62 protein-coding genes (2 of these 62 cut by a window edge) are annotated in these 55,457 nt (G+C 60.5%); 30 read left to right on the forward strand and 32 right to left on the reverse strand.

Translation table 11 applies throughout. The annotated features are described in order from the left end of the window. Positions 1-100, reverse strand: the 5' portion of a protein-coding gene (locus ACR0DO_RS13420) for a TlpA disulfide reductase family protein (protein ID WP_170673555.1). 467 nt of this gene lie to the left of the window's left edge; 100 of the gene's 567 nt are visible here — the first part of the coding sequence; its start codon is at positions 98-100; the stop codon falls past the left edge of the window. Positions 101-121: 21 nt separating this feature from the next. Between ACR0DO_RS13420 and argH the strand changes: the two genes are divergently transcribed. From argH to ACR0DO_RS13450, 6 genes are all read left to right on the forward strand, one after another. Further along, positions 122-1,510 carry an argininosuccinate lyase gene (argH, locus tag ACR0DO_RS13425; RefSeq protein WP_480559424.1) on the forward strand — a complete coding sequence of 463 codons (1,389 nt, stop codon included), beginning with the start codon at positions 122-124 and terminating at the stop codon, positions 1,508-1,510. 54 nt (positions 1,511-1,564) lie between these two features. After that, the gene (locus ACR0DO_RS13430; RefSeq protein ID WP_480559426.1) at positions 1,565-2,050 is read left to right on the forward strand and encodes a sugar-transfer associated ATP-grasp domain-containing protein; all 486 of its coding nucleotides are present in this window, start codon (positions 1,565-1,567) and stop codon (positions 2,048-2,050) included. Positions 2,051-2,227: 177 nt separating this feature from the next. Next, positions 2,228-2,413 carry an argininosuccinate lyase gene (locus ACR0DO_RS13435; protein WP_480443309.1) on the forward strand — a complete coding sequence of 62 codons (186 nt, stop codon included), beginning with the start codon at positions 2,228-2,230 and terminating at the stop codon, positions 2,411-2,413. Between the two features lie 81 nt (positions 2,414-2,494). Further along, complete coding sequence (locus ACR0DO_RS13440; RefSeq protein WP_480559428.1) at positions 2,495-2,644, forward strand: hypothetical protein; 150 nt, start codon at positions 2,495-2,497, stop codon at positions 2,642-2,644. Positions 2,645-2,709: 65 nt separating this feature from the next. Then, entirely contained in the window at positions 2,710-3,975 is a 1,266-nt protein-coding gene (lysA, locus tag ACR0DO_RS13445; RefSeq protein WP_480559430.1) for a diaminopimelate decarboxylase, read from the forward strand. Positions 3,976-4,051: 76 nt separating this feature from the next. Continuing rightward, a complete protein-coding gene (locus ACR0DO_RS13450) occupies positions 4,052-6,550 on the forward strand; it encodes a TIGR02302 family protein (RefSeq protein ID WP_480559432.1) in 2,499 nt (832 codons plus the stop codon). 18 nt (positions 6,551-6,568) lie between these two features. Here ACR0DO_RS13450 and ACR0DO_RS13455 read toward each other — a convergent pair whose 3' ends face one another. After that, a complete protein-coding gene (locus ACR0DO_RS13455; RefSeq protein WP_480559434.1) occupies positions 6,569-7,351 on the reverse strand; it encodes a zinc-ribbon domain-containing protein in 783 nt (260 codons plus the stop codon). Positions 7,352-7,534: 183 nt separating this feature from the next. Here ACR0DO_RS13455 and ACR0DO_RS13460 point away from each other — a divergent pair, with 183 nt between their 5' ends. From ACR0DO_RS13460 to ACR0DO_RS13475, 4 genes are read left to right on the forward strand one after another with little or no spacing between them, the layout of a single operon-like run. Next, entirely contained in the window at positions 7,535-8,212 is a 678-nt protein-coding gene (locus tag ACR0DO_RS13460) for a cell division ATP-binding protein FtsE (RefSeq protein WP_480559436.1), read from the forward strand. Continuing rightward, positions 8,209-9,108 carry an FtsX-like permease family protein gene (locus tag ACR0DO_RS13465; protein ID WP_170446220.1) on the forward strand — a complete coding sequence of 300 codons (900 nt, stop codon included), beginning with the start codon at positions 8,209-8,211 and terminating at the stop codon, positions 9,106-9,108. Before ACR0DO_RS13460 ends, ACR0DO_RS13465 begins: the two co-directional genes overlap by 4 nt. Further along, entirely contained in the window at positions 9,108-9,848 is a 741-nt protein-coding gene (locus ACR0DO_RS13470; RefSeq protein ID WP_480559438.1) for a lysophospholipid acyltransferase family protein, read from the forward strand. Before ACR0DO_RS13465 ends, ACR0DO_RS13470 begins: the two co-directional genes overlap by 1 nt. After that, positions 9,835-10,440 (forward strand): pyridoxamine 5'-phosphate oxidase family protein, encoded by a 606-nt coding sequence (locus tag ACR0DO_RS13475; protein WP_480559440.1) that lies wholly within the window; start codon positions 9,835-9,837, stop codon positions 10,438-10,440. The genes ACR0DO_RS13470 and ACR0DO_RS13475 overlap by 14 nt, the downstream gene beginning before the upstream one ends. 1 nt (position 10,441) lies before the next feature. On the opposite strand, the gene ACR0DO_RS13480 is transcribed toward ACR0DO_RS13475, so the two are convergent. From ACR0DO_RS13480 to mdh, 12 genes are all read right to left on the reverse strand, one after another. Beyond that, positions 10,442-11,290 carry a TerB family tellurite resistance protein gene (locus ACR0DO_RS13480; RefSeq protein WP_480559442.1) on the reverse strand — a complete coding sequence of 283 codons (849 nt, stop codon included), beginning with the start codon at positions 11,288-11,290 and terminating at the stop codon, positions 10,442-10,444. Positions 11,291-11,451: 161 nt separating this feature from the next. Continuing rightward, entirely contained in the window at positions 11,452-12,840 is a 1,389-nt protein-coding gene (gene lpdA / locus ACR0DO_RS13485; protein WP_480559444.1) for a dihydrolipoyl dehydrogenase, read from the reverse strand. Between the two features lie 73 nt (positions 12,841-12,913). Beyond that, positions 12,914-13,183: a hypothetical protein gene (locus tag ACR0DO_RS13490; protein WP_480559446.1), complete on the reverse strand. Its 270-nt coding sequence runs from the start codon at positions 13,181-13,183 to the stop codon at positions 12,914-12,916. Positions 13,184-13,185: 2 nt separating this feature from the next. Beyond that, a complete protein-coding gene (odhB, locus tag ACR0DO_RS13495; RefSeq protein WP_480559448.1) occupies positions 13,186-14,685 on the reverse strand; it encodes a 2-oxoglutarate dehydrogenase complex dihydrolipoyllysine-residue succinyltransferase in 1,500 nt (499 codons plus the stop codon). Positions 14,686-14,687: 2 nt separating this feature from the next. Then, on the reverse strand, positions 14,688-17,645 hold the full coding sequence (locus ACR0DO_RS13500) for a 2-oxoglutarate dehydrogenase E1 component (RefSeq protein ID WP_480559450.1): 2,958 nt from the start codon (positions 17,643-17,645) through the stop codon (positions 14,688-14,690). 39 nt (positions 17,646-17,684) lie between these two features. Beyond that, complete coding sequence (locus ACR0DO_RS13505) at positions 17,685-18,389, reverse strand: sulfotransferase family 2 domain-containing protein (protein WP_480559452.1); 705 nt, start codon at positions 18,387-18,389, stop codon at positions 17,685-17,687. Between the two features lie 57 nt (positions 18,390-18,446). Next, positions 18,447-18,989 carry a DUF805 domain-containing protein gene (locus tag ACR0DO_RS13510; protein WP_480559454.1) on the reverse strand — a complete coding sequence of 181 codons (543 nt, stop codon included), beginning with the start codon at positions 18,987-18,989 and terminating at the stop codon, positions 18,447-18,449. Next, entirely contained in the window at positions 18,986-19,639 is a 654-nt protein-coding gene (locus ACR0DO_RS13515; protein ID WP_480559456.1) for a hypothetical protein, read from the reverse strand. Before ACR0DO_RS13515 ends, ACR0DO_RS13510 begins: the two co-directional genes overlap by 4 nt. Before the next feature lie 36 nt (positions 19,640-19,675). After that, complete coding sequence (gene sucD, locus ACR0DO_RS13520; RefSeq protein WP_480559458.1) at positions 19,676-20,557, reverse strand: succinate--CoA ligase subunit alpha; 882 nt, start codon at positions 20,555-20,557, stop codon at positions 19,676-19,678. Positions 20,558-20,637: 80 nt separating this feature from the next. Next, positions 20,638-21,129, reverse strand: a complete 492-nt coding sequence (locus ACR0DO_RS13525) for an RDD family protein (protein WP_480559460.1) — start codon at positions 21,127-21,129, stop codon at positions 20,638-20,640. Between the two features lie 8 nt (positions 21,130-21,137). After that, positions 21,138-22,331: an ADP-forming succinate--CoA ligase subunit beta gene (gene sucC / locus ACR0DO_RS13530; RefSeq protein ID WP_170446187.1), complete on the reverse strand. Its 1,194-nt coding sequence runs from the start codon at positions 22,329-22,331 to the stop codon at positions 21,138-21,140. A gap of 308 nt (positions 22,332-22,639) precedes the next feature. Next, positions 22,640-23,602: a malate dehydrogenase gene (mdh, locus tag ACR0DO_RS13535; RefSeq protein WP_170673531.1), complete on the reverse strand. Its 963-nt coding sequence runs from the start codon at positions 23,600-23,602 to the stop codon at positions 22,640-22,642. Positions 23,603-23,763: 161 nt separating this feature from the next. On the opposite strand from mdh, the gene ACR0DO_RS13540 reads away from it, so the two are divergent. Then, on the forward strand, positions 23,764-24,519 hold the full coding sequence (locus ACR0DO_RS13540; RefSeq protein ID WP_480559462.1) for a sulfite exporter TauE/SafE family protein: 756 nt from the start codon (positions 23,764-23,766) through the stop codon (positions 24,517-24,519). Here the strand turns inward: ACR0DO_RS13540 and ACR0DO_RS13545 are convergent. Next, positions 24,516-24,815: a hypothetical protein gene (locus tag ACR0DO_RS13545; RefSeq protein WP_170446179.1), complete on the reverse strand. Its 300-nt coding sequence runs from the start codon at positions 24,813-24,815 to the stop codon at positions 24,516-24,518. The genes ACR0DO_RS13540 and ACR0DO_RS13545 overlap by 4 nt on opposite strands. 169 nt (positions 24,816-24,984) lie before the next feature. Between ACR0DO_RS13545 and ACR0DO_RS13550 the strand changes: the two genes are divergently transcribed. From ACR0DO_RS13550 to ACR0DO_RS13600, 11 genes are all read left to right on the forward strand, one after another. After that, a complete protein-coding gene (locus ACR0DO_RS13550) occupies positions 24,985-25,842 on the forward strand; it encodes an HpcH/HpaI aldolase/citrate lyase family protein (RefSeq protein WP_170446176.1) in 858 nt (285 codons plus the stop codon). 6 nt (positions 25,843-25,848) lie between these two features. Then, positions 25,849-26,403, forward strand: coding sequence for an NnrU family protein (locus ACR0DO_RS13555; protein WP_480559465.1), 555 nt, complete (start codon positions 25,849-25,851; stop codon positions 26,401-26,403). Positions 26,404-26,415: 12 nt separating this feature from the next. Beyond that, a complete protein-coding gene (locus ACR0DO_RS13560) occupies positions 26,416-26,622 on the forward strand; it encodes a DUF1737 domain-containing protein (RefSeq protein WP_170327177.1) in 207 nt (68 codons plus the stop codon). Beyond that, positions 26,622-27,650: a MaoC family dehydratase gene (locus ACR0DO_RS13565; protein ID WP_480559467.1), complete on the forward strand. Its 1,029-nt coding sequence runs from the start codon at positions 26,622-26,624 to the stop codon at positions 27,648-27,650. Before ACR0DO_RS13560 ends, ACR0DO_RS13565 begins: the two co-directional genes overlap by 1 nt. A gap of 55 nt (positions 27,651-27,705) precedes the next feature. Continuing rightward, positions 27,706-28,368, forward strand: a complete 663-nt coding sequence (locus ACR0DO_RS13570; RefSeq protein WP_480559469.1) for a DUF1194 domain-containing protein — start codon at positions 27,706-27,708, stop codon at positions 28,366-28,368. Between the two features lie 213 nt (positions 28,369-28,581). Beyond that, positions 28,582-28,965, forward strand: a complete 384-nt coding sequence (gene sdhC / locus ACR0DO_RS13575) for a succinate dehydrogenase, cytochrome b556 subunit (RefSeq protein ID WP_480559471.1) — start codon at positions 28,582-28,584, stop codon at positions 28,963-28,965. Between the two features lie 11 nt (positions 28,966-28,976). Next, entirely contained in the window at positions 28,977-29,348 is a 372-nt protein-coding gene (locus ACR0DO_RS13580) for a succinate dehydrogenase, hydrophobic membrane anchor protein (protein ID WP_170446160.1), read from the forward strand. A gap of 25 nt (positions 29,349-29,373) precedes the next feature. After that, on the forward strand, positions 29,374-31,182 hold the full coding sequence (gene sdhA / locus ACR0DO_RS13585; RefSeq protein ID WP_480559473.1) for a succinate dehydrogenase flavoprotein subunit: 1,809 nt from the start codon (positions 29,374-29,376) through the stop codon (positions 31,180-31,182). A 12-nt stretch (positions 31,183-31,194) separates the two neighbouring features. Next, positions 31,195-31,974, forward strand: coding sequence for a succinate dehydrogenase iron-sulfur subunit (locus ACR0DO_RS13590; RefSeq protein ID WP_170673518.1), 780 nt, complete (start codon positions 31,195-31,197; stop codon positions 31,972-31,974). Between the two features lie 137 nt (positions 31,975-32,111). Next, the gene (locus ACR0DO_RS13595; RefSeq protein WP_170446152.1) at positions 32,112-32,258 is read left to right on the forward strand and encodes a hypothetical protein; all 147 of its coding nucleotides are present in this window, start codon (positions 32,112-32,114) and stop codon (positions 32,256-32,258) included. A gap of 37 nt (positions 32,259-32,295) precedes the next feature. Continuing rightward, entirely contained in the window at positions 32,296-32,484 is a 189-nt protein-coding gene (locus ACR0DO_RS13600; RefSeq protein WP_480559476.1) for a hypothetical protein, read from the forward strand. Positions 32,485-32,511: 27 nt separating this feature from the next. On the opposite strand, the gene deoD is transcribed toward ACR0DO_RS13600, so the two are convergent. From deoD to ACR0DO_RS13615, 3 genes are all read right to left on the reverse strand, one after another. Beyond that, positions 32,512-33,225: a purine-nucleoside phosphorylase gene (gene deoD, locus ACR0DO_RS13605; RefSeq protein WP_480559478.1), complete on the reverse strand. Its 714-nt coding sequence runs from the start codon at positions 33,223-33,225 to the stop codon at positions 32,512-32,514. 16 nt (positions 33,226-33,241) lie between these two features. Then, complete coding sequence (locus ACR0DO_RS13610; protein WP_170446144.1) at positions 33,242-33,559, reverse strand: H-NS histone family protein; 318 nt, start codon at positions 33,557-33,559, stop codon at positions 33,242-33,244. A gap of 124 nt (positions 33,560-33,683) precedes the next feature. Beyond that, complete coding sequence (locus ACR0DO_RS13615) at positions 33,684-35,651, reverse strand: methylmalonyl-CoA mutase family protein (protein ID WP_480559480.1); 1,968 nt, start codon at positions 35,649-35,651, stop codon at positions 33,684-33,686. 144 nt (positions 35,652-35,795) lie between these two features. On the opposite strand from ACR0DO_RS13615, the gene ACR0DO_RS13620 reads away from it, so the two are divergent. The 7 genes from ACR0DO_RS13620 (at position 35,796) to ACR0DO_RS13650 (ending at position 42,707) form a co-directional block, all read left to right on the forward strand. Next, positions 35,796-37,184, forward strand: a complete 1,389-nt coding sequence (locus ACR0DO_RS13620; protein ID WP_480559482.1) for a 1-acyl-sn-glycerol-3-phosphate acyltransferase — start codon at positions 35,796-35,798, stop codon at positions 37,182-37,184. Between the two features lie 112 nt (positions 37,185-37,296). Further along, entirely contained in the window at positions 37,297-38,583 is a 1,287-nt protein-coding gene (ccrA, locus tag ACR0DO_RS13625) for a crotonyl-CoA carboxylase/reductase (RefSeq protein WP_170446135.1), read from the forward strand. A 206-nt stretch (positions 38,584-38,789) separates the two neighbouring features. Next, on the forward strand, positions 38,790-39,008 hold the full coding sequence (locus tag ACR0DO_RS13630) for a hypothetical protein (RefSeq protein WP_170445830.1): 219 nt from the start codon (positions 38,790-38,792) through the stop codon (positions 39,006-39,008). Continuing rightward, positions 38,947-39,666 (forward strand): helix-turn-helix transcriptional regulator, encoded by a 720-nt coding sequence (locus ACR0DO_RS13635; RefSeq protein ID WP_480559484.1) that lies wholly within the window; start codon positions 38,947-38,949, stop codon positions 39,664-39,666. The genes ACR0DO_RS13630 and ACR0DO_RS13635 overlap by 62 nt, the downstream gene beginning before the upstream one ends. An 84-nt stretch (positions 39,667-39,750) precedes the next feature. Beyond that, complete coding sequence (locus ACR0DO_RS13640) at positions 39,751-40,389, forward strand: acyl-homoserine-lactone synthase (protein WP_170446129.1); 639 nt, start codon at positions 39,751-39,753, stop codon at positions 40,387-40,389. A gap of 60 nt (positions 40,390-40,449) precedes the next feature. Continuing rightward, on the forward strand, positions 40,450-41,982 hold the full coding sequence (locus ACR0DO_RS13645; protein WP_480559486.1) for an ATP-dependent DNA helicase: 1,533 nt from the start codon (positions 40,450-40,452) through the stop codon (positions 41,980-41,982). Then, positions 41,979-42,707, forward strand: coding sequence for an SDR family oxidoreductase (locus ACR0DO_RS13650; RefSeq protein ID WP_480559488.1), 729 nt, complete (start codon positions 41,979-41,981; stop codon positions 42,705-42,707). The genes ACR0DO_RS13645 and ACR0DO_RS13650 overlap by 4 nt, the downstream gene beginning before the upstream one ends. A 3-nt stretch (positions 42,708-42,710) precedes the next feature. Here ACR0DO_RS13650 and ACR0DO_RS13655 read toward each other — a convergent pair whose 3' ends face one another. The 13 genes from ACR0DO_RS13655 to trpS all read right to left on the reverse strand — a co-directional run bounded on the left by ACR0DO_RS13655 (position 42,711) and on the right by trpS (position 54,319). Continuing rightward, entirely contained in the window at positions 42,711-43,478 is a 768-nt protein-coding gene (locus ACR0DO_RS13655) for a TIGR02186 family protein (RefSeq protein WP_170446120.1), read from the reverse strand. Positions 43,479-43,480: 2 nt separating this feature from the next. Beyond that, complete coding sequence (locus ACR0DO_RS13660; protein ID WP_170673504.1) at positions 43,481-44,401, reverse strand: sulfite exporter TauE/SafE family protein; 921 nt, start codon at positions 44,399-44,401, stop codon at positions 43,481-43,483. 344 nt (positions 44,402-44,745) lie between these two features. Next, complete coding sequence (locus tag ACR0DO_RS13665; protein ID WP_480559490.1) at positions 44,746-45,756, reverse strand: ABC transporter permease; 1,011 nt, start codon at positions 45,754-45,756, stop codon at positions 44,746-44,748. Further along, the gene (locus ACR0DO_RS13670) at positions 45,756-46,853 is read right to left on the reverse strand and encodes an ABC transporter permease (RefSeq protein WP_170446111.1); all 1,098 of its coding nucleotides are present in this window, start codon (positions 46,851-46,853) and stop codon (positions 45,756-45,758) included. The genes ACR0DO_RS13665 and ACR0DO_RS13670 overlap by 1 nt, the downstream gene beginning before the upstream one ends. Before the next feature lies 1 nt (position 46,854). Next, entirely contained in the window at positions 46,855-48,384 is a 1,530-nt protein-coding gene (locus tag ACR0DO_RS13675) for an ABC transporter ATP-binding protein (RefSeq protein ID WP_480559492.1), read from the reverse strand. Between the two features lie 87 nt (positions 48,385-48,471). Further along, complete coding sequence (locus tag ACR0DO_RS13680; protein WP_170446105.1) at positions 48,472-49,470, reverse strand: BMP family ABC transporter substrate-binding protein; 999 nt, start codon at positions 49,468-49,470, stop codon at positions 48,472-48,474. A 159-nt stretch (positions 49,471-49,629) separates the two neighbouring features. After that, on the reverse strand, positions 49,630-50,043 hold the full coding sequence (locus ACR0DO_RS13685) for a GNAT family N-acetyltransferase (RefSeq protein WP_480559494.1): 414 nt from the start codon (positions 50,041-50,043) through the stop codon (positions 49,630-49,632). Next, positions 50,040-50,624: a tRNA (adenosine(37)-N6)-threonylcarbamoyltransferase complex dimerization subunit type 1 TsaB gene (gene tsaB / locus ACR0DO_RS13690; RefSeq protein WP_480559496.1), complete on the reverse strand. Its 585-nt coding sequence runs from the start codon at positions 50,622-50,624 to the stop codon at positions 50,040-50,042. The genes ACR0DO_RS13685 and tsaB overlap by 4 nt, the downstream gene beginning before the upstream one ends. Continuing rightward, positions 50,614-51,177 (reverse strand): NifU family protein, encoded by a 564-nt coding sequence (locus ACR0DO_RS13695; RefSeq protein ID WP_170446095.1) that lies wholly within the window; start codon positions 51,175-51,177, stop codon positions 50,614-50,616. The genes tsaB and ACR0DO_RS13695 overlap by 11 nt, the downstream gene beginning before the upstream one ends. A gap of 69 nt (positions 51,178-51,246) precedes the next feature. After that, positions 51,247-51,840: a DsbA family protein gene (locus ACR0DO_RS13700; protein ID WP_480559499.1), complete on the reverse strand. Its 594-nt coding sequence runs from the start codon at positions 51,838-51,840 to the stop codon at positions 51,247-51,249. A gap of 9 nt (positions 51,841-51,849) precedes the next feature. Next, the gene (locus ACR0DO_RS13705; RefSeq protein ID WP_209195306.1) at positions 51,850-52,305 is read right to left on the reverse strand and encodes a universal stress protein; all 456 of its coding nucleotides are present in this window, start codon (positions 52,303-52,305) and stop codon (positions 51,850-51,852) included. A 62-nt stretch (positions 52,306-52,367) separates the two neighbouring features. Continuing rightward, positions 52,368-53,231 carry a branched-chain amino acid aminotransferase gene (locus tag ACR0DO_RS13710; protein WP_480559501.1) on the reverse strand — a complete coding sequence of 288 codons (864 nt, stop codon included), beginning with the start codon at positions 53,229-53,231 and terminating at the stop codon, positions 52,368-52,370. A 59-nt stretch (positions 53,232-53,290) separates the two neighbouring features. After that, a complete protein-coding gene (trpS, locus tag ACR0DO_RS13715) occupies positions 53,291-54,319 on the reverse strand; it encodes a tryptophan--tRNA ligase (protein WP_480559503.1) in 1,029 nt (342 codons plus the stop codon). Between the two features lie 86 nt (positions 54,320-54,405). Between trpS and ACR0DO_RS13720 the strand changes: the two genes are divergently transcribed. Beyond that, the gene (locus tag ACR0DO_RS13720; RefSeq protein WP_170446083.1) at positions 54,406-55,092 is read left to right on the forward strand and encodes a rhomboid family intramembrane serine protease; all 687 of its coding nucleotides are present in this window, start codon (positions 54,406-54,408) and stop codon (positions 55,090-55,092) included. On the opposite strand, the gene murJ is transcribed toward ACR0DO_RS13720, so the two are convergent. Beyond that, positions 55,093-55,457, reverse strand: the final stretch of a protein-coding gene (gene murJ, locus ACR0DO_RS13725) for a murein biosynthesis integral membrane protein MurJ (RefSeq protein WP_480559505.1). Its footprint extends 1,177 nt past the window's final position; 365 of the gene's 1,542 nt are visible here — the last part of the coding sequence; its start codon lies beyond the right edge, outside the window; it ends in the stop codon at positions 55,093-55,095.

The raw sequence follows: 55,457 nt of genomic DNA on the forward strand, positions 1-55,457 counted from the left end.
CCTCGCGCAGCGGGCCCAGAGTTTCCGCATCCGTGGCCAAAGCCGCGTTTGCACCCAGCGCAAGGGCCATATAAAGGGGGATCAGACGAATTAGGCGCATATCAACTCCGGGTTTTCTTACATGACCGATCAATCCTCGAACCAGATGTGGGGCGGCCGCTTTGCCGCCGGTCCAGACGCGATCATGGAGGCGATCAATGCCTCGATCGGGTTCGATCAGCGGATGGCAGCCCAGGACATCGCAGGCTCGCGCGCCCATGCCGCCATGTTGGCCGCCACAGGCGTTATTACTGATAGTGACGCTGAAGCTATTCGGGAAGGGCTGCTCACCGTTTTGTCAGAAATCCAGAACGGAGAATTTCAGTTCTCGACCGCGCTGGAAGACATCCACATGAATGTCGAAGCGCGACTGAAAGAAGTGATTGGTGAGCCTGCAGGCCGTTTGCACACGGGCCGGTCGCGAAATGACCAGGTTGCGACCGATTTCAAACTGTGGGTGCGTGATCAACTGGACGCGGCCGAAACCGGCCTGCTGGCCCTGATCCGCGCGCTTTTGGCGCAGGCCGAAGCGGGCGCCGATTGGGTCATGCCGGGCTTTACCCACCTGCAAACCGCGCAGCCGGTGACATGGGGCCACCATATGATGGCCTATGTCGAGATGTTTGGCCGTGACCTGAGCCGCGTTCGTGACGCCCGTGCCCGGATGAACGAATCCCCGCTGGGGGCGGCTGCTCTGGCCGGAACGTCCTTCCCCATCGACCGCCACATGACGGCGCAGGCGCTGGGCTTTGACCGCCCTGCCGCCAACTCGCTGGACGCGGTCAGCGATCGCGACTTCGCGCTGGAGTTCCTGTCCACCGCCTCGATCTGCGCCGTCCACCTGTCGCGCTTTGCCGAAGAATTGGTGATCTGGTCCTCGGCCCAGTTCCGCTTTGTCACGCTGTCGGATCGGTTCTCGACAGGCTCTTCGATCATGCCGCAGAAGAAGAACCCCGACGCGGCCGAACTGATCCGCGCCAAGGTGGGGCGCATCTATGGGGCTAACACTGCGCTGATGATGGTGATGAAGGGCCTGCCGCTGGCCTATTCCAAGGACATGCAGGAAGACAAGGAACAGGTCTTTGATGCCGCCGACAACTGGATGCTGGCGCTGGCGGCGATGGAAGGCATGGTCAAGGACATGACCGCCAACCGCGAAAGCCTGGCCGCCGCCGCAGGCTCGGGTTTCTCGACCGCGACCGATCTGGCCGACTGGCTGGTGCGGGTGCCGGGCCTGCCGTTCCGCGACGCCCACCACGTTACCGGCTCGCTGGTCGCCATGGCCGAGAGCAAAGGCTGTGACCTGCCCGACCTGACGCTGGAAGACATGCAATCGGTTCACGCCGAGATTACCGACGATGTCTACACGGTGCTTGGCGTCGATAACTCGGTAAACTCGCGCCAGTCCTACGGTGGCACGGCACCGGACCAGGTGCGCGCGCAGATCGAACGGTGGAAGGCGCTGGTCTGAGACATTCCAGCCTGCGCCCGGATCTCCGGGCGCAGTTCCAATTGCTGCCATCTGGTGAACAGTCACGCCAAATTTTGGTCATTTTTCCTGATTCAAGTCGGCCCCAGAATGCTCACGCTATATTTCTGGCAACAGGGCAGCATTCAGGATCAGATCGACGATAATGGTGTTCTGGGCGAAGCGCGGACCGGCATCGGGCTTGATGCTCAAACCATCGAGCGTCACCCGGTGTCTGAGGAGCCATTTGCCGGTGTTCGCGTCCCAAACTGGGAAGAACTGGTCGACACTTGCGTGTCAGCCCACGAATTGTTCCCTGAATTCGGCGTTTTCGGCTGGGATGTGGCAGTCACTGAAACCGGCCCGGCAATCATCGAGTGCAACGCAAACCCGTTTCATACGCTTTACCAGCTTGTCTATGGACGTGGTCTGTATAATCCGGACTTTGCGCCAGCGATTGAAAACGCAACAAAGATTTCTGCGGATATGTTGAAGCAGGTCGAGGAACTGGAGAAATCCCGCCGCGATGCGTGCCGCTCTTAGGCGCAGACAGACGATCGCTGTCGGTCGGCATGGTCCGGTCGGGAAAACAGTGGGTGGGAGGTTCGATGACATTCCTGGTGTTCACGGTGTGAAAATGCGGTAAAATCCCGCCAGTCCTGCCGTGGCGTAGTGCCCCGGTCAGGTGCATGTCCAGATCAAGCGGCGGAAGGTGTTGGCATGATGCGAATTTTGCGTTTGGGTTTTGTCTTATTGGCCGGGTTTACCCTGGCCGCCTGCGGTGCTGATGGTGAGCCGATCCAGCCAACGATGAGCGCCAATATCGGTGTCGGCAGCAGCGGCACCCATGTCGGGGGCGGTGTCGGGGTCCGGCGCGGCGGTCTTGGCGTCTATTTGGGCGTATGACACCTTTGCAATTTGTCCGCCGCGCGCTTATCTGCATGGTATCACCGGCCTTGCGCCAACTCCTAAGCATAAGACGACACTATGAAATTTATCGGCCTGATCCTGTCCCTTGCCGTGCTTGCGGCCTGCGATCCTTCGTATAAACCCCGCCCTGAGCCCGAGGAGCCTTCGGGTGGGTCCGGTATCTCGGTTTCGGGCTATGCGCGGGTCGGTGTGTCGACAACCAACTGACGGAACGCTTCGGGTCGTGCAGAATCCATTGATCCGACAGGCAGTTTTGGTCTAAGCGCGCTGTCATGGATCACTTTCTCTACCGCGACGGCGCGCTTTACGCCGAGGATGTCCCGATCTCGGAAATCGCCGCCACCGTCGGAACCCCGTTCTATGTCTACTCGACCGCGACCCTGTTGCGGCATTTCCAGCTGTTCGATGACGCGCTTGAGGGCATAGATCACCTTGTCTGCTATGCGATGAAGGCCGCCAGCAATCAGGCGATTCTGAAAACGTTGGCGCAGGCGGGCGCGGGGATGGATGTGGTCTCGGGCGGGGAATACCTGCGGGCCAAGGCCGCCGGTGTGCCGGGCGACAAGATCGTGTTTTCGGGGGTCGGTAAAACCGCCGATGAAATCCGCACCGCGCTGACTGGCGGCATCCGCCAGTTCAACGTGGAATCCGAGCCCGAAATGGAAGTTATCAACGCCGTTGCGCTGGAGCTGGGCGTGGTCGCTCCGATCACCGTGCGGGTGAACCCGGATGTGGACGCCAAGACCCACGCCAAGATCGCCACCGGCAAGTCCGAGAACAAATTCGGCATCCCGATCGCCCGCGCGTCCGAGGTCTATGCCCATGCCGCCAGCCTGCCGGGGTTGGAGGTGATCGGCATCGACGTTCATATCGGCTCGCAACTGACCGAGCTTGAGCCGTTTGAATTGGCCTATACCAAGGTCGCCGAACTGACCGAACAACTGCGCGCCGAGGGGCATAACATCCGCCGTCTCGATTTGGGGGGCGGGCTTGGCATCCCCTATACCCGGGCCAATGACGCGCCGCCGCTGCCGGTGGAATATGGCGCATTGATCAAGAAAACACTGGGCCATCTGGGTTGCGAGATCGAAATCGAACCGGGCCGCCTGATTGCGGGCAATGCCGGTCTGATGGTCAGCAAGGTGATTTATGTGAAATCGGGCGAGGGCCGCGACTTCCTGATCCTCGACGGGGCCATGAACGACCTGATCCGCCCCGCGATGTATGAGGCGCATCACGATATCGTCGCCGTTCAGGAGCCCGAGCCGGGTGTTGAACAACAACCCTATGACATCGTCGGGCCTGTCTGTGAAACCGGCGATACCTTTGCCAAACAGCGCAACATGCCACCGCTTGCGGCCGGTGATCTGGTCGCCTTCCGCAGCGCCGGTGCCTATGGCGCGGTGATGGCCAGCGAATACAACACCCGTCCCCTGATCCCCGAGGTTCTGGTGCATGGGGATCAATTTGCCGTAATTCGTGAACGGCCAAGCTTTGACGAAATCATAAACCGCGATACCATACCTACGTGGCTTTGACGCGATAACCGCGCGGGCCCGCTGACGGAGGCCCGCCTTGACCGCAAGATCGAACCTACCGATCCCAAGACCGTCCATGTGGCTGACGCACGCAGGGATGCTGGCCGAGCAGGTTTTGCGCGCCTTCTGGCCGTTTTTCTCGGGCTCCATGGCGATTCTGGCCGCTTTGATGCTGGGGCTGCAGGATCATGTTCCGGTGGAACTGGTCTGGACCGCGGGCGCGCTGGCCCTTTTGGGGCTGCTTGCGGCGCTGATCCTGGGTGTGCGGCGATTCCATGTGCCATCACGGACCGAAGCGCTGATGCGGCTGGATGCGTCACTGCCCGGCCGCCCGATTCAGGCGCTGATGGACGATCAGGCCATTGGCGCGATGGATGCGGATTCGGTTGCCCTGTGGCACGCGCACCAGAAACGGATGGCGCAGCGGGCGGCGCAGGCCGATCCGGTCAAACCGGATTTGCGGCTGGCTGACCGCGACCCCTACGCATTGCGATACTCTGCCCTGCTGGCGCTGGTGATTGCGGGCTTGTTCGGCTCGTTCTGGCGCATCGGCTCGGTGGCCGAGATGACTCCGGGCGCGGCCATCGCAGGCCAGGGACCAAGTTGGGAGGGTTGGGTTGAGCCGCCGCGCTATACCGGCCTGCCGACGCTCTACTTGGCGGATCAGGACGACCCGACGCTGTCGATCCCGCAGGGCAGCCGGATTACACTGCGCTTCTACGGAGAGGTCGGCGCCCATAGTTTGACGGAAACAGCCACGCCTCTGGGCACTCAGGACGCGACCGAGCCGGAACAGGACTTTGTGGTCGAACGGTCCGGCCACCTCAGGATCGCTGGCCCGTCCGGGCGCGACTGGGCGCTGGATGTGGTTCAGGATACCGCGCCCATCATCGGTGTCGCGGATGTGGCCGAGGCCGAGGCGGGCGGGCAGATGAAGCTGCCCTTTGCCGCCAGTGACGACTATGGCGTGGTATCCGGCAGCGCCACGATCAAGCTGGACCTTGATGCGGTGGAACGCCGCTATGGTCTGACCGTCGCCCCCGAGGCGCGCGAGGCGATTGAGGTGGAACTGCCGATGCCGATCACCGGTGATCGGGCCGATTTCACCGAGGATCTGATCGAGGACTTCTCGCAGCATCCCTGGGCGCATCTGCCGGTGACAATCACCCTGACGGCACGGGATGCGGCGGATCAGGAAAGCCAGTCCGAACCTTATATGACCAAACTGCCCGCGCGGCGGTTCTTTGATCCGCTGGCTGCAGCGGTAATCGAGCAGCGCCGCGACCTGCTGTGGTCGCGGGACAACGCGCCGCGGGTTGCCCAATTGCTGCGTGCGGTCTCGCATTTGCCCGAGGGGTTCTTCCGTTCGGACACCGCCTATCTGCGCCTGCGCGTCACCCTGCGCCGGCTTGAGGCGTTCACCAAATACGACCTGAAGCCCAAGCAGCAGGAAGAGATCGCGCAGGCTTTGTGGGATCTGGCGGTCATCATCGAAGAAGGCACGCTGGCCGATGCGCTGGAACGGATGCGCCGGGCGCAGGAACGCCTGTCGGAGGCAATGAAGAACGGCGCCTCGGATGAGGAGATTGCCGAGCTGATGCAGGAACTGCGCGAGGCGACGGAGGACTATATGCGCCAGCTGCAGCGTCTGGCGCAGGAAAACGGTGAGTTCGAAGAGAACCAGCAAGGCCAGAACGGCGAAACCCTGCAGATGACGCAGGACGACCTGCAACGGATGATGGACCGCATTCAGGAACTGATGGAACAGGGCCGTATGGCCGAGGCGCAGCAGGCGCTGGAAGAGTTCCAGCAGATGATGGAGAACATGCGCGTCACTCAGGGTCAGGGTCAGGGCCAGCAATCCGAAGGCCAGCAAGCGATGGAAGGATTGGCCGAAACGCTGCGGGAACAGCAAGGGCTCAGTGATCAGGCCTTCCGCGATCTGCAGGAGCAGTTCAACCCCGGCGCGCAGGCTGGCGAAAGCGAAGGCAACGAGGGCCGCAGCGGCGGTCAGGGCCGAGGCCAGAGCCATGAAGGCCAGGGTGGTCGCGGTTCGGATCAACAGGGCGGCAGTGAGCAGGGTCAGGGATCGTTGGCGGACCGTCAGCAGGACCTGCGGAACGAGTTGGGCCGTCAGCAGCAAAGCCTGCCCGGCGCGGGAACGCCGGAAGGCGAAGCGGCGCGCGATGCGCTGGGCCGTGCAGGCCGTGCCATGGACGACGCTGAAGAGGCCCTGCGCAGTGACGATCTGGCCGAGGCCATCGACCGTCAGTCCGAGGCGATGGAAGCCCTGCGCGAAGGGATGCGGTCACTGGGCGAGGCATTGGCCCAGAACCAGCAGAACCAGCCCGGCCAGGGCACGCAGGACGGCGACATGCAGGCCAATAACCGCGATCCGCTGGGCCGCAATCCGGGCACCAACGGGTCGATCTCGACCGATGACAATATGCTGCAGGGCGAAGACGTCTATCGTCGTGCCCGCGAATTGCTTGACGAAATCCGCCGCCGCACCGGCGAGACGGATCGCCCTCAGATCGAGTTGGAGTACCTCAAGCGGCTGTTGGAGCGGTTCTAGCGCCGCCCCGCAACCGGATCAGTTCTGGGCTGTGCCCGAGGTCTGCACCTCGAGCCAGAGACGTGCCTGATCCACCATCGTCACATAGGTTTCCAGGATCGGATCGGCCTGCGGAACAGCCTGGCTGATTTTCTGCGCATTGCCATAGATCAGCATCAGCACAATCCCGACAATCAGGATCGCCGCAAAACCACGCAGGAACCCGCCGGATTTGTGCGGAGCGGCGTCCTCTGCCGCTGGGGCATCATCGCTGCGCAGGCTGGAATTGATCGCCTCGACATCCGGCAGCACATCCTTCTGCCCCGCATCTTCGGCGGTCTCGGTGGCCGTCAGTTCTTTGATGGCGCGCTCCGGGTCGGGCTCAGGCTCGGGCGGGGTATCCAGCGCCAGATCGGGCTGGGTTTCAAGGCCGCCGCCTTCCTGAGCGCGCAGATCAGCCTCGCGGGCGGCCTCTTCCTTGAGGATACTGGCAACCGCCGGGTCGACATTCCCGGTCGCCGCAGGTTTTTCAGGTTCCGGCGCGGCTTCGGGTTCGGGTACAGCCTCGGGCTCCGGTGTGGGCTCAGGCTGGGGGTCAACTTTCACTTCGGTGGCGGGTTCCGCCGCGGCCTCAGCGGGCTCGGCCTCAGCAGTCGTGTCCTCGACGACAGGTTCGGCCGCTGCGGGGGCGGGCTGTTCCGGGTGCTTGGCCTGAAACCACGTGTTCTCGCAATTCGAACACTGAACATCGCGGCCTTCTTCGGGAATGACCTCGTCTGGCACCTCGTACTGGGCGCTGCAATTCGGGCACGTAAGACGCATGCTGCCTCCTGGTCGGAACTTCGACCTGATAATAGTTTTTTCAGGGATGTTATTCCGTTAATACACGACCGCAAAGGGTGTTTTCGGTTTCACGGCGCAAGTGTCACCAATTCGACCCGGTGCAGGCATTGAAACCACCACCGCGCTCGGGCAAGAAGGGCGGCAACTAAGACGGGGGCCCCTGTGATCGAGCTGGAAAATGTCAGCTACACCTATGGTGGAGGCGAACTGCTGAGCGACGTGTCCCTGCAGCTGCAGCCGGGGTCGTTTCACTTTCTGACCGGCCCGTCAGGCGCCGGAAAGACCACCTTGCTCAAGCTGTGCTATGGCGCGCTGCTGCCCACATCCGGGCGGCTCAACGCGTTTGAGCAGGACGTCGCCGGGCTGGACCGGGATGATATGGCCCTGCTGCGCCGCCGGATCGGCGTCGTGCATCAGGATTGCCGGTTTCTGGATCACATGACGGTGGCCGAGAATGTGGCTCTGCCGCTGATGGTCTCCGGGCAGGCCGAGACCGCAAAGCGAGAGGACCTGAGCGAATTGCTGTCTTGGGTCGGTCTGGGTGCCCGGCTGGACGCGCATCCGCCGGAACTGTCCGGAGGGGAACGTCAGCGCGCCGCGCTGGCCCGTGCGGTGATCCTGTCGCCCGATGTGGTGCTGGCGGATGAACCCACCGGCAACGTCGACTGGGAAATGTCGCAACGCCTGCTGCGCCTGCTGGTCGAGTTGAACAGGATGGGCAAGACCGTGCTGATCGCCACCCATGACCTGAGCCTGATCCGCGCCGCCAAAAGCCAGGTGCAGGCGCGCGTGTTGCGGATCTCGCAGCGTCAGGTGCAGCTTGCGGGGGCGGATCTATGAGCAAGGGGATGATCCGGAACCTGTTGCAACGGGATGCGCGCGCCGACCGGGTCGTGCCTCCCACCGGCTATACCGCGCATCTGACCCTGTTCGTATCAGGCGCGATGGCCTTTCTGGCGGTGTTTGCGCTGGCCCTGTCGCTGGCCTCGGGGCGGTTGGCCGATCGCTGGGCGAGTGAACTGGCCGGGGCCGCCACCCTGCGCATCAACGCTCCCGCCGACCAACTGGCGGCCCAGACCGAAGCTGCCCTGACCGTGCTGAGCCAGACTCCCGGCGTCGCTTCGGCCCGGGCGCTGACGACCGAGGAACAGGCCGCGCTGCTGTCGCCGTGGTTCGGCCCTGACCTGCCGCTGGACACGCTGCCCATTCCGCAACTGATCGAGATTATCGAAGGTGAGCCCGGTCTGGACGCGACCGGCCTGCGCCTGCGGCTCGGGGCCGAGGTGCCGGGCGCGGTGCTGGATGACCATACCCGCTGGCGCGAGCCGTTGGTGGATGCAGCGATGTCGCTGCGACGGCTGGGCTGGGTCTCGATCCTGCTGATCGGTGGCGCTACGGCGGCGATGATCACCTTGGCCGCCAATGCCTCGCTGGCGGCCAATGCGCAGATTATCGAAGTGCTGCGCCTTGTGGGTGCCCGCGACCGCTTTATCGCCCGTGCCTTTGTCCGCCGCTTTACCTATCGCGCGTTTTTTGGTGCGGTTGTGGGCGTCCTGCTGGGAATGACCGGAGTATTGCTGTTGCCCGAAGCCTCGGACGAGGGCGGTTTTCTGACCGGTCTGGGCTTTCAGGGTGCAGGCTGGCTGTTGCCCGCGCTGATCCCCGTGCTGGGGGCCGCTGTCGCCTTTCTGGCCACATGGACCGCCGCCAGCCGCAAATTGAAGGAGCTTTCGTGATGGCCACTGCGTTTCAATGGGTCCGTTCGCTGATCTTCATGACCCTGATCTATGCCTGGATGCTGATCCTGGGTATTGTGTTCGCCCCTTATGCACTGTTTACCAAGCGCGGCGCGCGACAAGCCTGCAAGACCTATGCCCGCACAACCATGTGGCTGGCCCGCTGGCTGGTCGGCATCCGCACCGAGGTCCGCGGGGCCGTGCCCACGGGTGAGGTCGTGGTCGGGGCCAAGCATCAGTCCTTTCTCGACATCATCATGATTTTCGACGCGGTGCCGCACGGCAAGTTCATCATGAAAAAGGAACTGCTCTGGACGCCGATCATCGGCATGTATGCAAGGCGTCTTGGCTGTATCCCGGTCGATCGCGGCAAGAAGGGTGTGGCGGTGGCCAAGATGGTCAAGGACGTCTCGAAGGAATTCGCCGAGCCCGGCCAGTTGGTGATTTACCCGCAGGGCACCCGCGTCGCGCCGGGAATGCACAAACCCTACAAGGTGGGTACGGCGGTTCTGTACGAAGGCCTCGGGTTTCCCTGCGTGCCGGTTGCGACCAATGCCGGTGTTTTCTGGCCGCGCACGGGCGTTCTGCGCAAACCGGGGCTGGCGATTGTCGATTTTCTCGATCCGATCGAACCGGGCGTTGACCGCAAGGATTTCCTGCAACGGCTGGAAGACGTGATCGAGACACGGTCCGACGCATTGATGAAAGAAGTGGGGTTTGACCCGGATGGAGTTCATTAAAGATATCGATACGCTCGAAGGGCTGTATGGCACACCCGCAGCACCCTCGTTGCGCAAGGTGGCACACAGCCTGACACCGCTCTACTGCAAGTGGATCATGGCCTCGCGCCTGTGCATCCTCAGTACGGTCGGCCCCGAAGGCGCCGATGGCAGTCCGCGCGGGGATGACGGCCCAGTGGTGCTGGAGCTTGATCCCAATACGCTGGCCCTGCCGGATTGGCGCGGCAACAACCGTCTGGATTCCCTGCGCAATATCGTGCGGGACCCGCGTGTGGCGCTGATGTTTCTGGTGCCCGGGTCCAACAACGTCGTGCGTATAAACGGACTGGCGCGGCTGACGGCGGATGCCGATCTGCGCGCCCGGTTCGAGAAGAACGGCAAACTGCCCGCCACCGTTGCGATCATCGAAATCTCTGAGATCTACACCCAATGCGCCCGCGCGATGATGCGGGCGCGGACATGGAGTGCGGGTGATGAAAGCGCCGATCTTCCCAGCGTGGGCGAGATTCTGGCCGAGGTGAGCGAAGGGGAAGAAGGCGGCGCGCGTTATGATGCCGAATGGGGCCCGCGCGCCGCAAAGACCATGTGGTAAATCAGGCCGGCTTGGCGTTCATGGCCTGAAACATCGTCATGAACTCGTCAACATTGATCCCCAGTCCGCGCGCCAGTTTCTGGGCGAAAAGGGCCTCATCATCATCCATATTGCCGTCTGCGGCTGCGATCATCAGCGTGGCCTGCAGCACCATGCGTTTCTGATCCGAGGTCAACCCGGTGCCAAAGGCCGCGAACTGAGCTTCGGTCGGTTTGGCCTCGGCCATGTCGAACATGCGGCGGATGCGGGCCTCGTCAAAGGTCTCGCCGGTCATCTGCTTGGCGATATCGGCCATCATTGTGACCTCTGACGGGTCCAGACTGCCATCCGCCTTTGCTGCGTGGCACATCGCGTCCATCGCCCGCAGGGCCGCCGGATGGACATCGCCCATCTGTGCATGCCGCTGCGCCGTGCGTTTGGCTTGAACAGCAGATTTCAATCCGGCAACGATCAGAAACACCGCAACGACGGCCAAACCCCAAAAACCCGAGATCATGTCGGCGATTGACATCGAGGGTTGATCGGGCAGGTCCGCAGGGTAGGTCCCAACAACTTTGCCCAACGTCAACTGTTCGGCGTTCACCGAGTAATAGCTGTCGCTGTCGCATTTGTTCGGGGCCATGACATAGCCGATCGAACTGCGCCACACACCGGCGAACATGATGTGAGTTTTCTTGGTCAAATGGCACAAGGCCAGTGTTTGACCGGAATTGTCAGTGACATCGGTCTCAGCGACGAGACTCATCTGTTCGGCCGTGCCCCAGACGCCGCCAGCGCGGCCTGCCTGGGCGTCCTGACCTGAGAACATGGTGAATAACAGCGCTGCCGCGCAGAGAAGTGCAAACCGCATTTCAGCCTCAATAAATGTTACGTTTCAATCGTCTGTGCCGATTCAGGCCCGGCAATCACGGTTGATTGATCAACTTTTACGGTAACAAAACTAAGACGATGCAACGGCAGAAAAAAGGCGGGCTGCTGAGCCCGCCTCTCTGGTTTTCTTTTGCAGCAGGATCAGCTGTGGATAGGACCGTCGCCACAGGCCAGCGCAGCCTCGCGCACCGCTTCCGAATAGGTCGGGTGGGCGTGGCAGGTCAGGGCCAGATCCTCGGCCGAGGCACCGAATTCCATGGCCACACAGACCTCGTGGATCAGGTCACCGGCTGCCGGGCCGATGATGTGGCAGCCCAGAATGCGGTCGGTTTCCTTGTCGGCCAGAATCTTGACGAAGCCGTCGGCAGCAAAGTTCGCCTTGGCGCGGCCATTGCCCATGAACATGAACTTGCCGACCTTATAGGCGCGACCTGCGGCCTTGAGCGTCTCTTCGGTTTCGCCCACGTTTGCCACTTCGGGCCAGGTGTAGATCACGCCCGGGATGACGCCATAGTTCACGTGGCCATGCTTGCCCGCGACCTGCTCGGCGGCGGCCATGCCTTCGTCTTCGGCCTTGTGCGCCAGCATCGGGCCTTCGGTGACGTCACCGATGGCATAGATGCCCGGCACGTTGGTCTGCCAGTCGGCGCCCACCTTGATCTGACCACGCTGGGTCATCTCAACGCCCAAGGCCTCAAGCCCCAGCCCGTCCGAGAACGGCTTGCGGCCGGTGGCGACCAGAACCGTGTCGGCGTCGATCACATGCTCGCTGTCATCCTTGCGCAGCTTGTAGGTGACCTTGGCCTTGGTCTTGGTGGCCTCGGTCTTTTGCACCGCCGCACCCATGACGAACTTCAGGCCCTGCTTTTTCAGGATGCGTTGGAAGGTCTTCTGCACCTCGGGGTCCATGCCCGGGGTGATCACGTCGAGGAATTCGATCACGGTGACCTCGGCCCCCAGACGCTGATAGACCGAGCCCAGTTCCAGACCGATCACGCCAGCGCCGATGACGACCATCTTCTTCGGAATCTTGCCCAGAGACAGCGCTCCGGTCGAGGTCACGACGACCTTCTCGTCCACCTCTACACCCGGCAGCGAGGCCGCTTCTGACCCGGACGCGATGATGATGTTCTTGGCCGAGTGGACCTCATCCCCAACTTTCACCTGACCGGCCGCAGGGATCGAGCCCCACCCTTTGAGCCAGTCGATCTTGTTCTTCTTGAACAGGAACTCGATGCCCTTGGTGTTGCCCTCGATGGTTTCTTCCTTGTAGGCCTGCATCTGTTTCCAGTCGACCGAGGGGCTTTTGCCCTTCAGGCCCATCTTGGCAAAGTTGTGCTCGGCCTCATGCAGTTGATGGCTGGCGTGCAGCAGAGCCTTGGACGGGATACAGCCCACGTTCAGACAGGTGCCGCCCAGGGTTTCACGCCCTTCGACAACGGCGGTTTTCAGGCCCAGCTGGGCGCAGCGGATGGCGCAGACATAGCCGCCGGGGCCGGCGCCGATTACGATGACGTCATAGTTTGCCATTATACTCTCCTAAGTCGACCGGATGGACCGGTGGCTGCATGATCCGGTGTGACCGGATCATGCGGTGCGTTCTTCAAACCGGTTCCAGCAGCTTGATCGTGATATGTGCAATGCCGCCGCGTTCGTGGTGCATCGCCAGCTCTTCCGAGCCGAAAAAGGCCCGCGCCTTGTCCAGGTTCGTGACCTCGAACATGGCGATGGCGTGGTCGCGCTGGTCCGGATCGCGCCAGACATGCAGGTCGCGGATGCCCGCGGACTTGCGCATCGGCTTATCCTCGCGGAACACTTTCAACCAGGCGTCGAAATCGGCCACATCGGCCTGCCAGAGAACATGAGTCGCCATGATTACAGATCCATCAACAGGCGGCGCGGATCTTCCAGCGCCTCTTTCACACGAACAAGGAAGGTCACCGCACCTTTGCCATCAACGATCCGGTGGTCATAGGACAGTGCCAGATACATCATCGGACGGATCACAACCTGACCGTTGATCGCCATCGGACGGTCCTGAATCTTGTGCATCCCCAGAATACCCGACTGCGGGGGGTTCAGGATCGGCGACGACATCAGCGAACCGTAAACACCACCGTTCGAGATGGTGAAGGTGCCGCCCTGCATCTCGGCCATGGACAGCTTGCCTTCGCGGGCGCGCTTGCCCTTCTCGGCGATGGCTTTCTCGATCGCGGCGAAGGACATGCTATCCGCGTCGCGGATCACGGGAACCACGAGGCCGGTGGGCGTACCGGCAGCAACGCCCATGTGGACGAAGTTCTTGTAGACGATGTCGGTGCCGTCGATCTCGGCGTTCACCTCGGGCACTTCCTTCAGCGCGTGGCAACAGGCCTTGGTGAAGAAGGACATAAAGCCCAGACGCACGCCGTGCTTCTTCTCGAACTGGTCCTTGTACTGGTTGCGCAGGGCCATCACCTCGGTCATGTCCACCTCGTTATAGGTGGTCAGCATGGCGGCGGTGTTCTGGCTGTCTTTCAGGCGCTTGGCGATGGTCTGGCGTAGGCGGGTCATCTTGACCCGTTCCTCACGCGCCGCATCATCGGCTGCGACAGGCGCACGCGGTGCAGATGCAGGGGCCGGAGCCGCGGCCGGGGCCGGGGCGGCAGCGGTTGCCACGGCGCGGGCCACGTCGTCTTTCATGATGCGGCCATCGCGACCGGTGCCTGTGACCTGACCTGCGGACAGACCGGCCTCGGCCATGGCTTTTTCGGCAGAGGGCGCATTGGCCACGTCCTTGCCGGTGGCTGCCGCCGGTGCGGCGGCGGCTGCCGGTGCCGCGGCAGGAGCGGCTACGGCACCCGCACCCGAGATCACCGCCAGCTTGGCCGAAGCATCCACGGTGGTGCCCTCGGGCGCCACGATTTCCGCCAGAACGCCAGAGGCCGGGGCGGGAACCTCGACCGAGACCTTGTCGGTTTCCAGTTCACACAGCATTTCGTCCTGTGCGACGGCATCGCCAACCTGTTTGAACCAGGTGGCCACGGTCGCTTCGGTGACCGACTCGCCCAAGGTCGGCACCATCACGTCGACGCTGCCTGCGCCTGCGGCCGGGGCGGCCTTGGCTGCGGGGGCCGCAGCGGCAGGGGCAGCGCCTTCGCCTGCGGCAATGGTTGCCAGCAGCGCATCGACGCCGACTGTTTCACCTTCGGCAGCCACGATCTCGCCCATCACGCCCGCAGCGGGCGAGGGAACCTCGACGGTCACCTTGTCGGTTTCAAGCTCACACAGCATCTCATCCACGGCCACGGCATCACCGGGTTTCTTGAACCAGGTCGCAACCGTGGCTTCGGTGACGGATTCGCCCAGCGTGGGAACACGAACTTCAATGGACATCATTACTTTCCTTCAATGCTCAGCGCTTCGTTCACCAGCGCTTCTTGTTGGGCTTTGTGTTGGCTGGCCAGACCCGTCGCGGGCGAGGCCGATGTGGCGCGACCGACATAGCGGGGCCGGGTATGTTTGGCTTTGATGCGGGTCAGAACCCATTCGATATTGGGCTCGATAAAGGTCCAGGCGCCCTGGTTCTTGGGTTCTTCCTGACACCAGACGATCTCGGCCCCTTTAAAGCGCTCAAGCTCATTGATCAGCGAGTGCGCCGGGAACGGGTAATACTGTTCGATCCGCATCAGGTAGACATCGTCGATGCCGCGGGCGTCACGCTCTTCCAGCAGGTCATAGTAGACCTTGCCGGAACACATCACGACACGTTTGATCTTGTCGTCCTTGACCAGCTTGGTCTCGGAATTGCCCTGTTGCGCATCATCCCACAGCACCCGGTGAAAGCTGGAGCCGGTGGTGAACTGATCCGCCGTGCTGACGGCCAGCTTGTGGCGCAGCAGCGATTTCGGCGTCACCAGGATCAGCGGCTTGCGGAAAGTGCGGTGCAGCTGACGGCGCAGGATGTGGAAATAGTTCGCAGGCGTCGTACAGTTCGCCACGATCCAGTTGTCCTGACCGCACATCTGCAGGAACCGTTCCAGACGTGCCGAGCTGTGCTCGGGGCCTTGCCCTTCGAACCCGTGCGGCAACAGGCAGACCAGACCGGACATCCGCAGCCATTTGCTTTCGCCCGAGCTGATGAACTGGTCGAACATGATCTGCGCACCGTTGGCGAAGTCGCCGAACTGGGCCTCCCACAGAGTCAACGCGTTCGGTTCGGCCAGCGAATAGCCATATTCGAAACCCAGCACCGCATATTCCGACAGCATCGAGTCGATCACTTCGTATTTCGACTGGCCTGCGCGGATGTTGTTCAGCGGATAATACCGCTCTTCGCTTTCCTGATGGACAAAGCCCGAGTGGCGCTGGCTGAACGTGCCGCGTGTCGCGTCCTGTCCGGACAGGCGCACCGGGAACCCTTCGGTCAGCAACGAGCCAAAGGCCAGCGCCTCACCCGTGGCCCAGTCAAAGCCCTTGCCGTTGTCGAACATCTGTTTCTTGTGGTCCAGAAGACGGCCAACGGTCTTGTGCAGGGCGACATCCTCGGGGGCGTGTGTCAGCGCCTTGCCGATCTCGGCCAGGGTTTTCGGCGTGATCGCGGTTTCGCCGCGCACGTATTCCTCTTTGTTCTTGTCCAGATGCGACCAGCGCCCGTCCAGCCAGTCGGCCTTGTTGGGCTTATAGTCCTTGCCGGCATCAAACTCATCGTTCAGATGCGCCTGGAAGGCGGCCTTCATGTCCTCGATCTCACCCTCGGGGATCAGGCCGTCTTTGACCAGACGTTCGGTATACAGCGACAGGGTGGTCTTATGCGTCTTGATCTTCTTGTACATGATCGGGTTGGTGAACATGGGCTCGTCGCCCTCGTTGTGACCAAACCGGCGATAGCAGAAGATGTCGATGACCACGTCCTTGTGGAACTTCTGACGGAACTCGGTCGCCACCTTGGCGGCGTGCACCACGGCCTCGGGGTCGTCGCCGTTCACGTGGAAGATCGGAGCCTCGACCATCAGCGCGATATCCGTTGGATACGGGCTGGAGCGCGAGAAGTGCGGCGCAGTCGTAAAGCCGATCTGGTTGTTCACCACGATATGCATCGTTCCGCCGGTCTTGTGCCCGCGCAGGCCGGACAGGCCAAAGCCCTCGGCCACAACACCCTGACCGGCAAAGGCCGCATCACCGTGCAGCAGGATGCCCATCACTGCGGTGCGGTCGGTGTCGTTCAACTGATCCTGCTTGGCGCGGACCTTACCCAGGACCACCGGGTTCACCGCCTCAAGGTGCGAGGGGTTGGCGGTCAGCGACAGGTGTACGGAGTTGCCATCGAATTCCCGGTCGCTGGAGGCGCCGAGGTGGTATTTCACGTCGCCCGAACCATCCACGTCTTCGGGCTTGAAGCTGCCGCCCTGGAATTCGTTGAAGATCGCGCGGTAGGGCTTGCTCATCACATTGGCGAGGATGTTCAAACGGCCCCGGTGCGGCATCCCGATGACGATGTCCTTGATCCCCAATGCACCGCCGCGCTTGATGATCTGCTCCATCGCGGGGATCAGCGCCTCACCACCGTCCAGACCGAAGCGCTTGGTGCCCATGTATTTGACGTGCAGGAATTTCTCGAAGCCTTCGGCCTCGACCATCTTGTTCAGGATCGCCTTGCGGCCTTCCTTTGTGAACTGGATTTCCTTGCCATAGCCTTCGATCCTCTCCTTCAGCCAGGCGGCCTGTTCGGGATTCGAGATGTGCATGTATTGCAGCGCGAAAGTGCCGCAATAGGTCCGTTTCACGATCTCGACGATCTGGCGCATCGAGGCCATCTGCAGGCCCAGCACGTTGTCGATAAAGATCGGACGGTCCATGTCGGCTTCGGTAAAGCCATAGGTCTTGGGGTCCAGCTCAGGATGGTTGCTGGCCGCGCGCATCCCCAGCGGGTCCAGATTGGCGGCCAGATGGCCCCGAATCCGGTAGGCCCGGATCAGCATCAGCGCGCGCAGGCTGTCCAGCACCGCGCGCTTGATCTGGTCATCGCTGACCTGAACGCCCTTGTCCGCCGCCTTGTCCTTGATCTTCTTGCCCGCCGCCTTGGCGTCGATCTCGGCCCATTCACCGGTCAGCGCGCCGGTCAGATCATCCGTCGGCATCGGGGGCCAGTCGGTGCGTGCCCAGGACGGTCCCTCGGCCTCGCGCTGAACGTCCGGTGTGGCGTCACCCATGGCCTTGAAGAACTCGGCCCAGGCGGCATCGACCGCTCCGGGGTTCTTGGTGTACTGGGCGTAGAGCTGCTCCAGATACTCGGCATTGTGCCCCTGCATAAAGCTTGAGGCGTGAAACGCGGAATTGGGCGTATGTTCGGTCATGTGCGAACCTCGAATGGGCTGGCGGTTTCGGTTTTAGTCTCAGTGCTGCGGGCTGTCGGGGTAGCCCAGCGTGTCAAACACCCAGGCCATGTTTCGTCGGACAATATCGATCGTTTCGGTGTCATAGTACTCTGGCACAGGTATTCCTTTTCGTCGTTCTTTCATCGATTTGTCATGCCCTAGGTTAAAACTGTTTTCCGGCAGGCCAAAATCAGCGAAAATACCGTTCAGGTCGGCAACCAGATGTTCCTTTTGAATAAAGCGATCCACGATCAAAATGTTGTCGATCGAAACGATTTCCCAATCGATGGACCAGGTTCCTGACAAGATGAACGATTTGAACTGCTCACATTCTATTTTCGAATCTTCCGAGGGCAGGTTCTGCTGGTGTTTCATGAAATGAAACTGAGACACGGCCCGGTCAAAAGGATCGCGGACATTTGCGATCTTGGTGTATCCGTCGAATTTTTCGGCCCCAAGGTTCTCTTTGACTTCCCAGGCAGGCATGTGGTTGCGCCATGGGTATTTGTGCTTGCGCCAGAACTGCCAATCCGGATGCGGTTCACGCCGCCCAGGCCCCCGCGCCCCCACGATCCCGTATTTTGAAACCCTGACCTTTCCGTTTTCCATTTCCCCCAAGCCTGGTTTTTCGCAAAGCGGCTGCAGGACCTTTTCCGTCGACGTGCCAGCCGTCTTCGTAGTCTTGAGGTAGATGAATTTATGCTTGTGGCACACCAGAACCATTTCAGCGGTCCTTTCCGGAAGACGATGGCCAGGGTCTTTTATGCATTCCAAGTCCGTTCACTGGGGCACCTCAATTGGATTGGGGCCGTATTTATTGACACCTGGCTGGCTTGGGCGGGTCAACCACCACAACACCAGAAGGGGAGACACAAATAGAACGATCAGCGTCGGAAGAACGACCAGCAGAGTGGCGCGGGTGAACAGGATGTCCAGGTTGCCACCATGCTGGAAATGGGACGCAAGGCCGATGCCGAAGATCAGCACCGCAAAGGCGCCAAGGATCAGCAGGATCGGCAGCAGTGCGTAAAGCCCGCTGCGCCCGGTATCATGCATCCGCCGCCACGCAACGGCCAGATGCGGGATGAACACGATCAGGGTCACAATGCGTTGCACTGGCTGGTTGGACGTAGCGGTGACCTGTTTGACTTCGTCGGTCTGCGTCGTGGCGACCTGCGTGAAGAACTTCCAGTCGATGATCCCGGCAATAAAGCTCCAGATCACGATGAACAGGAAAAAGAACCAGTATTCGGGCCGCGAGGCCCGACCCGAAAAGGTGAAGAACTTGGAGAAACAGGCGCGGATGGCGTCGGAGAAGGTCATTCTGATTTCTCCGGTTGCTTAGATGTATGGGTCGAATAAACGACTGAAACATCGATATCGGAACCAGACACGGCTGAAATACGCTCGGTGTTCAAGATGGTTCCATTCAATGTTCGTTTTAAGCCGCCGCTTTTGGATGATTGAGGTCGAAGATAGTAGACAGGTGGAAGCTTCTGAGGATCGCGTCCCGAGTCTCCAATCAACTGCTGAAATGTATATGGAGAATCTTCGACTTTTAACGCAATCACACAATTCACTTCGTGATGGATTTCATGCTCGACAATACGAACGCGCAAAATGCTCCCGGTTTGATCTCGCACAAACCAACGATCTAGATTTTTTGTGCCTTCTATCTGCTTCAGCTTGCGCGCGCCTGCTGCGTATTTCTGTGCTTGTTCCCATCTGCTTACGATTCTTGTATCAGGGATTTCCCCAAACCCAAGTTGGTACCTTAGGAACGTCGCCGCAAAAGACCTCATCGCGCGGTCGTCGAGATCCGCAGGCAGGCTGACGGTCCAGCCGATCTTGGTGACGGCATCTGTCAATGTAGCCAAATCCGCCATCGACTGGCACGCAGCAACTGTTTCCGATGCTAGGTCCGAGTTATTCGCGGCAACTGGGGCGGCAGTGGCTGCCGCAATGGCAGCCACGAAACCAAACAGGAGTTTACCGCACCAATTCACGGCTTAGCCAATCGCTTCCAGCACAGCCTCACCCAGCTGGGCAGGGCTTTCGGCCACGACGATACCGGCCGAGCGCATGGCTTCGATCTTGTCCTCGGCACCACCCTTGCCACCGGCGACAATCGCGCCCGCGTGGCCCATGCGGCGGCCCGGAGGCGCCGTGCGGCCCGCGATGAACCCGGCGGTCGGCTTTTTGCGGCCTTTCTTGGCCTCATCCGCCAGGAACTGCGCGGCTTCTTCCTCGGCCGAGCCACCGATCTCACCGATCATGATGATCGACTCGGTTTCGTCATCCGCCAGGAACCACTCCAGCACGTCGATATGCTCGGTGCCTTTGATCGGGTCACCGCCGATGCCCACACAGGTGGACTGGCCCAGGCCCACATCGGTGGTCTGCTTGACGGCTTCATAGGTCAGGGTGCCCGAACGCGACACAACGCCGACCGAGCCGCGCTTGTGGATGTGGCCGGGCATGATGCCGATCTTGCAGGCGTCGGGCGTGATGACACCGGGGCAGTTCGGGCCGATCAGGCGCGATTTGGAGCCTTCCAGCGCGCGTTTCACCTTCATCATGTCCAGAACCGGGATGCCTTCGGTGATCGCCACGATCACTTCCATCTCGGCATCAATCGCCTCAAGGATCGAATCCGCGGCGAAGGGCGGCGGAACATAGATCACGCTGGCGTTGGCTTCGGTCACATGCTTGGCCTCGTGGACCGAGTTGAACACGGGCAGGTCAAGATGGGTCATCCCGCCTTTGCCGGGGGTCACGCCGCCGACCATCTTGGTGCCATAAGCAATGGCCTGTTCGCTGTGGAATGTACCCTGCGAGCCGGTAAAGCCCTGACAGATTACTTTGGTGTTTTCGTCGATGAGGACTGCCATTTGGCGTTCTCCTTTTACGGGCGGTCGTCGTTCCGCCATGTCGTTTTAAGAAAGGCGAGATTTTTCACGCCTCTGGCTATCTACGCTTTTTGAGTGAAGTGAACGGGCTCAGCTGGCTTACGCTCAACAACAACAACAGTCTTTGCCAGTTTGTCGTGCCAGCCCTGATTGCGAGGGTCCAAAAGTACCCAAAAGTAGCCAGCACACAGAGGGATAAACGAAAGGAAATAGGCGAGGTATCGACCAATCGCCTGACCCAACGATGGTTTCTCGCCGGTTTCCGCATCCACGACCTTCAACTTCAGGACTATTTTTCCCGGCGTTGCCGAGAGCGTTACCCAAAACACTACAACAGCAAATGCAGGAGCGACCCAGTTAATTAAAAAGTCGGCCGGACCAACTATAATATCCGGGTTGTCGAAGTAGTGATTGCCATAGATGGACAGCGAAAGCGGGATTGTAATTAGCGAAATAATCACCGCATCGATAAGCATTGCAGCAAATCTGACGCCGAATCCAGCATAGGATACGACAGCTTCTGGCTGGGAATATGCGCCGTTGTCTTCGTTCATCTTGTTCCTCAGCCCTTAACCGCCTTCACGATCTTCTCGGCACCGTCTTTCAGGTTGTCCGCTGCGATCACGTCCAGGCCAGAGGTGTTGATGATCTCTTTGCCCTTCTCGACATTCGTGCCTTCCAGACGCACGACCAGCGGAACCTGCAGGCCGACCTCTTTCACCGCGGCGACAACGCCCTCGGCAATCACATCACAGCGCATGATGCCGCCGAAGATGTTGACCAGAATGCCTTTGACCTGCGGGTCCGAGGTGATGATCTTGAACGCTTCGGTCACTTTCTCTTTGGTCGCGCCACCGCCCACGTCGAGGAAGTTGGCGGGCTCGGCCCCATAAAGCTTGATGATGTCCATGGTGGCCATCGCCAGACCGGCACCGTTCACCATGCAGCCGATCTCACCATCCAGCGCGATGTAGTTCAGGTCGTATTTGCTGGCTTCCAGTTCCTTGGGGTCTTCCTCGGTCGTGTCGCGCAGCTCGGCGATATCGGGGTGGCGGTAGACCGCGTTGCCGTCAAAGCCGACCTTGGCGTCCAGCACCTTGAGGTCACCGCTGTCCGAGATGATCAGCGGGTTGATCTCCAGCATCTCCATGTCCTTCTCGACGAAGGCTTGGTACAGCTGACCCATCAGCTTAACGCATTGTTTGACCTGCGCGCCCTCCAGACCCAGCGAAAAGGCGATGCGGCGGCCGTGATAGGCCTGATAACCGGTCGCAGGATCAACCGAGAAGGACAGGATTTTCTCGGGCGTGGCCGCGGCCACTTCCTCGATATCCATGCCGCCTTCGGTCGAGCAGACGAACGAGATGCGGCTGGTCTGGCGATCCACCAGCAGGGCCAGATACAGTTCGCGTTCGATGCCGGAACCGGCTTCGATATAGATACGGTTGACCTGCTTGCCTGCGGGGCCGGTTTGATGCGTCACCAGCGTGCGGCCCAGCATCTTCTTGGCTTCTTCGGCGGCTTCTTCCACCGATTTGGTCAGACGCACACCGCCTTTTTCACCGGCGTCGGATTCCTTGAACGAACCTTTGCCGCGTCCACCTGCGTGGATTTGTGCTTTGACAACCCACAGGGGGCCATCCAGTTCACCAGCTGCGGTTTTGGCTTCCTCGGCGCGCAGAACCGCGCGACCTTCGGAGACCGGAGCGCCATAGCTGCGAAGAAGAGCTTTGGCCTGATATTCGTGAATGTTCATCGAAACTGTCCCGTCTGACTACGATTACACCGTTATAGAGGTGTCTACGGGGCATTTATAAAGGGTTTTTTTATGCCAACGCGGTTTTTAGCGCAGATTTTCCGCTTTTGTGATCACAGCTTTTTGGGGTGTGATCACAAAAATTGCGCAGGGTGTCGGATGATTCGATTATCGTGTCGGTGCGCTTGATATTGCACTCAAAAACGCGTTTGCGCCAACATCCGCGACCACACGTAAACGGGCGGAAATGCGCAAAAGAAAACCGGCCCAGAAGGAGGCCGGTTTTCACGTTTAAACAGCTTTTGCAATTAGCCCAGCGAGCTGTCGATGCCTTTGCACGCTTCGATCAGGCCCTTCACGGCGTTGACCGAGTTGTCGAAACCGGCCTGCTCTTCTTCGTTCAGCTTGATGTCGACGACACGCTCGATGCCGCCCGCGCCAATCACGGTGGGCACGCCGACATACATGCCTTCGACGCCCAACTCACCATCGCAATAGGCGGCGCAGGGCAGCACGCGCTTCTGGTCTTTCAGATAGGCTTCGGCCATTTCGATCGCCGAGGTGGCCGGTGCGTAGAACGCCGAACCGGTTTTCAGCAGGCCAACAATCTCGGCGCCGCCATCACGGGTGCGCTGTACGATGGCGTCCAGCTTTTCTTGCGTGGTCCAGCCCATCTCGACCAGATCGGGCAGCGGGATACCGGCGACGGTCGAGTAGCGAACCGACGGCACCATGGTGTCGCCGTGGCCGCCCAGAACGAAGGCGGTGACGTCGCGCATCGACACGTTGAACTCTTCCGACAGGAAGTGTGCAAAACGGCCCGAGTCCAGAACGCCTGCCATGCCGCAGACCTTGTTGTGCGGCAGGCCCGAGAACTCGCGCAGAGCCCAGACCATCGCGTCCAGCGGATTGGTGATGCAGATGACAAACGCATCGGGTGCGTTGGCGGCGATGCCTTCGCCGACCGACTTCATGACCTTCAGGTTGATGCCCAGCAGGTCGTCGCGGCTCATGCCCGGCTTGCGCGGCACGCCTGCGGTTACAATGCAGACGTCTGCGCCTGCGATGTCCTCGTAGGACTGGGTGCCTTTCAACTTGGCGTCGAAGCCTTCCGAGGGACCGGATTCAGCGATGTCCAGCGCCTTGCCTTCCGGGGTGCCTTCGGCGATGTCGAACAGGACAACGTCACCAAGTTCTTTCATTGCTGCGAGGTGGGCGAGCGTGCCGCCGATCTGACCTGCGCCGATCAGCGCGATCTTGGGTCTGGCCATTTGGAAAATCTCCGGTCGGTTTTGAAATCGCGGTCGTGCTAGTCGGTAAATGGCTTTCGCGCAAGGGTTATGCGGCGTGGCATACAACCGCATACAGTTTGCACTATGTCTGGTGATTGCGCTAAACGGCCTGTTAGACAAGCCTATTCACGGGATGCCACATGTTCGAATTGGACCTGATGTTTTTTGCTGTGGCGATCCCTGCCGTGATCTTTGCCGGCATCTCGAAGGGTGGGTTCGGCTCGGGTGTGGCCTTTGCGTCGTCGTCGATTCTGGCCTTGATCCTTACGCCCGGACAGGCGTTGGCGCTGATGCTTCCGATCCTGATGGTGATCGATGTGGCCACTCTTGGCCCATACTGGAAGCGCTGGAGTTGGCCGGATTCACGCCTGTTGATCCTGGGCGCAGTGCCGGGTGTTGCGCTGGGCGCGTGGCTCTATCGCGCGACGGATGACGACCTGTTGCGGTTGTTGATCGGAGGGATCTCGGTCGGTTTCGTGATCTGGCACATGGCGCAGAGCAAGGGCCTGATCCGTGGTTTTGCCAACCGCCTGCCAGCATCCGCCGGGCTGTTCGCAGGTCTGGTCGCCGGCTTTACCAGTTTTGTCAGCCACGCGGGCGGCCCGCCTGCCGCCGTCTATCTGCTGTCGCAACGCCTGTCGAAGACCGAGTTCCAGGCCTCGACCGTACTGGTGTTCTGGGTCATCAACAGCGCAAAGTTCATCCCTTACGCTTATCTGGGCCTGTTCACCTGGCACACGGCGCTGGCGGATCTGCTGCTGGCCCCGTTTGCCATCCTTGGCGCGTGGCTGGGCGTCCGGGCGCATTTCATGCTGTCCGAGCGCCTGTTCTTTGGCATTGCCTATGTGTTGCTGACCCTAACTGGCAGCAAACTGATCTGGGACGCGCTGACCTAGACGTTGGGGGGCAGCGCCTCGGCCATCTGTTCATAGGCCTGGCCCGAGGCGATCAGGCAGGTCATCCCGTCGGGCAGAGTTACCGTGATTGTCCAGCTGCCGGTTTGGTCCGAGGCAAAGACCTCTATCACCGCGCCCTGTCGCGCGATGCCGATGCCGCGGCGCGTCTCGCCATAGGCCTTGGTCAGCCGCTTGACCACATCCTCCCGCGGGGCGCAGGTGCGGGCTTGTACCTGTTGCGCGGCCAAAACCATGAGTCCCAGGCCCATCGTCATTTTGAAAAGCGTCTTTTTCATCTCTCACCCCTTTCGATTTCATCTGCAAACAGGGTGCGGATGGGGTGCAGAAATCTGGTTAAAACTCCGCGCGTTGCGTCACGTATGCTGCATCGCGGCAAATTTTCTCTTGAACTTTCCGGCAAAAAATGGCCCATTCCGCGCAACATTCTTTCAAAGGGAGAGGCCAATGGACCCCCGTCAGCGCCCCTATCGTTCCGTTCTCTATATACCCGGTTCGCGCGACCGGGCGCTGGATAAGGCGCGCACCTTGCCGGTGGATGCGATCATCTTTGACCTCGAAGACGCGGTCTCGGCGGACGAAAAACCTAATGCCCGCGAAACCCTCAAGGCGGCTTTGGCAGCCGGAGGCTATGGCTCGCGGGTCAAGATTGTCCGCATTAACGGGCTGGATACCGAATGGGGCCGCGCCGATGCCGAGGCCGTGCGCGAGATGGATGCGGATGCGGTGCTGTTGCCCAAGGTGAATTCCGCCGCCGACGTTGATGCGCTGGCTGCGATCACTGGCGACATGCCGATCTGGGCGATGATGGAAACCCCGCGCGGGATGCTGAACGCGGCCGAAATCGCCGCGCACCCGCTGATGGCCGGGTTCGTCATGGGCACCAACGATCTGGCCAAGGAACTACAAACCCGCTTCCGCCCCGACCGCCTGCCGATGATGACCTCGCTGGGACTGTGCCTGTTGGCCGCCAAGGCCGAAGGTCTGATTATTGTCGACGGCGTCTACAACGCCTTCAAGGATGGCGAAGGTCTGGCTACCGAATGTGAACAGGGCCGTGACATGGGTTTTGACGGCAAGACACTGATCCACCCGGCACAGGTCGACATTACCAATGCGGCCTATGCCCCGTCGGATATGGAAATCGATCTGGCCCGCCGCCAGATTGCAGCCTTCGAAGAGGTTGAATCGCAAGGTCAGGGCGTTGCTGTCGTGGATGGGAAGATTGTTGAAAATCTGCATGTTGTAACTGCCCGTGAAATTCTGGCAAAAGCGGAGGCGATTTCAGCTTTGCAAGCGGGGTAAGCCAGCATGGGCTTTGTTCTTCTGATCCTTGGGGTGGCGCTTTGGTGGGCCGCCCACCTGTTCAAACGCCTTATGCCGGCGCAGCGTGCGGCCATGGGCAATGGTGGCAAAGGCGCCGTGGCGCTGGCGCTGGTCGCGGCAGTGCTGCTGATGATTTTCGGTTATCGCATGACCGATTTCATCCATGTCTGGTCGCCGCCCTCCTTCATGATCCACATCAACAACCTGCTGGTTCTGATCGCCATCTTCATGATGAGCCCCGCTGGCCAGAAAGGCCGACTGCTGAACAAGATGCGCCACCCGATGCTGGCCGGTTTCCGGGCCTGGGCCTTTGCGCATTTGCTGGTGAATGGCGATCTGGCATCGATCATCCTGTTTGGCGGTCTGTTCCTGTGGGCCATGGTTGAGGTGGTTGTGATCAACCGCGCCGAACCCGAGTGGACCCCGGCTGAACCCGGCACCTATGGCAAGGACGCGATGTTCTTTGTGGCCTCGATCCTGCTGTTCGGGATCATCGGCTACATTCACGGGCTGGTCGGCCCGTCTCCGTTCCCGTCGTAAGGATCTGGCACAATGGCAAAACTCTATCGTCTGTTGACCGAAGAAGACACATCCGCCTTCTGCCACAAGGTGTCGGATGCACTGGCAAAGGGGTGGGAGCTGTATGGCGACCCGTCCTATGCCTATGACGAAAACAGCCGCATGATGCGCTGTGCGCAGGCCGTGACCAAAGAGGTCGAGGCCGACTATTCCCCCGAAATGAAACTGGGACAGCAGTAATGGCAAAAACCAATCCGGGCCGCTTTTTCGAGGATTATGCCGTCGGGCAGGTGCTGCATCACGCGGTACCGCGCACCGTAACCGACGGCGAGCGTGCACTGTATCATGCGCTCTACCCGGCGCGACATGCGCTTTATTCCTCGGACGAGTTCGCCCGGACATGTGGATTGCCGCAAAGCCCGATTGACGATCTGGCAGCGTTCCATGTGGTGTTTGGTAAAACCGTTCCCGATATCTCGCTGAACGCGGTGGCCAATCTGGGTTATGCCGAAGGGCGCTGGCTGAAACCGGTCTATTCCGGCGACACGCTGCGCTCGGAATCCGAGGTGATCGGGGTCAAGCAGAACTCGAACGGCAAGACCGGCGTGGTCTGGGTGCGTACGCGCGGCCTGAACCAGCGCGATGAGGTTGTCATTGAGTATGTGCGCTGGGTGATGGTGCGCAAAGCGAACATCGACGCCCCCGCGCCCGAGGCGGTGGTGCCGGACCTGAAAAAGGTGCTGGAGCCGGGCGACCTGGTGGTGCCCGAGGGCCTCGATTTCTCGAACTATGATTTTGTTCAATCCGGTGAAGCCCATCGTTGGGGCGATTACAAGATCGGCGAAACCATCGACCACGTCGATGGTGTGACCGTCGAAGAGGCTGAACATATGCTGGCCACCCGTCTGTGGCAGAACACGGCCAAAGTGCATTTTGACCTGACCTTCCGCCCCGATGGGCGGTTGATCTATGGCGGGCACGTGATTTCGATGGCGCGGGCGCTATCGTTCAACGGCCTGGCCAATGCGCAGATGATCGTAGGCCTGAACGGCGGAGCACATGCCAACCCATGCTTCTCGGGCGATACGATCAAGGCCTGGTCCGAGGTTCTGGACAAGGCCGAGACCAGCGTGCCCGGCGTAGGTGCCATTCGCCTGCGTCTGGTTGCCACCAAGGGCGGTGCACCCTTTGAACTAAAGGGCGAAGACGGACGCTACAAGCCAGACGTCCTGCTGGATCTGGATTACTGGGCGTTGATGCCGGTCTGACGGCACCGCACATTGATTTGATCGCAGCCTGCGACATTCATGCTAGGCTGCGGTCATGGTCCTGATCCGTTCCCTCGCTGCCTGCCTGTTTCTGACCCCGCCCGCCTTGGCGTGTGATCTTGCGCTGGCTCTGGCGGTGGATGTGTCCGGGTCGGTCGATACCAGCGAGTACCGGATTCAGATGGATGGTCTGGCCGCCGGACTGCGCGACCCCCTTGTGTCCGAGGCATTGGTGCGCGGTCAGGCGCAGGTGATGCTGGTGCAATGGACCGGAGCCTCGCGCCAGAAGGTGACGATCCCGTGGACCCGGATCGACAGTTTCGACACGCTCGAACGGTTTGCCGATCAGGTCGCCGCCGACCCCCGCGTCTGGCGCAATTTCTCGACCGCGATCGGTGAGGCGCTTGAGATGACCCTGTCCAGCTTTGACACCGTGTCCGAGTGCAAACGCCACCTGATCGACATCTCGGGCGACGGGGTGTCGAACGAAGGGGTTGAGCCGACAGAGGTCCACGGCGTGTTGCGCAATCGGGGTATCACGGTCAACGCCATCGCAATCGAGGAAAGCGAACCCGACCTGACCGCCTATTTCTTTGAAAACGTCATCGTTGGCGAAGGGGCCTTTGTCGTCTCGGCCGCCGGTTTTGCAGACTATCCCGAACGGATCCGAAAAAAGCTGTTGCGCGAAGTGACCCAGCAATCCGCCGCTTTGGAGTGAGCTCCGCAGATTCGTGATCACAAAGATTGCAACCTTAGGACGCTAACATTGATTTAACTGTATAAGTTTTGTGATCACGGTAATATTTTGTGTGATCACATTTTTCCGAAATCTGCGGTTTTGTACTCATTTTACCTGTTTTTGCGCCCGCAGCACGTGACAGATTGGCAAAAACAGGTAAAACGACGGGTAGCCAACGAAAGAGGAGCCGACATGGCCGATGTCAATCGGGGCAACCGCCCGCTCTCGCCACATATTATGATTTATCGCCCCCAGATGACGTCGACGTCTTCGATCATGGTTCGTCTGACCGGGATCGGGGTGTTCGCCGTTGCCATTTTTGTTGTCTGGTGGCTGCTGGCCGCATCGACTTCGGAAAGCGCATTTGCGGGGATCGACGGTTTTCTGCGCAGCTGGTTCGGTGACCTCATCCTGACGGCTGCGACCTGGGGGTTGTGGTATCACACGCTGGGCCGTCTGCGGCACGTCATTTGGGATTTCGGATATTGTCTCGACATCGAGACCGCCGAGAAACTGGGGCTGGGCATGTTCGTTGGTGCGACCGTCCTGACCCTGATCACCGTACTTGCGGTTTAAGGAGACGGCACATGCAATATCTGACTGACCGCAAGCGCGCACAGGGTCTGGGCGCAGGTAAATCCGGCACACTCACCCATTGGCGGGTCATGATACGGGCGATGATCCTGACCGTATTGATTCCGATTTTCATCTTCACCTTCGGCGCCGGTATCGGCGGGACTTACGAAGAGGTCGTGGCCTATTTCAGCCGTCCGTTCCCGGCGCTGGTGACGGCGCTCACCCTGGTCGTGGGTCTGCTGCAACTGATGTATGAGGCGCAGGAAGCGATCGAGGACTATGTGCACGGGACGCTTGAGAAAATCTCTCTCGCTGCAATGTGGGCCCTGGGCTACACGCTGATGGCGGCCGGGCTGTTTGCCCTGGTCAAGCTGGCCCTGTGATGATGCGCGGTAAGGAACAAGAACAATGACAGCAGCATATGAATATGAAACCCACGAATACGACGTCGTTGTCGTAGGTGCCGGTGGTGCAGGTCTGCGGGCGACGCTGGGCATGGCGGAACAGGGCCTGCGCACGGCCTGTGTGACCAAGGTTTTCCCGACCCGCTCGCACACGGTTGCGGCGCAGGGCGGTATCGCCGCATCGCTTTCGAACATGGGCCCGGACCATTGGCAGTGGCACATGTATGACACCGTCAAGGGTTCGGACTGGCTGGGTGACACCGACGCGATGGAATACCTCGCCCGTGAGGCACCCAAGGCCGTCTATGAGCTGGAGCACTACGGCGTGCCCTTCAGCCGGACCGAAGAAGGCAAAATCTATCAGCGTCCCTTTGGCGGCCACACCACCGAATTTGGCGAAGGCCCCGCCGTGCAGCGCACCTGTGCCGCCGCCGACCGGACCGGCCACGCGATCCTGCACACGCTGTATGGTCAGTCGCTGAAAAACAACGCCGAATTCTACATCGAGTATTTCGCCATCGACCTGATCATGTCCGAGGACGGGCAGTGTCAGGGTGTCGTCTGCTGGAAGCTGGACGACGGCACGATGCACGTCTTCAACGCCAAGATGGTGGTGCTGGCGACCGGCGGTTACGGTCGGGCCTATTTCAGCGCAACTTCGGCCCATACCTGCACCGGTGACGGGGGCGGCATGGTCGCCCGCGCGGGTCTGGCCCTGCAGGACATGGAATTCGTTCAGTTCCACCCGACCGGCATCTACGGTTCGGGCTGCCTGATCACCGAAGGTGCGCGTGGTGAGGGTGGTTACCTGACCAACTCGGAAGGCGAACGGTTCATGGAGCGGTATGCGCCCCAATACAAGGACCTGGCGCCGCGTGACTATGTCTCGCGTTCGATGACCATGGAAATCCGCGAAGGCCGTGGTCACGGCGAGAACGGCGACCACATCCACCTGAACCTCAGCCACCTGCCTGCCGAAGCACTGGCCGAACGTCTGCCGGGGATTTCGGAATCGGCGCGCGTGTTCGCGGGTGTCGACGTGACCAAAGAACCGATCCCGGTTCTGCCGACCGTGCACTATAACATGGGCGGTATCCCAACCAACTATTGGGGTGAGGTGCTGAACCCCACCGCCGACAACCCGACCGGTGTTGTCCCCGGCCTGATGGCTGTGGGTGAAGCGGGCTGTGCCTCGGTCCACGGTGCGAACCGTCTGGGTTCAAACTCGCTGATCGACCTCGTGGTGTTTGGCCGCGCGGCGGCGATCCGGGCGGGTGAGGTTGTTGACGCGAAGGCTCCGAACCCGGTTCTGAACCAAGCGTCGGTCGACAAGGCGTTTGATCGCTTTGACGCGGTGCGCAACGCCAGCGGCGCGATCCCGACTGCCGATCTGCGGCTTGAGATGCAGCGGACGATGCAAGAAGACGCAGCTGTGTTCCGGACTGCCAAAACCATGGCCGAGGGCGTCGAGAAGATGACGGCTATCGCTGCCAAGATGGACGACCTGAAGGTTACCGACCGCTCGCTGGTCTGGAACAGTGACCTGATGGAATCGCTGGAGCTGACCAACCTGATGCCGAGCGCGCTGGCCACCATCGTCGGGGCTGAGGCCCGCAAGGAATCCCGCGGTGCCCACGCGCATGAGGATTACACCGAGCGTGATGACGAAAACTGGCGCGTCCACACCGTGTCGCGGGTTGAGGGCAACAAGGTAGACCTCAGCTATCGCCCGGTCATCGTTGACCCGCTGACCACCGAAGACGAAGGCGGCATCAGCCTCAAGAAAATCGCGCCCAAGGCGCGGACGTTCTAAGGAGAGGAACTTATGGTACAACTGACCCTCCCCAAGAATTCGCGCATCACCACGGGCAAAACCTGGCCCAAGCCGGAAGGCGCGACCAATGTGCGGAAATTCCAGATCTATCGCTGGAACCCGGAAGACGGCAAAAACCCGCAGCTCGACACCTATTTCGTTGACATGGACAGCTGCGGCCCGATGGTTCTGGATGCGCTGATCAAGATCAAGAACGAGATCGACCCGACTCTGACCTTCCGCCGGTCGTGCCGCGAAGGCATCTGTGGGTCCTGCGCGATGAATATCGACGGGATCAACACGCTGGCCTGTATCTATGGTATGGATGAGGTCAAGGGCGACGTGAAGATCTATCCGCTGCCGCATATGCCGGTGGTCAAGGACCTGATCCCCGACCTGACCCACTTCTATGCCCAGCATGCAAGCATCATGCCGTGGCTGGAAACCAAGACCAACCGCCCTGCGAAAGAGTGGAAGCAGTCGATCGAAGACCGCAAGAAACTGGATGGTCTGTATGAATGCGTGATGTGCGCCAGCTGTTCGACCTCGTGTCCGAGCTATTGGTGGAACGGCGACCGCTATCTTGGCCCCGCCGCGCTGCTGCACGCCTATCGCTGGATCATCGACAGCCGCGATGAGGCCACGGGCGAGCGTCTGGATGAGTTGGAAGACCCCTTCAAACTGTATCGCTGCCACACCATCATGAACTGCGCCAAGACCTGCCCGAAAGGTCTGAACCCGGCCAAGGCGATTGCCGAGATCAAAAAGATGATGATCGACCGCGGGGTCTGAGAAACGTCCAAAAGACTGCACTTGCCGCATTGCGGCGAGTGCATGGCGACTTTGCAAAACTATGCAATGCAAACTTTCCTGTTCAGGTTTAGCTTGCCTGCAGGGAGGAGTGATGGAACCGAAACGGGATCGCTCCGATGCAAGAACAAAAAGCAGAAAACACCAAGGCAGCCGAAGCTCTGGCTTTGTTGGAACAGGCCTGGGCCTATTACATCCCTGAACCTGCGGTCGTGTCTCAAGAGCAGCACGAACCTGAATTGTTCGAATACGCAAACGCCGCCTGACGCTTGAAATCGCGCAGAGATTGGGCAATGCATAGGCATGCCCATTCTGTTGCTTTTACTGGCCGCCGGTGTGTTCGCCTATTTCGTCTGGCGGTCACGGACGTCTTCTTTGACGCGCGATTGCCGATGGCGGCAGCACCGCAAGGAAGGTGTCTGGACTTGCGCCTACTGCGGGGCGCAGCAAGAGGGTGCGGACGCGCCCAATGCCTGTTTGAAAGGAAATTAGGCGGGCGTTCTCCGCCCTGTTTTTTGTTTATGCAGCGTCGGGAAAAGCGGCCTGCAGGGCAATCTCGACCATATCGCCAAAGCTGCTCTCGCGTTCCGAGGAAGGCAGCGCCTCACCGGTCAGCAGATGATCGGACACGGTCAGAACGGCCAGAGCGCGGCAGTTGTGACGCGCGGCGAGGATGTATAGCTCGGCGGCCTCCATCTCGACCCCAAGAATACCGTGCCGCACCATCTGTTCATTCAGATCGGGACGCTCATCATAGAAAACGTCTGACGAATAGATGCCGCCAACATGGGTTGGCGTGCCCTTGGCTTTGGCAGCTTTCGCCGCAGCCTGTAGCAGGCCCCAATCGGCGCAGGGGGCGAAGTTCAGCTCTTTCAGGATGCCGCGCGATGGTGTGCTGAGCGTGGTCGACGTCATCGCAAGGATCACATCGCGGATTCTCACACTGTCCTGCATTCCGCCACACGACCCGATGCGGATCAGGGTTTTGGCGCCATAATCGCGGATCAACTCATTGGCATAGATCGACAGGGACGGCATCCCCATGCCGCTGCCCTGAATGGTGACCGGGTTTCCATTCCAGGTTCCGGTAAAACCCAGCATACCGCGCACATTATTGACAAGCTTGGCGTCCTGCAAAAACGTCTCTGCCGCCCATTTCGCCCGATATGGATCACCGGGCATTAAAACGGTTTCAGCGATTTCGCCTTTTTCGGCACCGATATGAATTGTCATTTTTTTCCAATTCCCGTCAGATCGCGAAATCCGAGATATCCGCACCGGCATTCAAGGCATCGTGAACCCATTGCGGTTTACGCCCGCGGCCCGACCAGGTTTGTTCCGGGTTGGCCGGGTTTTTGTACTTTGCCTTGGTTTTAGAGGCTTTGGCCGGTTTTGCTGCGCCTTCCGAGAGTTCCGAAAGAGAAAATCCAAATTCGGCAGCGGCTTTTTCCGCGGCTTTCAGCGCCTCTTTACGCTCGCGTTTTTCCGCGCTTTTGAGTGCGCTTTCCACCTGATCACGCAATTCCAGCAGTTCTTTGCGCGACATTTTCTCGAGGCTGATCGCCATTTCTTTCTCCATTCCGAAAAATACCATTAATGGGCGTAATGGCCCACCGTAAGTTCAAATTCGGTTTTTATCTATCCCTTTGTCAAAGGCAATAGATTTGGAGGAGGTAATGGAAAAGCGGCCGTCATTCGGCTGCAATGTTCTGTGGATCGACCAGAGTCACGATGTCGCCCATGATTGCGTTCAGCTCAAAATTCTTGGGTGTATAGATTTTGGACACACCCATTGCACTGAGTTTTGCAGCATCCTCATCGGGAATGATCCCGCCGACAATCACGGGAACATCGGTCAAACCGGCCTCGCGCAGGCGGGTCATGACATCCTGAACCAGCGGGATATGACTGCCGGACAGGATCGACAGACCGATCACATGGGCCTTGTCCTCGATCGCGGCTGCAATGATTTCCTCAGGCGTCAGGCGGATGCCCTCATAGCTGATATCCATGCCGCAATCGCGGGCACGGAAGGCGATCTGTTCGGCACCGTTCGAATGACCGTCCAGCCCCGGTTTGCCGACCAGGAATTTCAGGCGGCGGCCCAGTTTGTCGCTGACGGCGTCAACGGCGGCGCGCAGGTCGTCCAGACCTTCGGTTTTGTTCGACACTGACCCGGAAACGCCAGTCGGGCCGCGATAGGTGCCGTAGACCTTGCGCATTTCCTCGGCCCACTCACCGGTGGTGACACCGGCCTTGGCGGCGGCAATCGACGGCCCCATGACATTGGCCCCGGTTTGTGCTGCCTCGCGCAGCGCGGACAGAGCCGCCGTAACAGCCGTGCCGTCCCGTTCAGACCGCCACTCATTCAGCCGGTCGATCTGCTCCTGTTCCACCGCCGGATCGACGACCATGATGCCGCCATCCTCGGTTTGCAGGGGCGAGGCCTCACCCTCGGTCCATTTGTTCACGCCAACAACGACGGTTTCATTGCGTTCGATCCGGTTCAGACGTTCCGCATTCGAATCGACCAGACGCGATTTCATGTATTCGATCGACGCAACCGCGCCGCCCATCGAATCCAGGTTGGCCAGTTCAGCCCGCGCGCCCTCTTTCAACTCTTCGACCTTGGCGTCCACGGCCGGGTTGCCGTCAAACAGGTCGCCGTACTCCAGCAGGTCGGTTTCATAGGCCAGGATTTGCTGCATTCGCATCGACCATTGCTGATCCCATGGGCGGGGCAGGCCAAGCGCCTCGTTCCACGCGGGCAATTGCACCGCGCGGGCGCGGGCCTTTTTCGACAAGGTCACGGCCAACATCTCGATCAGGATGCGGTAGACGTTGTTTTCCGGCTGCTGTTCGGTCAGGCCCAGCGAGTTCACCTGCACCCCATAGCGGAAGCGGCGGAACTTGGGGTCTTCGACGCCATAGCGGTCTTTCAGGATCTCGTCCCAAAGGTCGACAAAGGCGCGCATTTTGCACATCTCGGTGACAAAACGGATACCGGCATTCACGAAGAACGAAATCCGACCGCAGAGCGCCGGGAAATCCTCGGCGGGGACGCGGGGGCGCAATTCGTCCAAAACGGCGATGGCGGTGGCCAGCGCGTAAGCCAGTTCCTGCTCGGGCGTGGCACCGGCCTCTTGCAGGTGATAGGAACACACGTTCATCGGGTTCCATTTTGGCACGTTGGTATAACAATACTCGGCCACGTCGGCGATCATCTTCAGCGACGGCTTCGGTGGGCAAACGTAGGTGCCCCGGCTGAGGTATTCCTTGATCAGGTCGTTCTGCACGGTGCCCTGCAGCTTGGACACATCCGCGCCCTGTTCCTCGGCCACGGCGATATACAGCGCCAGCAACCAAGGCGCCGTGGCGTTGATCGTCATCGAGGTGTTCATCTGCTCCAACGGAATCTGGTCGAACAGTACCCGCATGTCGCCCAAGTGGCTGATCGGCACGCCCACTTTGCCGACCTCGCCCCGCGCAAGTGTATGGTCGCTGTCATAACCGGTCTGCGTCGGCAGATCGAAGGCCACCGACAACCCCGTCTGACCCTTTGCCAGGTTCCCGCGATACAGCGCGTTCGACGCCTTGGCGGTGGAATGACCGGCATAGGTTCGGATGAGCCAGGGGCGATCTTTCTGCGTCTGCGTCATAGCGGGACCTCGTGCTTTGCGTGGGCAAGAAAATTACGTTCAAGCGTTCTAAAGCGCAATTTTCGAGATATGTCAATTCGCTGCATCGCGGCATATGTGGTTCTTCAGATTGTAGGTGCCACGGTTTGGTGGCAGGGTGCGCGCATGACTCAGACCGTGGAACTTCCGCTTTGGCTGTTTTTGCTGATCCTGGTGTTTGCCGCGGTCACGCTGGCCTCGCATTTTCTGTTCCCATCGGTGCGCTGGTTTTTCCGCCGTCGCCTTGAGCGCGCGGTCAAGCGCCTGAACACACGGCTGCAAAGGCCAATTCAGCCATTCAAGCTGGCGCGGCGGCACGACATGATTCAGCGGCTGATCTATGATCCGCAGGTCGGACAGGCCGTCCAGAATTTTGCGCGTGAGGAACGCGTACCCGAGGCCGTGGCCTTTGAAACCGCCCGCCGCTATGCGCGCGAGATTGTTCCATCCTTTTCGGCTGTGGCCTATTTCAGTGTCGCCATTCGTCTGACCCGAATGTTGAGCAATGCGTTCTATAACGTCCGACTCAGTTATATGGACGAAAAGGCCATCGCGGAGATCGACCCCGATGCCACCGTGGTATTCGTCATGAACCACCGCAGCAACATGGACTATGTGCTGGTTACCTATCTGGCGGCGCAGCAATCGGCCTTGTCCTATGCGGTGGGTGAATGGGCGCGGGTCTGGCCGCTCAGCCGCCTGATCCGGGCGATGGGGGCGTATTTTATCCGCCGCAAATCGGGCAGCGAGCTGTATCGGCAAGTGCTGGCCTGTTACGTGCGTCACGCGACCGAGGCAGGGGTGACGCAGGCGATCTTCCCCGAAGGGGGCCTTAGTCTGACCGGCGCGCTGGCGCGGCCCAAGCTTGGCCTGCTGAAATACATCATCGACGCAAGTGACCCCGAGGGGCGCGACGTGGTCTTTGTGCCTGTTGCCCTGAACTATGATCGGGTGCTCGAGGATACCATCCTGACCAAGGCCGCCCTGGGCAATGAACGCAGGTTTCGCGCCCGGATCGGGGTGATCACCTGGTGGATACTCAAACAGATCGGGCGGCGGCTGGTTGGACGTTATCAGCGATTCGGTGTGGCTTCGGTGCGGTATGGGCGGCCGGTTTCGCTGCGGGCGTTCCGGGCGGATCACGAAACCAACCTGATGACGGATCTGGCCCGTGATCTGGTGGCGGGTATCAGCGCAGCAATTCCACTGGTTCCGGCGCCTGCCGCGTGCTGGCTGGTGCGCGAGAAGGGGGAAATACCCGAAGAGGAGGCCGTACAGCTGATCGATCAGCTGCTGCGACGCAACGGATCGCCTACGCCGTTGGCCCGCGCAGCAATCGAGGCGGGCATCCAGCAATTGGTCGACCGGCGCATCCTGAAGCGCGAGAACGGGAAAATATCCTCGTCTGGTCAAAGGGTTGACCTGTTGGACTATTACGCGGCCTCGGCGTCATTGGATACGAAAACGGCTCTTGCTGCGTCCGCGAAGGAAATTTCTGCACCCGCTGGGTCATAAAATTACAAAATTCACTCAAAATATGTTGCAATATTTCTCTCTGACCAATATCTCATCGTTTAGAGCCTGCGATTCTGCATCGCGGCAATGATGAAGAATAAAGGAGGCCAACATGGCTCTGGACACCGACAGCGGTATCGCGTCTTACGACGCGCCGGAAAAAGACCTCTATGAGATGGGTGAAATCCCTCCGATGGGGTTTGTGCCCAAGAAAATGTACGCATGGGCGATCCGCAAGGAACGCCACGGCGAGCCGGACACCGCAATGGTGCAGGAAGTGGTGGACGTCCCCGAACTGGACAGCCACGAGGTGCTGGTGCTGGTGATGGCCGCGGGCGTGAACTACAACGGCGTCTGGGCCTCGCTGGGCAAGCCGATCTCGCCGTTTGACGGCCACAAGGCCCCCTATCACATCGCCGGTTCGGATGCGTCCGGCATCGTCTGGGCGGTGGGGTCGAAAGTGACCCGCTGGAAAGTTGGTGATGAGGTTGTCATCCACTGCAACCAGGACGATGGCGATGACGAACACTGCAACGGTGGCGACCCGATGTATTCGGACAGCCAGCGGATCTGGGGTTACGAGACACCGGACGGATCGTTCGCGCAGTTCACCAACGTTCAGGCGCAGCAGCTGATGCCGCGTCCCAAGCACCTGACCTGGGAAGAAAGCGCCTGCTACACGCTGACTCTGGCCACCGCCTACCGGATGCTGTTCGGGCATGAACCGCACGACCTGAAGCCGGGTCAGAACGTTCTGGTCTGGGGCGCGTCGGGCGGTCTAGGATCCTATGCGATCCAGCTGATCAACACCGCGGGCGCCAACGCGATCGGTGTGATCTCGGACGAAAGCAAGCGTGACTTTGTCATGGGGCTGGGTGCAAAAGGCGTTCTGAACCGCAAGGACTTCAACTGCTGGGGTCAGCTGCCCACCGTGAATACGCCGGAATATGCCGAGTGGTTCAAAGAGGCCCGTAAATTCGGCAAGGCGATCTGGGACATCACCGGCAAGGGCGTGAATGTCGACATGGTGTTCGAGCACCCAGGCGAAAGCACTTTCCCCGTTTCCACCTTCGTGGTGAAAAAAGGCGGTATGGTCGTGATCTGCGCCGGCACCACCGGCTATAACCTGACCTTCGACGTGCGCTATATGTGGATGCACCAGAAGCGCCTGCAGGGGTCGCATTTTGCGCATCTCAAACAGGCAGCGGCGGCGAACAAGCTGATGGTCGAACGTCGCCTGGACCCGTGCATGTCAGAAGTGTTCTCCTGGAAGGAACTGCCCGAAGCGCACATGAAGATGATGCGGAACGAGCACAAGCCGGGCAACATGTCGGTGCTGGTTCAGGCCCCGCAGACCGGTATGCGCACTCTGGAAGAGGTTCTGGACGCTCGCGGTTGAATCGCAGGTAAATAAATCTCTGGCGCCCGCGAATCGGCTTATCGGCTCGCGGGCGCTGCTTTTTGATGCATAGGTTTATTCTTTTCAATGACTTATCTGCGGTGGCCCCGCTTTTTTTGGGGAGTAGAAACCAGTGAATAGGCTAAAAAACACTGCACATGCTATGGTTGTGTTAACCCTTCGTTAACCGTTTCGGAGAGAACCTGATGGCGCAGAATGAGTGGATACTGGACGTGTTGTCGGACCTCAACGCCTTTGCAGTTGAGAACGGTTTGATCGCGCTTGCCGAGCAGTTGGATGATACCAAGCTGATCGCCGCAGCCGAGATCGCGTCCATGAAGGCTGAGGTACGGACGCCCGCGGATGGGAACAAATCTCGATATGAGCCAGGTCCTGGAGGACTTGGAAAACACCAACACGCTTGACGAATTAAGCGATATCGCCATCTGGCTGCGCGACAGGCTGAGGGTCGAACATCTTATCTACCATTGGGTCGATGGCGCCGGGGACCAATACGGCTATACGACCTATCCCGACGCCTGGGCCGAGCGCTATCTGGAAAAAAATTATCATCGGATCGACCCAGTCATTCTGGGCTGTTTTCAGCGGTTTCACCCGGTTGATTGGAAAACGCTGGACTGGTCCGGCAAGGCGGCCAAGGCCTTCCTGAAAGATGCGCAGAGCCACGGGGTTGGCAATCAGGGCTATTCGGTCCCGATCCGGGGGCCAAAGGGGCAATTTGCCCTGTTCACTGTGAACCATTCCTGTGACGACGACGCCTGGCAAAAATTCATCGACCGTCATGGCCGCGAACTGATTCTGGTTGCGCATTACTTCAACCGCAAGGCGCTGGAATTCGAAAGTGACCGTCAACCTGATTCCTCACGCGGACTGTCCCCGCGTGAGGTGGATGCAATGACCCTGCTGGCGTTGGGCTACAGCCGGGCGCAGGTCGCCCATTCACTGTCCATCTCCGAACATACGCTGCGCGTTTACATCGAAAGCGCCCGCGCCAAGCTTGGGGCGCAGAACACCACTCACGCCATCGCCACGGCCCTCAGCCGAGGATTAATAGTGGTTTAACAGGCGTACGCCTCACGAACGGGAAATTAACCGTGACTTTGTACCCCCTTCGTTCCTGCACAGGACGACAAGGGGAAAAAAGTCATGTTGCGCTATCTGTTTGCTGATGAGCTTCACAAGTTTCCGGACCTGGCCGACGGAATGTTCCGGGATCGCGCGGATCAGTTCAAGACCCGGCTGGGCTGGGATGTCCACGTCAACGAAAAAGGAGAGGAGCGGGATCAGTACGACGACCTGAACCCTCTGTACGTCATCTGGGAAGAAGAGGATGGCAGCCACGGCGGGTCCATGCGCGTTCTGCCGACCACCGGACCCGTCATGGTGAATGAAGTGTTTGGACACCTGACCGGGGGCAAACCGATCTGTAGCCCTCTGATCTGGGAGGTGACACGCTTTTGCCTGTCCCGCACAGCCAGCCCACACACGGCGGGGGCGATCATGCTCAGCGGTGGTGAGATGATGGAAGGGTTCGGCCTGACCCATATCGCCGGCGTCTTTGATGCGCGCATGATCCGGATTTACCGGCTGATCGGGTCCTCGCCTGATGTTCTGGGCACCGAAGGGAAGGGGCGCGATCAGATTTCGGTAGGGCTGTGGCCCTATTCGGCCGAGGATTGCAACCGTGTGGCCGAACGTGCAGGCATCCCGCGCGAGCTGTCCCGCCTGTGGTTCAAGACCGCTTTCGGTACCGGGCGGCAGCACCGGTTCGCTCTGTCGGCCTGACCTGCGGAAAAGCCAATTCCCTCTCTGGTGATAGCTGGCGTGGCCCTGTAGGGTCGCGCCATGTCTATGCCCCCCGTGACCTTTTCCGAAGATCAGGCCGCCGCCTATGACAGCATCGCCGAGATGCTGCGATCGGCCGGTGTTGACCTGAATGACGACGCCCTACTGAAGCTTCCGGGGGTGGGGAAATCCGGTGTCATGGCGGTGATCGGCAAGGCAGGGTCAGGCAAAACCCTGTTACTGGCCGAGCTATACAAGGCGCTGGCCGAAACCGGGGTGCAGATCGTCTCGGGCGATTTCGAAAGCCGCAAGGCAAAGGAAAAGCGCAGCCTCGCCATTCTGGCACCCACCAACAAAGCGGCCAGCGTCTTGCGCCTGCGCGGCGTGCCTGCGACGACAATTCACCGCATCCTTTATACGCCGGTCTATGATCCGGAATACGAACGCATCGCCGAATGGCTGGCGGGCAATGACGAACGCCCCGAGATCGAAGGCCTGACCGACGAAGCGCTGGACCGCGCCGCAGCCTTCTATCAGAACAACAAATCCATCCCCGGTGCGCTGGCCGCCGCAGGTCTGCGCGGGTCCGATTTCATCACCGGCTGGAAACGCCGGGATGAACCGCTGGATATCGGCTTTGTCGATGAAGCCTCGATGCTGGACGACCGGCAGTTCGAAGACTTGCAGGAAATTTTTCCGACCCTGCTGCTGTTTGGCGACCCGGCCCAGCTGGCCCCGGTCAATCAATCCGGCAGCATGGTGTTTGAAGCACTGCCCGAGCCGCGCAAGCAGGTTTTGCACCGGGTTCACCGGCAGGATGCGGACAACCCGATTCTCGACCTCGCCCACGCGCTGGCTGACCCGCAAATGGGGTTCGAGGATTTCGAACGGCTGATCGAACAGACCGCCCGTCAGGATGACCGCGTAGTCTGGGGGCAGCGGGTCGAGGTCGATCTGATGGCCCGCAGTCCGGTTCTGGTCTGGCGCAACGCCACGCGCATTCGTTTGATCCAGGCCTTCCGGAATGTCCACGGCGCACCGGATACCGAGCTGCTGGAGGGCGAACCGCTGATCTGCGACGGGATCGAACTGCCGCTGAAGCACCGCAAGAAACGTCTGGACCTTGAGGCGCGCGGACTGATCAAGGGGGCTCAGGTCATCTATCTGGGGCCGGGGCGCAAGCCGGGATTTTCGCGCCTGCACGTGATGGGGGCCGAAGATCCGCAGGTCAGCGCCGCGTCTATCGTCAAGATCGAAAAGCCGGATGAGGAAGAACCCTTCATCCCTTTTGCCGCCCGCATGGGCGCGACCTTTCTACATGGCGCAGCGGTGACCATCCACAAGGCGCAGGGGTCGCAATGGGATACGGTGCAGGTCTTTGCGCCAGACATCTACGCCGCTGCCCGTATGGGCCGGTCTGAGGCCGGACAGCCCCTGTGGAAGCGCTTGGCTTATGTGGCCATCACCCGCGCACAAGAGCGCCTGATCTGGGTGGTACGCAACCGTCTGGCCAAGCCCACCCATCCGCTGCGCGTGGACGATCTGCGGGCCGCTCCAGTGGCATCGCTGACATTGGAGGCCGAAGAGACATGAGCACCATCATCGTAACCGGCGCAAGCTCGGGCATCGGGCGGGCCACGGCGGAACTGTTCCTGACCGAGGGCTGGACGGTTGGTTTATTGGCCCGCAGTGCGGATAAACTGCACCAGATTGCCTTGGTCCATGACACTGCCATCCCTCTGGTCGCGGATGTGACCGATCCGGATGCGGTTCAGGCCGCGTTCCAAACCTTTCAGGACAAGGCCGGCCATCTGGACGTGCTGTTCAACAACGCAGGGATATTCGCGCCCGGTGGCACGATTGACGAGATCGCGCTGGAGGACTGGTACCAAAGCGTGAACGTCAACCTGAACGGCATGTTCCTGAGCGCGCGCGAGGCATTTCGGATCATGCGCCACCAATCCCCGCAAGGCGGACGCATCATCAACAACGGCTCGATTGCCGCCTATGTGCCGCGTGAGAACTCGGTGCACTACTCAACGACGAAACATGCCATCACCGGACTGACCCGCAGCCTGTCACTGGACGGGCGGCCATTCGGGATCGCCTGCGGTCAGATCGATATCGGCAATGCGCGCACGCAGATGGTGCAAGGTCTGGTGGACGCAGCCGTTGACGCCGGACAGCAGCCCGACCCGACCATGGCCGTCGAAGACGCGGCGCGCTCGGTGTTGCATATGGCCAGCCTTCCGCCCGAGGCCAATGTGCAGTTCATGACCGTGATGGCCACGACGATGCCCTATATCGGCCGCGGTTAGGCGTCAGTTCTCGCGCAACAGCCGGAACGCGGTGGACGCGCCCCAACCAGCCGCGATGGCGATGACCAGCGACATCAGCCCGTACCAGACAGGTTGCTGACGCGACAGGTTGTAGAGGAACCGCTCCAGCCCCACCTTGCGCACGTCGATGGTGGTCTCGAACTGCGAGATGACCTGTTTGCCACGGGTCAGGAAGATGCGCGCCCTGTAGTCGCCTTCGGTCAGGTCGGCGGGCATAGCGATTGAGGTCCGGAACAGGGTTTGTTCGTCCACCGCCACGGTGTTTTCGCGGATCGAATACAGCCCCTCATCCTCGCGGATGCGCACCACGGCATCCGCAAATGACTGAGCGCCCCGGATATGCATCGCCGCCCCGACCGAGCGGATGGCCCGTTCGATCGAGATGCGATAGCGCAGGTCCTCGGTATCCGAGAGGATGTCGCCCAACGGCCCGCTGGTGGCTACCGCGTAAAAGCTGGGCGCAAGGTCGACCAGAACGCTGTCGGTATTGACCCAGATCCCCAGTTTGCGTGCCTTGCGCCGGACCATCACCGGGCTGGAGGGTCCGGCCACGGCCACGATCACCTCAAGCGGCGGGCCGGGCGGAATAGGGGTTTCCCGTTTGACGGCCCCAAAGATCAGGATTTCCGAGCCATCGAACGTTGCGGTAATGGCCACCCGATCCTGGCTGAGGCCCAGCACAACCTGCTCGTCCACCGCAAGGGCAGGGGTGCAGCACAGGATCAGCAGGGCAATCAGGCGTTTCAGCATGATCAGTGCCCCCCTTCGCTGCCAAGCGAGTAGAGCTCGGACGGTTCGATCAGCAGGTCCAGCGCTAGCTTGCCGCAGACCACCAGAACCAGGGCTGCCAACAGCACCCGCAGTTGCTCGGCCGGCATTCGCGCGCCGATCACCGTGCCGATCTGCGCGCCCACGACGCCACCAACCAGCAGCAGAACCGCCAGAACGATATCGACCGTATAGTTCGTGGTGGCGTGCAGCATGGTGGTGAACGCCGTCACGAAAATGATCTGAAACAGCGAGGTTCCAACCACGACCTTGGTGGGCATGCCCAGCAGGTAGATCATCGCTGGGACCATGATAAAGCCGCCGCCGACCCCCATGATTGCCGACAGAACGCCAACACACAGCCCGACCATCATCGGCGGAATGACCGAGATATAGAGGCCCGAGGTGCGAAAGCGCATCTTGAGCGGCATGGCATGGACCCAGCCCCGCTGGCGCCGTTTTGCAGGGGCTCCGCCGCCCTTTTTGGCCTTGCGCAGCGCCCGCAGGCTTTCGATGAACATCAGGCTGCCGACCACGCCAAGAAAGACGACGTAACACAGGGTGACCAGCAGATCGACCTGACCCAGGCTCTTGAGATAGTTGAACACCACCACGCCAAGAGCCGCGCCTATTAACCCCCCGGTTAACAGGACCGTGCCCATTCTCAGGTCCACCGTCCTTCGTCGGAAATGCGCCAGCACGCCGGAAAAGGACGAGGCGACGATCTGGTTGGCTTCGGTCGCGACAGCAACGGCGGGGGGGATGCCAATGAAGAACAGCAGCGGCGTCATCAGGAACCCGCCGCCGACGCCAAACATGCCGGACAGGATACCGACCATCCCGCCCAGCCCCAACAGCAGAAAGGCATTGACGGAGACTTCGGCGATAGGAAGGTAAATCTGCATGTGGAATTACCGGATGAGAGCGGCCGCGCCACCTTGGGCGGCCCGGACTGTCTCAAACCATTTGGATGAGGCATTAATGCGGCGCGTTGGGGGCAAACCCCACGGCCACATGGTGAATATCGAACGCGCGGGCTGGTCCCCGGCGGTACGATTTTGCTGAAGAACAGGAAGGCACCCGAAAAGCGGGCGTTTTTGTGTTTCCGGTACCCTGATGTGGGAAGATCCGATCTCGGCTATCACAGGAAACACACTCATACCCCTTTAGAGCGGTTGCCGCATGTAAAATCAACTCTACATGCGGCACTGCGGCGAACTGGACTGACAGGAGTTCGGAACTGGACCTGTCAGCGTTCTTTCACATAGGGCTCGCCCCCGGCGCGCGGTGGCACCGCTTTGCCGACGAACCCGGCCAGAATGACCACGGTCAGGATATAGGGCAGGGCGTCCATCACCTGCACCGGGATGACCACGCCGCCCAGATCGATGTTCTGGAACCGCAGTGCAATCGCTTGCAGCAGACCGAACAGAAGACAAGCCCACATTGCGTGCCAAGGCCGCCATTTCGCAAAGATCAGCGCGGCCAGGGCGATGAACCCGCGACCGGCAGTCATTTCCTTGACGAATCCGGCCTGCAGAGCGGTCGCCAGATAGGCCCCCGCGATCCCACACAATACGCCGCAAATGGCGACGGCGGCAAAGCGCAGGCCAACGACCGACACACCGGCGGTATCCACAGCCGCCGGGTTTTCACCGACGGCACGCAGGCGCAGGCCGAACCGGGTGCGGTACAGAATCCACCACGTCAGCGGAACCATGAGGAAGGCCACGTAGACCAGAATGGAATGACCGGAAATAAGTTCGGAGTACACCATGTGAACAGAATTGGTGTCAGACATCAGTTCAGAAACCGGTTGCCCAGTTAGTTCAGCATCTTCGGGGCCGATTGCATAAGGGAACTCTGCGGATTCGAATCGAGCTTCGCCGAAGAGTGAAGGCGTACGCCCGCCCTGTTTGAACCAACTTTGTGCAATCAACACGGTAAGGCCAGATGCAAGGAAGTTGATCGCTACACCCGAAATCAACTGATTGCCTCTGAAGGTGATCGAGGCCAGCCCGTGCAATCCTGACAGAGCCAGCGAGGATGCGATGCCTGCCAGCAGGCCCAACCAGACCGACCCGGTCACAGCGGCCACGGCGGCCGAGAAAAAGGCCGACATCAGCATCTTGCCTTCAAGACCAATGTCGAAAATGCCCGCGCGTTCGGAATAGAGCCCCGCCAGACAGGCCAGCAGCAGCGGCGTGGCCAGACGGATCGTCGAATCGAGGACCTGGATGAGGGTAAGGAAAAACTCCATCACTCTGCCCCCTTCTTCCGCAGGCTCAGGAACAGCTTTTCAAGCGGCATCCTGACCATGTTGTCCAAGGCTCCGGTGAACAGGATCACCAGTGCCTGAATGACCACGATCAGTTCACGCGGGATCGAGGTCCACAATGCCAGTTCGGCCCCACCCTGATAGAGGAACCCGAACAGCAGCGCCGCCAGGAATACGCCAAACGGATGCGACCGCCCCATCAGCGCCACCGCGATGCCGATAAAGCCCGCGCCTTCGGTGGAGTTGAGGACCAGCCGTTCCGCCTCGCCCATCACGTTGTTGATCGCCATCAGACCGGCCAGCGCGCCCGAGACCAGCATCGCGACAATGGTGATACGAACCGGCGAAATCCCGGCGTAGATGGCCCCGGTCTCGGAATGGCCATAGGCACGGATTTCATAGCCCAGCCGCGTGCGCCAGATCAGCGCCCAGACAACAAAACAGGCCAGAACCGCCACGAAGAACGAGATATTCGCAGGCGCGCCCCGGAACACCACGTTTTCGGCGGTCGAGAACATCGACTGGAAGGTCGGCAGATGCACCGCCTCAGGGAAACGCGCCGTTGCCGGGTCTTGCGAGCCCTGCGGGCGCATGACGTTGACCAGCATGTAGTTCAGGAAGGCGGCTGCGATGAAGTTAAACATGATCGTGGTGATCACGATATGGCTGCCGCGCTTGGCCTGCAGATAGGCCGGGATCGCGGCCCATGCGGCACCGAACAGGGCCGCAGCAAGCCCGGCGCCCAGCAGGGCAATGCTCCAATGCGGCCACGGAATGTAGAGGCAGGCCATGGCAACGCCCAGCCCGCCCAGCATGGCCTGACCTTCACCGCCGATGTTGAACAGCCGCGCGTGGAAGGCTACCGCCACGGCCAGCCCGGTGAACATGAAGTTGGTCGCGTAATAGAGCGTGTAGCCCCAGCCATAGGTCGAACCCAGCGCGCCGGTGACCATCAGATTCACCGCCTCGACCGGGTTTTCGCCAATGGCGAGTATCACCAGCGCTGAAAGGATTGTGGCCAGTATCAGGCTGATCAGCGGGATCAGGACGACATCGGCCCATTTGGGCATTTTATCCATGTTACGCGGCCTCTCCCGCAACGCCGGCCATCAACAGGCCCAGTTCTTTTTCATCCGTCTCATGGGGCAGGCGTTCGCCCATGATATGTCCGTCAAACATCACGGCGATCCGGTCGGACAGCGAGAAGATTTCCTCCAACTCGACCGAGACCAGCAGGATTGCCTTGCCCTGATCGCGCAGGGCGACGATCTGTTTGTGAATGAACTCGATCGCGCCGATGTCCACACCACGGGTGGGCTGACCGACCAGCAACAGGTCCGGGTTGCGTTCAATCTCGCGCGCGACGACGATTTTCTGTTGGTTGCCGCCCGAGAAGCTTTTGGCGGTCAGCCAGCCATTGGGCGGGCGCACGTCGAATTTCTCGATCTTGGCTTCGGTGTCTGCGCGCAGAGCGGCGTTGTCCATGAAGATACCGCGCTGATAGGCGGGGTCGCGGTGATAACCGAAGGCCACATTCTCCCACGCGTGGAAGTCCATGATCAGCCCTTCGCGCTGGCGGTCCTCGGGCACGTGGGCGATGTGTTGCGCGCGGCGGGCCTGCCCGTCAGACCCGTGCCCGCTGAGCGCCAGAGGCGCGCCGTTCAGCTTGATCGAGCCCTGACCGGGGCGCATCCCACCCAGAACCTCAAGCAGTTCCGACTGGCCATTGCCCGCTACGCCGGCGATGCCGACGATCTCACCCGCGCGGACGGTCAGGTCGATGCCTTTGACCCGCTCAACGCCGGCCGAGTCAAACACGCGCAGGTTTTCGACCTCAAGAATAGGTTTGCCCGGTTTTGCAGGTACTTTGTCGACCTGCAGCAGAACTTTACGGCCCACCATCAGTTCGGCCAGTTCTTCGGGGCTGGTCTCGGCGGTTTTTACGGTTGCGGTCATCTGACCGCGCCGCATGACCGAGACGGTGTCGGTGTTTTCCATGATCTCACGCAGTTTATGCGTGATAACGATGATCGTTTTCCCTTCGGCCCGCAGCCGGTCGAGGATGCGGAACAACTGATCGGCCTCGGCCGGGGTTAGAACGCCGGTGGGTTCGTCAAGGATCAGGATCTCGGCCTTGCGGTACAGCGCCTTCAGGATCTCAACCCGCTGCTGCATCCCCACACCGATCTCGTCGATACGTTTGTCGGGGTCGACGAACAGCTCGTATTCTTCTTCCAGCTCTTTCAGCTCTTTGCGGGCCTTGGTCAGGGACGGGGCCAGCAGCCCGCCATCCTCGGCGCCCAGAACAATGTTTTCCAGAACGGTGAAATTCTCGACCAGTTTGAAATGCTGGAACACCATCCCGATGCCAGCTGCAATCGCGGCCTGACTGTCAGGGATATCGGTCTTGGTGCCGTTGATCCAGATCTCGCCTTTATCGGCTTTGTAAAACCCGTAGAGAATGCTCATCAGCGTTGATTTGCCCGCACCGTTTTCTCCGATGATCCCGTGGATCGTGCCGGGGGCGACGCTGATGGAAATGTCTTTGTTGGCCTGAACCGGCCCAAAGGCTTTGGAAATCCCTTTGAGCTCAATGGCGGGGACGGTCATGTCTTGTCCTCAGATTGCCGAAGGGCCGCGCGGATCGCGCAGCAGAGTGGATGCGAGGCGGAGGTCAAACCCCCGCCCCGCGCGATATCAGAACTGCAGTGCCGGGCAGCTGTCGTTCTCGTAATAGCTGACAACGCTGACATTGCCGTCGATGATGTCCTGACGGGCTTTTTCAACGGCCGCTTTCATCTCATCCGAGACCAGTTCAGCGTTGTTTTCGTCCATCGCAACGCCAACACCGTCTTCGGCCAGACCCATGGCAAATACGCCGGTTTCCAGGCCGTCGCCTGCGTTCATCGCGTCGTAGACGGCGACGTCAACGCGTTTCAGCATCGAGGTCAGAACCTTGCCCGGGTGCAGGTGGTTCTGGTTGCTGTCCACGCCGATTGACAGGATGCCTTCGTCGGCTGCGGTTTGCAGAACACCGACGCCGGTGCCGCCAGCTGCGGCATAGACCACGTCCGCGCCTTGGCTGATCTGTGCTTTGGTCAGTTCAGAACCTTTTACCGGGTCGTTCCATGCCGCCGGAGTGGTGCCGGTCATGTTTGCAACCACGTTGATATCCGGGTTCACCGCTTTGGCACCTTGCGCGTAGCCGCAGCCGAAATGACGGATCAGCGGAACATCCATACCGCCAATGAAACCGATGGTGCCGGATTCCGAGGCCATGGCGGCCATCATGCCGACCAGGTACGAGCCTTCATGCTCGGCAAAGCCAACCTGGCGCAGGTTCGGCGCGTCCAGCCAGTTCACATCGACCACGACAAATTTCGTGTCGGGGTAATCGCCGACAACCGTGCTGAGCGGATCGGCCATTGCGAAACCCATGGTGATGATCGGGCTTAGGCCAGCTTCGGCGAAACGGCGCAGAGCCTGTTCGCGCTGGGCTTCGGACTGCAGTTCGATCTCACGGTAGGTGCCGCCGGTTTCCTCGGCCCAACGCGACGCGCCGTTATGTGCGGCCTCGTTGAACGACTTGTCGAACTTGCCGCCCAGGTCAAAGATCAGGGCCGGTTCGGCAAGGGCCGCACCAGCAGTCAGCGCGACGGCGGCGGCAGCGCCCATCAAGGATTTCATCAGGGTCATTTCATACTCCCGTTTGTTATTGTCGGTCGGGGCCAAGATAGCCCCGGTTACCCACTGTGAGCGAGCATAACTGTTGTGATGGCGGGAATTAAGGGCGTTTGCAACAGGCCGGGTCAACTGATTTTTGACCGGTTGGTCGAAAAAACCAGTTGCGGCCCCTCAGGTCAGATCGCATTCCATGACAATGGCGTCGATTTTTCCAGCGTTTTCGCGCAGATAGTAGCCTTTGCGCAGGCCGCAGGGCCTGTATCCGCACCGTTCATAGAGCGCGATGGCGGGGTGGTTATCTGCCGCAACGTCCAGAAAAGCACGGGTCGCGCCCAGTTTTCGGGCTGTCGCGTGCCATTCGTGCATGGATTTCAGTGCCAGACCCCGCCGTTGACGGCTGGGATGGGTTGCGATCGTCAGCAGCTCGGCCTCATCCGCGATGACTTGGAACAGGGCAAAAGACTCAGTGTTCCCAATCACATGGGTGAATCGGTTGTCCAGAAGATCGGTAAACTCCTGATCCGTCCAGGGGCGCGACTGCGTGAAAGCCGCCGCGTGGATATGGGCCAGATCCTGCGGGGTCATCCGTCCAGCAAGGCAGGGGGGGTGTCTTTCGACGGCGCCGCGTCGGCGGGCCGCACATAAAGCGGGGCCGGGGGCGTGGTGACGCTCTGCCAGTTTTGCGCCGCCAGCCGGGCGATGGCCCGCACCTGTGCGTCCGCATCATCGTTCAGGATCAGGGTCCCGAGTGATTCTGCCTGTTCCTGCGCCATCAATGCCGGGTTCTGCCCCGGCAACGTGACATAGACCTGTTCGCGCGGGGCGCGGATAGCGGGCAGCCCATCGCCGATTTCGGCCAACGCGTCGAAGCCCGAAACGCCCACAGCCGGTATTCCAAGCCCCAGCGCCAGGCCCCGCGCGGCCGAGACCGAAATACGGATGCCGGTGAAGTTCCCCGGCCCGATTCCAACGCCAATGGCCGTCAGGTCACTCCAGGTGCAGTCTGCTTGGGCCAGAACGTCTTCCAGCAGCGGCATCAGCCGTTCGGCCTGACCGCGTGTCATGGGATCGGTGTGCGATACGAGGATGCTGTCACCCCGCAACAAAGCGGCCGCGCAATGCGCGGCCGATGTATCAAACGCCAGAATCAGCGGGTCAGACGGCAACGGGGCGTACCTCGGTCACCTCTGGGATGTAATGGCGCAGCAGGTTCTCGATCCCCATTTTCAGCGTCAGGGTCGAGGACGGGCAACCCGCGCAGGCACCCTGCATGTGCAGGTAGACGACGCCGCGGTCAAACCCGTGGAAGGTGATGTCACCCCCATCCTGGGCCACCGCCGGGCGTACGCGGCTGTCCAGCAGGTCCTTGATCTGGTTGACGATTTCCGCGTCCTCACCGGTGTGTTCGGCGTGGCCCGAAGCGGCCTGGGCGTCCGAGCCAAGTACCGGCTGACCGGACTGGAAATGCTCCATCACCGCGCCCAGAATGGCGGGCTTGATGTGATCCCACTGAACGTCGTCAGATTTGGTCACGGTCACGAAGTCATTGCCCAGGAACACGCCGGTCACACCGCTGACCGTAAAGATGCGCTTGGCCAGGGGCGATCTTTCCCCGGCTTCCGCCGTGGGGAAGTCTGCGGTTCCAGCCTCCAGAACGATCTGGCCGGGCAGGAATTTCAGCGTTGCGGGGTTCGGCGTGGATTCGGTCTGGATGAACATGTCACGGCTCCGTTTCAGTTGTGACTGATATGCGGGTCCGCGCCGGGGAAGTCAAGATTTGGAACCGTTCTAAATTTCGACCACCAGTTGCATCGCTTCATCCAGCCGGTCGTCGCCCCAAAACAGCTCATCCCCCACCAGAAAGCTGGGAGCCCCGAAAATCCCCTTGGTCTGGGCCGTTTTCGTCTGTTCGATCAGGGCGGCCTTGATGTCGGGGTCCTGACAGCGGGCCAGCGTGTCGGCAGGCAGGCTGGCCTGCGACAGGCAATCAACCAGCACATCGTCGTCCGAGATGTTCAGGCCATCGACAAACTCCGCGGCATAAACAGCGCGGACAAACGCAGCTCTTTGCGGTTGGGCGTCGATCGACAGAACAAGCCGCGCGGCTTTCAGGCCATTTTGCGGAAACGGATCAGGCCGGGTGAACCGCACGCCGCGCCGGGCCGACAACCGCTCCATATCGCGCCACATATAGCGTCCTTTGGCAGGGTAGATGTTGAACGGCGAATTGTCCCAGCCTTGCGCGGCGAAAATTGGACCCAGCAAAAAGGGATGCCATTCGACCGAGACCCCGTACTGCGCCGCCAAATCCTCGATCCGCACCGCGCTGAGATAGGAATAGGTCGAGGCGAATTCGAACCAGAACTGGATGCTGCGCGGCATGGGCGGGCCTCAGGTGATCTCTTCCAGCTTTTCCTTGCTCAGGTCGCCGGGGACGATGGTGATCGGGATCGGCAGGCTGCCTGAATTCTTGGTCAACTGCGTCACCAGCGGGCCGGGGCCCTTCTTTTCGACCCCCGCGCCCAGCACCAGAACTCCGATCTCGGGGTCAGACTGGACGTGTTCGATGATTTGCGGAACCGGGTCGCCTTCGCGGATGGCCAGTTCCGGGTCAACGCCCTGCTTGTCGCGCATCCACTTGGCGAACACCTCGTAATGGGCGTGAATGCGTTCGCGGGCCTCTTCGCGCATCACTTCTGCCACACCGATCCAGTGGTTGAACTCATCCGGCGGGATGACCGACAGGATCGTTACGCCGCCGCCCGTATGGGCCGCACGCATGGCGGCAAAGCGCATCGCGTTCAGGCATTCGCGGCTGTCATCCAGAACGACCAGAAATTTGCGCATGAAGTGTCCTTCGGTTATTTCAGGCGATCATGCCCGACCAGATGCACGCTGGCAACCAGAGCCTAGCCTGTGCTTGCCGCCCAGTCCCAATACATCTCGCGGGCGCGGCGGGCGATGGGTCCGACCTGATATTGGGTGTCTTCGATTGCGGTGACCGGGGTGATCTTGCTCATGTTGCCGGTCATGAAGACCTCATCCGCCTTGCTGAAATCGTCAAAGCTGAGGATCGTTTCGTGCACGGTTACGCCATCGGCGCGCAGGTTCCTGATATGGCGCGCGCGGGTGATCCCGGCCAGAAAGGTGCCGTTGGGGACAGGGGTGAAGACCTCTCCGTCACGGGTCATGAAGATGTTTGTGGTGGCGGTTTCGGCCACATGGCCCAAAGCGTCAGCGACCAGCGCGTTCGAGAACCCGTTGGAGCGCGCCTCCTGCAGCATCCGTGCGTTGTTGGGGTACAGGCACCCGGCCTTGGCATTCACGACCGAGGATTCCAGAACCGGGCGGCGGAACCGCGTATATCCCAGCGTGACCGAGGCGGTTTCAGGGGCCATCGGAATCTCTTCCAGACAGATGGCAAAGCCGGTGCTGTTTTCCTGCGGGACGATGGCCGTGGCGTCGCCGTCGATGCCCCAATACATCGGGCGGATGTAAACGGCCGACTCGGGGCCGAAAACTTCCAGCCCCTCGCGGACGATCTCGACCATCTGTTCGGTGGTCACCGAGGGCGTCAGCATCAGCGCCTCGGCGGACCGGTTCACGCGGGCGCAGTGCGCCTCAAGATCCGGGGCCATGCCTTCGAAAAAACGCGCGCCGTCAAAGACCGACGATCCCAGCCATGATCCATGGTCGGCGGCCCGCATGATCGGGGCGTTCCCGTCATGCCACTGACCTTCGAAATAGGTGCGGATGTTCTTGCCGACTGCCATGACGCCCTCCCAAGCTTTTGCGCAAACCTAGGAAGGCGTTGAGGCAAGGTCCAGAGCAATCAGCCCTGTTTTGCACCAACCATGCCCACGATTTCGTAGGTCTGCTGCAGGATCGGGGCCGCAATCGCCCGCGCTTTTTCCGCGCCCTTGGCCAGAATCTGGTCGATTTCGGCCTCTTCCCCCATCAGGCGGGCCATTTCGGACGAGATCGGTGCCAGTTTCGCAACCGCCAGCTCCGCCAGCATCGGTTTGAACTCACCGAACTGTTTGCCACCCATTTCGGCCAGAACCTGCTCGGCCGTCTGGTCGCTGAGTGCGGCGTAGATGTTGACCAGATTGCGCGCCTCAGGACGCTCCGACAGGCCATCGATTTCCGAGGGCAGGGCGTCCGGGTCGGTCTTGGCCTTGCGGATTTTCTTCGCAATTGTGTCCGCATCGTCGGTCATGTTGATCCGCGTCATGTCTGACGGGTCCGAAGACGACATCTTGCGCGACCCGTCCCGCAGGTTCATCACCCGCGGTGCGGGGCCGCCGATCACCGGTTCGGTCACCGGAAAGAAATCGACGCCGTAGTCATGGTTGAACTTGATCGCAATGTCGCGGGTCAGTTCCAGATGCTGTTTCTGGTCTTCCCCCACCGGCACATGCGTGGCGTGATAGGTCAGAATATCCGCCGCCATCAGCGCCGGATAGGCAAACAGACCCAGCGAGGCGTTCTGCGCGTTCTTGCCCGCCTTGTCCTTGAATTGCGTCATCCGCTGCATCCAGCCCATCCGGGCGATACAGTTGAAAATCCACGCCAGTTGCGTGTGCTCGGGCACCTGGCTTTGGTTGAACAGGACCGATTGCTCGGGGTCCAGACCGGCGGCGATAAAGCCTGCGCAGACCTCGCGGGTTTTTTCACGCAGGCGGGCCGGGTCCTGCCAGACGGTGATCGCGTGCAGATCAACCATGCAATAGATGGTCTCGAACTCAGGTCCCTGCATGTCGACGAACCGCTTGAGCGCACCCAGATAGTTGCCAAGGTGCAGGTTTCCCGAAGGCTGGATGCCGGAAAACACGCGCGGCGTGAACTTGGTTTCGGTCATCGAAGGGAACTCCCATCTGGAAAAATCAGCCCCCGTCGCTTACCCATGAGGCCAAGGGACGTCAACAGCCGCGAAAGGCCAGCCCAATGAGCAGTGAGAATTATACACCCGCAGTGAACCCCCTGCCGCCGGTTGTGGTGGCGCTGGTGGTGTTCATCATGGGGGTGGAACTGGCCTTCACCCTGGGTACGCGTGGTCTGGTCGGCGGGCCGTCGGCGGTGGGCTGGCGGCTGGACGCGCTGCAAAGCTATTCCTTCTCGCCTGATATCTTCGACTGGATGGTGGAAAACGGGCGCTGGCCGTTTGAACATGTGATCCGGTTTGTGACCTACCCGTTCGTGTCCGGCAGCTTTACGCAGGCCATCTTTGTCTGCGTCTTCCTGCTGGCCATGGGCAAGATGGTGGCCGAGGTCTTTGGCGGGTTTCAGATGCTGGTGGTCTTTGTGCTGTCCGGCGTGGGCGGTGCGCTGGCCTATGCGCTGCTGCTGGACCCGAGCTATCCGCTGGTCGGAGGGTTCCCACCGGTCTACGGCCTGATCGGTGCGTTTACATGGCTGCTGTGGCGCAAACTGTCGCTGGTTGGTGAAAATCAACACCGTGCCTTTGGCCTGATCGCGGCGCTGATGGGCATCCAGCTGGTCTTTGGCCTGCTGTTTGGCGGCACCTCGGATTGGGTGGCCGATCTGGGCGGGTTTGCCACCGGGTTTGGTCTGTCCTTCTTTCTGGCGCCGGGCGGCTGGGCGCGGATCGTGCGGCGTATCCGCCGCGACTGATCACGACCGGCGCAGGGCCTTTCTGAACTCGGACACTTCGAACGCGCCGAACAGGTGGCCGAGGAAGAAATAAGACGCGGCCGCAACCTTGATCAGGAGGATCAGCGCCAGATAGCGCCAGCCGGGCAGGTCGAAGGTCCAGCCGAACAGGTGGATGGCGGCATACAGCACAACGCCCATCCCCAATGACGCCGCCACGATGCGCCACGCCCGGCGTTTGAACCGGTCATCAAACCGCGCCTCTTCGCCCATCCGGCGCGCACCTATGGCCAATAAGGCGACCATCGCCCAACCGGCGGCCGACGCCGCAATGGCAGGCGCGATCCACCCCACCAGCGGATAGAGGCCAAAGGCCAGACCGGCGT

Source organism: Ruegeria sp. AM9 (assembly GCF_056540565.1).

Coding starts and splice junctions, on each gene's coding strand:
- argH (WP_480559424.1), top strand. CDS start 122: ATGACCGATCAATCCTCGAACCAGATGTGGGGCGGCCGCTTTGCCGCC.
- ACR0DO_RS13435 (WP_480443309.1), top strand. CDS start 2,228: ATGATGCGAATTTTGCGTTTGGGTTTTGTCTTATTGGCCGGGTTTACC.
- ACR0DO_RS13440 (WP_480559428.1), top strand. CDS start 2,495: ATGAAATTTATCGGCCTGATCCTGTCCCTTGCCGTGCTTGCGGCCTGC.
- lysA (WP_480559430.1), top strand. CDS start 2,710: ATGGATCACTTTCTCTACCGCGACGGCGCGCTTTACGCCGAGGATGTC.
- ACR0DO_RS13450 (WP_480559432.1), top strand. CDS start 4,052: ATGTGGCTGACGCACGCAGGGATGCTGGCCGAGCAGGTTTTGCGCGCC.
- ACR0DO_RS13455 (WP_480559434.1), bottom strand. CDS start 7,351: ATGCGTCTTACGTGCCCGAATTGCAGCGCCCAGTACGAGGTGCCAGAC.
- ACR0DO_RS13465 (WP_170446220.1), top strand. CDS start 8,209: ATGAGCAAGGGGATGATCCGGAACCTGTTGCAACGGGATGCGCGCGCC.
- ACR0DO_RS13470 (WP_480559438.1), top strand. CDS start 9,108: ATGGCCACTGCGTTTCAATGGGTCCGTTCGCTGATCTTCATGACCCTG.
- ACR0DO_RS13475 (WP_480559440.1), top strand. CDS start 9,835: ATGGAGTTCATTAAAGATATCGATACGCTCGAAGGGCTGTATGGCACA.
- ACR0DO_RS13480 (WP_480559442.1), bottom strand. CDS start 11,290: ATGCGGTTTGCACTTCTCTGCGCGGCAGCGCTGTTATTCACCATGTTC.
- lpdA (WP_480559444.1), bottom strand. CDS start 12,840: ATGGCAAACTATGACGTCATCGTAATCGGCGCCGGCCCCGGCGGCTAT.
- ACR0DO_RS13490 (WP_480559446.1), bottom strand. CDS start 13,183: ATGGCGACTCATGTTCTCTGGCAGGCCGATGTGGCCGATTTCGACGCC.
- odhB (WP_480559448.1), bottom strand. CDS start 14,685: ATGTCCATTGAAGTTCGTGTTCCCACGCTGGGCGAATCCGTCACCGAA.
- ACR0DO_RS13500 (WP_480559450.1), bottom strand. CDS start 17,645: ATGACCGAACATACGCCCAATTCCGCGTTTCACGCCTCAAGCTTTATG.
- ACR0DO_RS13505 (WP_480559452.1), bottom strand. CDS start 18,389: ATGGTTCTGGTGTGCCACAAGCATAAATTCATCTACCTCAAGACTACG.
- ACR0DO_RS13510 (WP_480559454.1), bottom strand. CDS start 18,989: ATGACCTTCTCCGACGCCATCCGCGCCTGTTTCTCCAAGTTCTTCACC.
- sucD (WP_480559458.1), bottom strand. CDS start 20,557: ATGGCAGTCCTCATCGACGAAAACACCAAAGTAATCTGTCAGGGCTTT.
- ACR0DO_RS13525 (WP_480559460.1), bottom strand. CDS start 21,129: ATGAACGAAGACAACGGCGCATATTCCCAGCCAGAAGCTGTCGTATCC.
- sucC (WP_170446187.1), bottom strand. CDS start 22,331: ATGAACATTCACGAATATCAGGCCAAAGCTCTTCTTCGCAGCTATGGC.
- mdh (WP_170673531.1), bottom strand. CDS start 23,602: ATGGCCAGACCCAAGATCGCGCTGATCGGCGCAGGTCAGATCGGCGGC.
- ACR0DO_RS13540 (WP_480559462.1), top strand. CDS start 23,764: ATGTTCGAATTGGACCTGATGTTTTTTGCTGTGGCGATCCCTGCCGTG.
- ACR0DO_RS13545 (WP_170446179.1), bottom strand. CDS start 24,815: ATGAAAAAGACGCTTTTCAAAATGACGATGGGCCTGGGACTCATGGTT.
- ACR0DO_RS13550 (WP_170446176.1), top strand. CDS start 24,985: ATGGACCCCCGTCAGCGCCCCTATCGTTCCGTTCTCTATATACCCGGT.
- ACR0DO_RS13555 (WP_480559465.1), top strand. CDS start 25,849: ATGGGCTTTGTTCTTCTGATCCTTGGGGTGGCGCTTTGGTGGGCCGCC.
- ACR0DO_RS13560 (WP_170327177.1), top strand. CDS start 26,416: ATGGCAAAACTCTATCGTCTGTTGACCGAAGAAGACACATCCGCCTTC.
- ACR0DO_RS13565 (WP_480559467.1), top strand. CDS start 26,622: ATGGCAAAAACCAATCCGGGCCGCTTTTTCGAGGATTATGCCGTCGGG.
- ACR0DO_RS13570 (WP_480559469.1), top strand. CDS start 27,706: ATGGTCCTGATCCGTTCCCTCGCTGCCTGCCTGTTTCTGACCCCGCCC.
- sdhC (WP_480559471.1), top strand. CDS start 28,582: ATGGCCGATGTCAATCGGGGCAACCGCCCGCTCTCGCCACATATTATG.
- ACR0DO_RS13580 (WP_170446160.1), top strand. CDS start 28,977: ATGCAATATCTGACTGACCGCAAGCGCGCACAGGGTCTGGGCGCAGGT.
- sdhA (WP_480559473.1), top strand. CDS start 29,374: ATGACAGCAGCATATGAATATGAAACCCACGAATACGACGTCGTTGTC.
- ACR0DO_RS13590 (WP_170673518.1), top strand. CDS start 31,195: ATGGTACAACTGACCCTCCCCAAGAATTCGCGCATCACCACGGGCAAA.
- ACR0DO_RS13595 (WP_170446152.1), top strand. CDS start 32,112: ATGCAAGAACAAAAAGCAGAAAACACCAAGGCAGCCGAAGCTCTGGCT.
- ACR0DO_RS13600 (WP_480559476.1), top strand. CDS start 32,296: ATGCCCATTCTGTTGCTTTTACTGGCCGCCGGTGTGTTCGCCTATTTC.
- deoD (WP_480559478.1), bottom strand. CDS start 33,225: ATGACAATTCATATCGGTGCCGAAAAAGGCGAAATCGCTGAAACCGTT.
- ACR0DO_RS13610 (WP_170446144.1), bottom strand. CDS start 33,559: ATGGCGATCAGCCTCGAGAAAATGTCGCGCAAAGAACTGCTGGAATTG.
- ACR0DO_RS13615 (WP_480559480.1), bottom strand. CDS start 35,651: ATGACGCAGACGCAGAAAGATCGCCCCTGGCTCATCCGAACCTATGCC.
- ACR0DO_RS13620 (WP_480559482.1), top strand. CDS start 35,796: ATGACTCAGACCGTGGAACTTCCGCTTTGGCTGTTTTTGCTGATCCTG.
- ccrA (WP_170446135.1), top strand. CDS start 37,297: ATGGCTCTGGACACCGACAGCGGTATCGCGTCTTACGACGCGCCGGAA.
- ACR0DO_RS13630 (WP_170445830.1), top strand. CDS start 38,790: ATGGCGCAGAATGAGTGGATACTGGACGTGTTGTCGGACCTCAACGCC.
- ACR0DO_RS13635 (WP_480559484.1), top strand. CDS start 38,947: ATGGGAACAAATCTCGATATGAGCCAGGTCCTGGAGGACTTGGAAAAC.
- ACR0DO_RS13640 (WP_170446129.1), top strand. CDS start 39,751: ATGTTGCGCTATCTGTTTGCTGATGAGCTTCACAAGTTTCCGGACCTG.
- ACR0DO_RS13645 (WP_480559486.1), top strand. CDS start 40,450: ATGTCTATGCCCCCCGTGACCTTTTCCGAAGATCAGGCCGCCGCCTAT.
- ACR0DO_RS13650 (WP_480559488.1), top strand. CDS start 41,979: ATGAGCACCATCATCGTAACCGGCGCAAGCTCGGGCATCGGGCGGGCC.
- ACR0DO_RS13655 (WP_170446120.1), bottom strand. CDS start 43,478: ATGCTGAAACGCCTGATTGCCCTGCTGATCCTGTGCTGCACCCCTGCC.
- ACR0DO_RS13660 (WP_170673504.1), bottom strand. CDS start 44,401: ATGCAGATTTACCTTCCTATCGCCGAAGTCTCCGTCAATGCCTTTCTG.
- ACR0DO_RS13665 (WP_480559490.1), bottom strand. CDS start 45,756: ATGGAGTTTTTCCTTACCCTCATCCAGGTCCTCGATTCGACGATCCGT.
- ACR0DO_RS13670 (WP_170446111.1), bottom strand. CDS start 46,853: ATGGATAAAATGCCCAAATGGGCCGATGTCGTCCTGATCCCGCTGATC.
- ACR0DO_RS13675 (WP_480559492.1), bottom strand. CDS start 48,384: ATGACCGTCCCCGCCATTGAGCTCAAAGGGATTTCCAAAGCCTTTGGG.
- ACR0DO_RS13680 (WP_170446105.1), bottom strand. CDS start 49,470: ATGACCCTGATGAAATCCTTGATGGGCGCTGCCGCCGCCGTCGCGCTG.
- ACR0DO_RS13685 (WP_480559494.1), bottom strand. CDS start 50,043: ATGACCCCGCAGGATCTGGCCCATATCCACGCGGCGGCTTTCACGCAG.
- ACR0DO_RS13695 (WP_170446095.1), bottom strand. CDS start 51,177: ATGTTCATCCAGACCGAATCCACGCCGAACCCCGCAACGCTGAAATTC.
- ACR0DO_RS13700 (WP_480559499.1), bottom strand. CDS start 51,840: ATGCCGCGCAGCATCCAGTTCTGGTTCGAATTCGCCTCGACCTATTCC.
- ACR0DO_RS13705 (WP_209195306.1), bottom strand. CDS start 52,305: ATGCGCAAATTTCTGGTCGTTCTGGATGACAGCCGCGAATGCCTGAAC.
- ACR0DO_RS13710 (WP_480559501.1), bottom strand. CDS start 53,231: ATGGCAGTCGGCAAGAACATCCGCACCTATTTCGAAGGTCAGTGGCAT.
- trpS (WP_480559503.1), bottom strand. CDS start 54,319: ATGACCGAAACCAAGTTCACGCCGCGCGTGTTTTCCGGCATCCAGCCT.
- ACR0DO_RS13720 (WP_170446083.1), top strand. CDS start 54,406: ATGAGCAGTGAGAATTATACACCCGCAGTGAACCCCCTGCCGCCGGTT.